53 protein-coding genes and 1 other RNA gene (2 of these 54 cut by a window edge) are annotated in these 57671 nt (G+C 30.6%); 34 read left to right on the top strand and 20 right to left on the bottom strand.

Annotated elements, in window-relative coordinates; translation table 11 throughout:
- The 3 genes from WHD07_RS04960 to WHD07_RS04950 form a co-directional block, all read left to right on the top strand.
- Positions 1-278, top strand: partial view of a PIG-L family deacetylase gene (locus WHD07_RS04960; RefSeq protein WP_343330305.1) — the 3' portion only. The gene continues 2242 nt to the left of window position 1, outside the view; 278 of the gene's 2520 nt are visible here — the last part of the coding sequence; the start codon falls outside the window, past its left edge; its stop codon occupies positions 276-278.
- A 378-nt stretch (positions 279-656) separates the two neighbouring features.
- Positions 657-2378: a sodium:solute symporter family transporter gene (locus tag WHD07_RS04955; RefSeq protein ID WP_343330304.1), complete on the top strand. Its 1722-nt coding sequence runs from the start codon at positions 657-659 to the stop codon at positions 2376-2378.
- A 7-nt stretch (positions 2379-2385) separates the two neighbouring features.
- The gene (locus WHD07_RS04950; protein WP_343330303.1) at positions 2386-3357 is read left to right on the top strand and encodes a Gfo/Idh/MocA family oxidoreductase; all 972 of its coding nucleotides are present in this window, start codon (positions 2386-2388) and stop codon (positions 3355-3357) included.
- A gap of 41 nt (positions 3358-3398) precedes the next feature.
- Here WHD07_RS04950 and WHD07_RS04945 read toward each other — a convergent pair whose 3' ends face one another.
- The 5 genes from WHD07_RS04945 to WHD07_RS04925 all read right to left on the bottom strand — a co-directional run bounded on the left by WHD07_RS04945 (position 3399) and on the right by WHD07_RS04925 (position 8543).
- Positions 3399-4067 (bottom strand): 3'-5' exonuclease, encoded by a 669-nt coding sequence (locus WHD07_RS04945; protein WP_343330302.1) that lies wholly within the window; start codon positions 4065-4067, stop codon positions 3399-3401.
- Between the two features lie 2 nt (positions 4068-4069).
- A complete protein-coding gene (locus WHD07_RS04940; protein WP_343330301.1) occupies positions 4070-5986 on the bottom strand; it encodes a DUF294 nucleotidyltransferase-like domain-containing protein in 1917 nt (638 codons plus the stop codon).
- Between the two features lie 30 nt (positions 5987-6016).
- Positions 6017-6784 (bottom strand): hypothetical protein, encoded by a 768-nt coding sequence (locus tag WHD07_RS04935; RefSeq protein WP_343330300.1) that lies wholly within the window; start codon positions 6782-6784, stop codon positions 6017-6019.
- Between the two features lie 2 nt (positions 6785-6786).
- Complete coding sequence (locus WHD07_RS04930; RefSeq protein WP_343330299.1) at positions 6787-7335, bottom strand: NUDIX hydrolase; 549 nt, start codon at positions 7333-7335, stop codon at positions 6787-6789.
- A gap of 119 nt (positions 7336-7454) precedes the next feature.
- Positions 7455-8543, bottom strand: a complete 1089-nt coding sequence (locus tag WHD07_RS04925) for a M42 family metallopeptidase (protein ID WP_343330298.1) — start codon at positions 8541-8543, stop codon at positions 7455-7457.
- A 295-nt stretch (positions 8544-8838) separates the two neighbouring features.
- Between WHD07_RS04925 and WHD07_RS04920 the strand changes: the two genes are divergently transcribed.
- The 14 genes from WHD07_RS04920 (at position 8839) to WHD07_RS04855 (ending at position 24676) form a co-directional block, all read left to right on the top strand.
- A complete protein-coding gene (locus WHD07_RS04920) occupies positions 8839-9726 on the top strand; it encodes an ABC transporter ATP-binding protein (protein ID WP_343330297.1) in 888 nt (295 codons plus the stop codon).
- Between the two features lie 78 nt (positions 9727-9804).
- Positions 9805-13458 carry an ABC transporter permease/M1 family aminopeptidase gene (locus WHD07_RS04915; RefSeq protein WP_343330296.1) on the top strand — a complete coding sequence of 1218 codons (3654 nt, stop codon included), beginning with the start codon at positions 9805-9807 and terminating at the stop codon, positions 13456-13458.
- Between the two features lie 3 nt (positions 13459-13461).
- Positions 13462-14121 carry a lysoplasmalogenase gene (locus tag WHD07_RS04910; protein ID WP_105049208.1) on the top strand — a complete coding sequence of 220 codons (660 nt, stop codon included), beginning with the start codon at positions 13462-13464 and terminating at the stop codon, positions 14119-14121.
- Between the two features lie 20 nt (positions 14122-14141).
- Positions 14142-15224, top strand: coding sequence for an esterase-like activity of phytase family protein (locus tag WHD07_RS04905; protein ID WP_343330295.1), 1083 nt, complete (start codon positions 14142-14144; stop codon positions 15222-15224).
- Positions 15225-15258: 34 nt separating this feature from the next.
- Positions 15259-15780 (top strand): DUF6913 domain-containing protein, encoded by a 522-nt coding sequence (locus tag WHD07_RS04900; protein ID WP_343330294.1) that lies wholly within the window; start codon positions 15259-15261, stop codon positions 15778-15780.
- A gap of 99 nt (positions 15781-15879) precedes the next feature.
- Complete coding sequence (gene dapA / locus WHD07_RS04895) at positions 15880-16755, top strand: 4-hydroxy-tetrahydrodipicolinate synthase (protein WP_343330293.1); 876 nt, start codon at positions 15880-15882, stop codon at positions 16753-16755.
- A 27-nt stretch (positions 16756-16782) separates the two neighbouring features.
- Positions 16783-17292 (top strand): ferritin, encoded by a 510-nt coding sequence (locus tag WHD07_RS04890; protein ID WP_105049205.1) that lies wholly within the window; start codon positions 16783-16785, stop codon positions 17290-17292.
- Between the two features lie 127 nt (positions 17293-17419).
- The gene (locus WHD07_RS04885; RefSeq protein ID WP_105049204.1) at positions 17420-18286 is read left to right on the top strand and encodes an outer membrane protein assembly factor BamD; all 867 of its coding nucleotides are present in this window, start codon (positions 17420-17422) and stop codon (positions 18284-18286) included.
- Between the two features lie 9 nt (positions 18287-18295).
- On the top strand, positions 18296-18616 hold the full coding sequence (locus tag WHD07_RS04880) for a DNA-directed RNA polymerase subunit omega (RefSeq protein WP_105049203.1): 321 nt from the start codon (positions 18296-18298) through the stop codon (positions 18614-18616).
- The gene (coaBC, locus tag WHD07_RS04875; protein WP_343330292.1) at positions 18616-19827 is read left to right on the top strand and encodes a bifunctional phosphopantothenoylcysteine decarboxylase/phosphopantothenate--cysteine ligase CoaBC; all 1212 of its coding nucleotides are present in this window, start codon (positions 18616-18618) and stop codon (positions 19825-19827) included. The genes WHD07_RS04880 and coaBC overlap by 1 nt, the downstream gene beginning before the upstream one ends.
- 83 nt (positions 19828-19910) lie before the next feature.
- Positions 19911-20801 (top strand): DUF4835 family protein, encoded by an 891-nt coding sequence (locus WHD07_RS04870; protein WP_343330291.1) that lies wholly within the window; start codon positions 19911-19913, stop codon positions 20799-20801.
- 72 nt (positions 20802-20873) lie between these two features.
- Positions 20874-22526 (top strand): DNA repair protein RecN, encoded by a 1653-nt coding sequence (recN, locus tag WHD07_RS04865; protein WP_343330290.1) that lies wholly within the window; start codon positions 20874-20876, stop codon positions 22524-22526.
- An 85-nt stretch (positions 22527-22611) separates the two neighbouring features.
- Positions 22612-23418, top strand: a complete 807-nt coding sequence (locus WHD07_RS04860; protein WP_343330289.1) for an enoyl-ACP reductase FabI — start codon at positions 22612-22614, stop codon at positions 23416-23418.
- 304 nt (positions 23419-23722) lie between these two features.
- A complete protein-coding gene (locus tag WHD07_RS04855) occupies positions 23723-24676 on the top strand; it encodes a glycosyltransferase (RefSeq protein WP_343330288.1) in 954 nt (317 codons plus the stop codon).
- Between the two features lie 197 nt (positions 24677-24873).
- Here the strand turns inward: WHD07_RS04855 and mazG are convergent, their stop codons facing one another.
- From mazG to ruvX, 4 genes are all read right to left on the bottom strand, one after another.
- Entirely contained in the window at positions 24874-25653 is a 780-nt protein-coding gene (gene mazG, locus WHD07_RS04850) for a nucleoside triphosphate pyrophosphohydrolase (RefSeq protein WP_343330287.1), read from the bottom strand.
- Positions 25654-25820: 167 nt separating this feature from the next.
- Positions 25821-26243 (bottom strand): DUF5606 domain-containing protein, encoded by a 423-nt coding sequence (locus WHD07_RS04845; protein WP_343330286.1) that lies wholly within the window; start codon positions 26241-26243, stop codon positions 25821-25823.
- A 104-nt stretch (positions 26244-26347) separates the two neighbouring features.
- Entirely contained in the window at positions 26348-26938 is a 591-nt protein-coding gene (def, locus tag WHD07_RS04840) for a peptide deformylase (protein WP_105049195.1), read from the bottom strand.
- A 225-nt stretch (positions 26939-27163) separates the two neighbouring features.
- The gene (gene ruvX, locus WHD07_RS04835; RefSeq protein ID WP_343330285.1) at positions 27164-27577 is read right to left on the bottom strand and encodes a Holliday junction resolvase RuvX; all 414 of its coding nucleotides are present in this window, start codon (positions 27575-27577) and stop codon (positions 27164-27166) included.
- A gap of 197 nt (positions 27578-27774) precedes the next feature.
- Here ruvX and WHD07_RS04830 point away from each other — a divergent pair, with 197 nt between their 5' ends.
- Positions 27775-28590 (top strand): 2,3,4,5-tetrahydropyridine-2,6-dicarboxylate N-succinyltransferase, encoded by an 816-nt coding sequence (locus WHD07_RS04830; protein WP_343330284.1) that lies wholly within the window; start codon positions 27775-27777, stop codon positions 28588-28590.
- Between the two features lie 14 nt (positions 28591-28604).
- Complete coding sequence (locus WHD07_RS04825; RefSeq protein ID WP_343330283.1) at positions 28605-29357, top strand: glycosyltransferase family 2 protein; 753 nt, start codon at positions 28605-28607, stop codon at positions 29355-29357.
- A 20-nt stretch (positions 29358-29377) separates the two neighbouring features.
- Here WHD07_RS04825 and WHD07_RS04820 read toward each other — a convergent pair whose 3' ends face one another.
- On the bottom strand, positions 29378-30196 hold the full coding sequence (locus WHD07_RS04820) for a glycosyltransferase family 2 protein (RefSeq protein WP_343330282.1): 819 nt from the start codon (positions 30194-30196) through the stop codon (positions 29378-29380).
- A gap of 152 nt (positions 30197-30348) precedes the next feature.
- Here WHD07_RS04820 and WHD07_RS04815 point away from each other — a divergent pair, with 152 nt between their 5' ends.
- Both WHD07_RS04815 and WHD07_RS04810 read left to right on the top strand, forming a co-directional pair.
- Positions 30349-31473, top strand: coding sequence for a glycosyltransferase family 4 protein (locus WHD07_RS04815; protein WP_343330281.1), 1125 nt, complete (start codon positions 30349-30351; stop codon positions 31471-31473).
- A gap of 186 nt (positions 31474-31659) precedes the next feature.
- A complete protein-coding gene (locus WHD07_RS04810) occupies positions 31660-33081 on the top strand; it encodes a CCA tRNA nucleotidyltransferase (RefSeq protein WP_343330280.1) in 1422 nt (473 codons plus the stop codon).
- A gap of 14 nt (positions 33082-33095) precedes the next feature.
- Here the strand turns inward: WHD07_RS04810 and WHD07_RS04805 are convergent, their stop codons facing one another.
- The 5 genes from WHD07_RS04805 to WHD07_RS04785 form a co-directional block, all read right to left on the bottom strand.
- Entirely contained in the window at positions 33096-34043 is a 948-nt protein-coding gene (locus WHD07_RS04805; RefSeq protein WP_343330279.1) for a glycosyl transferase family 90, read from the bottom strand.
- Positions 34044-34048: 5 nt separating this feature from the next.
- Complete coding sequence (locus WHD07_RS04800; protein ID WP_343330278.1) at positions 34049-35878, bottom strand: ABC transporter ATP-binding protein; 1830 nt, start codon at positions 35876-35878, stop codon at positions 34049-34051.
- Positions 35878-37593, bottom strand: a complete 1716-nt coding sequence (locus WHD07_RS04795; protein ID WP_343330277.1) for a phospho-sugar mutase — start codon at positions 37591-37593, stop codon at positions 35878-35880. Before WHD07_RS04795 ends, WHD07_RS04800 begins: the two co-directional genes overlap by 1 nt.
- A 43-nt stretch (positions 37594-37636) precedes the next feature.
- Positions 37637-38593, bottom strand: a complete 957-nt coding sequence (locus WHD07_RS04790) for a glycosyltransferase family 2 protein (RefSeq protein WP_343330276.1) — start codon at positions 38591-38593, stop codon at positions 37637-37639.
- 84 nt (positions 38594-38677) lie between these two features.
- Positions 38678-39199, bottom strand: a complete 522-nt coding sequence (locus tag WHD07_RS04785; RefSeq protein WP_105049185.1) for a DUF4199 domain-containing protein — start codon at positions 39197-39199, stop codon at positions 38678-38680.
- A gap of 176 nt (positions 39200-39375) precedes the next feature.
- Here WHD07_RS04785 and ffs point away from each other — a divergent pair.
- The 5 genes from ffs (at position 39376) to WHD07_RS04760 (ending at position 44284) form a co-directional block, all read left to right on the top strand.
- Positions 39376-39474: signal recognition particle sRNA small type (gene ffs, locus WHD07_RS04780), an RNA gene on the top strand.
- Positions 39475-39668: 194 nt separating this feature from the next.
- Positions 39669-40472, top strand: a complete 804-nt coding sequence (locus WHD07_RS04775; RefSeq protein ID WP_343330275.1) for an SDR family oxidoreductase — start codon at positions 39669-39671, stop codon at positions 40470-40472.
- A gap of 535 nt (positions 40473-41007) precedes the next feature.
- Positions 41008-41661 (top strand): fructose-6-phosphate aldolase, encoded by a 654-nt coding sequence (gene fsa, locus WHD07_RS04770; protein WP_105049183.1) that lies wholly within the window; start codon positions 41008-41010, stop codon positions 41659-41661.
- A 443-nt stretch (positions 41662-42104) separates the two neighbouring features.
- Positions 42105-43793, top strand: a complete 1689-nt coding sequence (menD, locus tag WHD07_RS04765) for a 2-succinyl-5-enolpyruvyl-6-hydroxy-3-cyclohexene-1-carboxylic-acid synthase (protein ID WP_343330274.1) — start codon at positions 42105-42107, stop codon at positions 43791-43793.
- Entirely contained in the window at positions 43793-44284 is a 492-nt protein-coding gene (locus WHD07_RS04760) for a DNA-binding protein (RefSeq protein ID WP_343330273.1), read from the top strand. Before menD ends, WHD07_RS04760 begins: the two co-directional genes overlap by 1 nt.
- A 126-nt stretch (positions 44285-44410) precedes the next feature.
- Here WHD07_RS04760 and WHD07_RS04755 read toward each other — a convergent pair whose 3' ends face one another.
- On the bottom strand, positions 44411-45538 hold the full coding sequence (locus WHD07_RS04755) for an alpha/beta hydrolase-fold protein (RefSeq protein WP_343330272.1): 1128 nt from the start codon (positions 45536-45538) through the stop codon (positions 44411-44413).
- Between the two features lie 99 nt (positions 45539-45637).
- Here WHD07_RS04755 and WHD07_RS04750 point away from each other — a divergent pair, with 99 nt between their 5' ends.
- From WHD07_RS04750 to ftsY, 8 genes are all read left to right on the top strand, one after another.
- Positions 45638-46477: a 1,4-dihydroxy-2-naphthoyl-CoA synthase gene (locus WHD07_RS04750; protein WP_105049180.1), complete on the top strand. Its 840-nt coding sequence runs from the start codon at positions 45638-45640 to the stop codon at positions 46475-46477.
- Between the two features lie 98 nt (positions 46478-46575).
- The gene (gene purU, locus WHD07_RS04745) at positions 46576-47445 is read left to right on the top strand and encodes a formyltetrahydrofolate deformylase (protein ID WP_343330271.1); all 870 of its coding nucleotides are present in this window, start codon (positions 46576-46578) and stop codon (positions 47443-47445) included.
- Positions 47446-47540: 95 nt separating this feature from the next.
- Positions 47541-48149, top strand: a complete 609-nt coding sequence (locus WHD07_RS04740; protein WP_105049178.1) for a fumarylacetoacetate hydrolase family protein — start codon at positions 47541-47543, stop codon at positions 48147-48149.
- A 101-nt stretch (positions 48150-48250) separates the two neighbouring features.
- Positions 48251-49492: a competence/damage-inducible protein A gene (locus WHD07_RS04735; RefSeq protein WP_343330270.1), complete on the top strand. Its 1242-nt coding sequence runs from the start codon at positions 48251-48253 to the stop codon at positions 49490-49492.
- A 164-nt stretch (positions 49493-49656) separates the two neighbouring features.
- Entirely contained in the window at positions 49657-49896 is a 240-nt protein-coding gene (gene rpmB, locus WHD07_RS04730; protein ID WP_105049176.1) for a 50S ribosomal protein L28, read from the top strand.
- A 29-nt stretch (positions 49897-49925) separates the two neighbouring features.
- The gene (gene rpmG, locus WHD07_RS04725) at positions 49926-50108 is read left to right on the top strand and encodes a 50S ribosomal protein L33 (protein WP_105049175.1); all 183 of its coding nucleotides are present in this window, start codon (positions 49926-49928) and stop codon (positions 50106-50108) included.
- Between the two features lie 51 nt (positions 50109-50159).
- Positions 50160-50312 (top strand): DUF4295 domain-containing protein, encoded by a 153-nt coding sequence (locus WHD07_RS04720; RefSeq protein WP_105049174.1) that lies wholly within the window; start codon positions 50160-50162, stop codon positions 50310-50312.
- Between the two features lie 307 nt (positions 50313-50619).
- Positions 50620-51573, top strand: a complete 954-nt coding sequence (ftsY, locus tag WHD07_RS04715; RefSeq protein ID WP_105049173.1) for a signal recognition particle-docking protein FtsY — start codon at positions 50620-50622, stop codon at positions 51571-51573.
- Positions 51574-51638: 65 nt separating this feature from the next.
- On the opposite strand, the gene WHD07_RS04710 is transcribed toward ftsY, so the two are convergent.
- The 4 genes from WHD07_RS04710 to WHD07_RS04695 form a co-directional block, all read right to left on the bottom strand.
- The gene (locus WHD07_RS04710) at positions 51639-52517 is read right to left on the bottom strand and encodes a cation diffusion facilitator family transporter (RefSeq protein ID WP_343330269.1); all 879 of its coding nucleotides are present in this window, start codon (positions 52515-52517) and stop codon (positions 51639-51641) included.
- Positions 52518-52701: 184 nt separating this feature from the next.
- Positions 52702-53616, bottom strand: coding sequence for a cysteine synthase A (cysK, locus tag WHD07_RS04705; RefSeq protein WP_343330268.1), 915 nt, complete (start codon positions 53614-53616; stop codon positions 52702-52704).
- A gap of 381 nt (positions 53617-53997) precedes the next feature.
- A complete protein-coding gene (locus WHD07_RS04700; RefSeq protein ID WP_343330267.1) occupies positions 53998-56199 on the bottom strand; it encodes a M1 family metallopeptidase in 2202 nt (733 codons plus the stop codon).
- 138 nt (positions 56200-56337) lie between these two features.
- Positions 56338-57671, bottom strand: partial view of a M1 family metallopeptidase gene (locus tag WHD07_RS04695; protein WP_343330266.1) — the 3' portion only. 796 nt of this gene lie beyond the right edge of the window; 1334 of the gene's 2130 nt are visible here — the last part of the coding sequence; its start codon lies beyond the right edge, outside the window; the stop codon is at positions 56338-56340.

Raw genomic sequence — 57671 nt, 5'->3', positions numbered from 1 at the left:
CCGAAGATTTTAAAGGTTGGGTACAAGAACGTGGTTTGTATTTTCCTAGTTCTTGGGATACTGCTTATACGCCAATTTTATCGATGCACGACAAAGGCGAAACCGCTAAAAAGGGAAGTTTGTTAATTGCAAAATATGGTAAAGGAAATTATATGTACACTGGTTTAAGTTTCTTTAGAGAATTACCAGCAGGAGTTTCTGGTGCTTATAAATTATTTGCAAATATGTTGTCTGTAAAGAAAAATGAAACAGTAGCAAAAGAGGCTGCTAAAAAGTAGTTTTTGTTATTTCTGCACAGGCAGGAATCTTTAAAAAAGTAAGTTTAGATTGCTTTTTTTATAAGAATCACAAAAGCAATTAAACAAGTTTAGCCCTGATTGAAACGGCATCCTTTTTATGGCTTTTTTAAAATTGTCATTGCGAGGAACGAAGCAATTTGCTAGCTTAAAAGAAATTGCCGCAGTTTACAAAAAAAGTAAACTTGGTAATGAGAAGCATAAAAAGATATAGTGGAAAGCAGGAAATAGCTTCAAAAAAAACACAACATGAAAGGACAAAAATACACTTGGAAAAAAGAATATTCAATGGTTTTAATAGCCAATGTAATTTACATTATTGCGTTTTATTTTATTTCAAATTATTTTACGGTTTAAGCAATGGAGATAACAAGTAAATTACATTATATAGATTGGATTATTTTGTCTGTTACCTTAGTTTTTATTGTGGCATACGGAACCTACGTTACCCGAAAAAATGCCAACGTAACAGATTATATTAAGGGTGGAAGTGACTCGAAATGGTGGACGATTGGTTTGTCTGTAATGGCAACTCAGGCCAGTGCAATTACCTTTTTATCAACTCCAGGACAAGCGTTTCATAGCGGAATGGGGTTTGTGCAATTTTACTTCGGTTTGCCAATTGCAATGATTATTATTTGTGTGGTTTTTATACCGATTTATCATAAGTTAAAAGTCTACACTGCCTATGAATTTTTAGAAGGAAGATTCGATTTAAAAACAAGAAGTTTAGCGGCAATTTTGTTTTTAGTTCAACGTGGATTGGCCGCAGGAATTACCATTTTTGCACCGGCAATTATTTTAAGTGCGGTGTTAGATTGGGATTTGCTAACCTTAAATATTTTGATTGGGTTTTTAGTGATTATTTACACTGTTTCTGGAGGTACAAAGGCGGTAAATGTAACGCAGAAACAACAAATGATTATCATTTTTATAGGAATGCTAATTGCATTTTTTATGATTATGAGTCAGCTACCAGAGAATATTACTTTTACAAAAGCTTTAGAAATTGCAGGGGCTAGTAATAAAATGCAAGTGCTAGATTTTTCTTTTGATTTAAGCAATAGATATACCGTTTGGACTGGTGTTTTAGGAGGAACCTTTTTAATGTTATCGTATTTTGGTACAGATCAAAGTCAGGTGCAACGTTATTTGTCTGGAAAATCGGTTAGAGAAAGTCAGTTAGGTTTAATTTTTAATGGCTTGTTAAAAGTACCAATGCAGTTTTTTATCTTGTTAATTGGGGTAATGGTTTTTGTTTTTTACCAGTTTAATGCCTCTCCTTTAAACTTTAATCCTACAGCAAATGATGCGGTTCAGAATTCTGAGTATTTAGCAGAATATCAAGAGTTAGAAAAAGAGCACACGATTATAGAGAACGATAAAAGATTGTTGTTTTCTGATGGATTTCAGGTGGAAGAAAAAGAAAGAATTCAAGAATTAAATACAAGAGATTTAGAGCTGAAAGAATCGGCAAAAGCAATTATAAAAAAGGTGGATGAGAAGTCGATAAAAAAGATAGAATCGAATGACAAAGATTATGTGTTTATTCATTTTATTTTAAACAATTTACCAAGAGGATTAATCGGACTTTTATTGGCGGTAATTTTATCTGCAGCAATGTCTTCTACCGCATCAGAATTAAATGCCTTGGCAAGTACAACAGCCATAGATTTGTACAAGCGAAATGTAAAAGAAGAAAAGAGCGAAGAGCATTATGTAAAAGCTTCTAAATGGTTTACGTTGGCTTGGGGAATTATTGCTATTTCGGTGGCTTGTATTGCTAATTTATTTGATAATTTAATTCAGCTTGTAAATATTATTGGTTCTATTTTCTATGGTAATGTTTTAGGGATTTTCTTGTTAGCGTTTTTTGTTCGATTTGTTACAGGAAATGCAGTTTTTGTGGCAGCATTAATAACACAAGCTTTAATTATTGTTGTATTTTTACTTGATTGGTTGCCGTATTTATGGCTCAATTTATTAGGATGTGTATTGGTAATGGCAATTGCAATTTTAATACAAACATTTATACCTTCTAAAGGTAATCCTTCGGATAATTTAAAAACAGTAGAAATATAAATAAGTTATGGGCAATAAAGTAATTAAATGGGGAATTATAGGGCTTGGTAATATTGCTCAAAAATTTGCTACAGATTTAGCAACAGTAGAAAATGCAGAATTAGTTGCAGTAGCTTCTAGAAGTCAAGAAAATGCAGATGAATTTGCAAGAAAATACAACTCAAAAAAAGCCTATAATTCGTATTTAGATTTAGCAAAAGATGCTGAGGTAGATGCTGTTTATATTGCAACACCACATAGTTTTCATAAAGAACATGCCATACTTTGTTTGCAACATAAAAAAGCTGTTTTATGTGAGAAACCTTTTGCAATGAATTTGCAAGAAGTAGAAGAAATGATTGCTGTAGCTAAAGAAAAGAATGTGTTGTTAATGGAAGCTTTATGGACGTATTTTCTACCACACTACACGTATGTTTTAGAATGCTTAAAAAATGAGAAATTTGGTAAGCTTTTAAAACTAGAAGCCGATTTCGGTTTTTTTAGAGCATTTGATAATGATAGTAGATTGTTTAAGAAAGAAGTGGGTGGTGGTAGTTTGTTAGATATTGGTATTTATCCAATTTTTGCAGCTTTGTCTACTTTAGGTAAGCCAGATGTAATAGAAGCAGGTGCTACTTTTTTTGATAATGGTGCAGACTCATCTTGTAATATGACTTTTAATTATACAGATACCAAAGCTGTTTTAAAAAGTACCTTGGTAGAAGATACAGCCACAGAAGCCATTTTTACATGCGAAAGAGGTGTTATAAAAATAAATACCATGTTTCATATGCCTACAACGGTAACTGTTATAGAAAATGGTAAAGAAGAAATTATTGATTTTAACTATAAAACAATTGGTTATAATTTTGAAACAATACATTTTAATAACCTGCTAAGAACAAACCAAAAAGAAAGTGATTTAATGACTTTTGATTTCTCTATAAATTTAATTAAAACCTTAGATAAGGTTAGAACTATTATTGGCTTGGAGTATTAAAAAGTAATTTTAAAGAACTGTTATAGTATTTGTTTTTATGGTTACGACAGTAAATCTTTAAGCGTTAAATTATCGCTTTTGTTTAAACGAGCTACTATTTTTAAAAAGACAATTGCAGTAATTAAAGCGTCTCCACTTGCGGTATGTCTATCACTTTTAGAAACATTTAATTCGTCACAAACTCTATCTAAAGTATAGCGCTCTCGCGGTAAGGAACTTTGATAAACAGGATGTTTAGAGTTTCTGTATAAAGTTTCGGTATCTAAGGTTTTGTTTTTAAGACTTGGTAAGTGATGTCTTTCTAGTATTTGATTAATCATTGCAACATCAAAACCAACATGATGTCCTACTAAAACAGCGTTGCCAATGTATTTTAAAAATTGTTTTAACGCCTCCATTTCTTCAATTTTGGTAATGTTTCCTTCTTTTAAAATACCATGAATATGTACCGTTTCCGGATTAAAAACATTTTGTTTTAAATACACCTCAAAACCATCATTTACGTGTATGGTATTATTTAACAAGGCTACTGCACCAATAGATAAAATTCGGTCTTTCATTTTATTAAAACCCGTTGTTTCTGTGTCAAAAACAACAAATCTAGTTTCGTTAATAGGTAGATTTGGGGTGTTTTCAAAATGTTCCTGATACCTTAAAAAGTAAGGAGGAAGGTCTTGTTTTTCTTTTTTGTGAAACCAATTAAACTTCATAGTTACATTATATTGGCTAAGCTAAACCTTGTAGATAGTACTTCTTGAATTTCTCTAATTGGTTTAAAGCATCTTTTTAGTTTTAATTTTTCTTCTTTTGTGAGTGATTCTAATTTTATAAATTTTCCAGAATCGTTGTGTAATATGCCTTGTTTTGTTTTAAACTTTAAGAGAGCTTTAAAAGCATAAGAGCAAGATTGGTATAGCTCTTTGTTTTGAGGTTCTATTTGTGCTAATTTTTCAAAACGTTGCGCCGTATTATTAATTTCAAAGATATTATTAGAAAGTGTTAAAAGTCTTGCCGCATTAATTAATGGCATTAAAGCTCTTTTTTTGATGTTAAAAGAATCCTTATGGTCTCCATTATTTTCTACTAAAAACTGTTTAAAAAAACCTAAAGGAGAAGGGCTTGCAACAGCCTCTTTTGCTAAAAGTTGATATAAATGGCTTCTTTCGTTTAGTGTTTTAAAAATACTTTTTGTTAATTCTTTTGCCATCGATGCATCTCCATAAACTGCATTAAAATCAAAGAAAATAGAAGATAATAGAATGGCTTTTTCATCAACATTTAAAATCCAATCGTTAAATTGGTCTTTCCATTCTGTTAAAGACATACACCATTTTGGGTTGCTCCCCATCATTTCTGCAGGACAATATTCATAACCTATTTTGTGTAGCGATTTTGTAATATAACTTGCTAGTTTTAAAAAATAGGCTTTGGTTTCTTTATAAAGATCTTTGTCTATGTCGTCAAAAATTAACGCATTGTCTTGGTCTGTGTACAAGAGTTGTTCTTTTCTGCCTTGGCTTCCTAATGCTAACCAGGTAAATTTTACTGGAGGCGGAGTATCCATCTTTTTTAATGAAAGTTCAACAACTCTCATGGTAACACTATCGTTAATTTCTGATATAATTTTAGAAATATGCGATAATGGAATGTTTTGTTCTAGATATGATTTTAAAAGACGGTTTGCTTTTTCTCTAATTTCACGAATTTCTTTCGTTTTTTTAGCACGTTTAATTTCTTTTAATATCACCGTAGGATTGTTTCCTAAAGAAGCTAAAACATCATGATTTGTTAAAATTCCGATTAATTTAGAGTTGCTTGTTCCATCTGTTGTAATGCATAAATGACCAACGTTATGTTTAATCATTTGTAATTGTGCATCTAAAACAGTTAAGTTTTTAGACTGTGTTATTACCGGAGAAGACATAATTTCTTTTACAGAAGTATCAATAGAAAAAAGCCCTGTTGCTATTTTATTTTTAAAATCACTATTGGTAATAATTCCTTTAGGTATGCATCCATCATCTACCACAACAATACAGCTAATTCTTTGATTGCTCATTTTTATAGCAGCCTCTTTAATGGTTGTTTTTATGGTACAACTTAAAGGTTTTTTAGTGTAGTTTACAGAATGTAAATTAGAATACGCTAAATTATCTTTTTCTATATAATCGGTAAAAACATTGTTGTTTTGTTCGTTTGTATAAGGATCAAAAGATTTAGAAGCAAAAGAAGTTAGCAGAAACTTATTAATTTTTAAACTTTTTTCAGAGACTTCTTCGAAGGTTTCAATAGGAATACCGTACACAATAGATTCTTCATTAGCAATGGCATCTAACAAATAGTTTTCTTTACTTATTAAAGGTCTTAAACCAAAAATATCTCCACCATCACAGATGTCTATTAACGATTTTTGATCTTTAGAATTTTTGTACAAGCTAATCCCTCCATTTCTTACAATGTAAAATTGCTTGTGATTTGTATCGTTTTGATGGTAAATAGCTTTTCCTTTTTCTAAATATATGATAGATACCTGAGAAGCTATTTTTAATATTTTCTTAGAAGTTAATAGGTTAAAAGGTGGGTAGTTTTTTAAAAAATCGTAAACGCGTTCTGCTATTGAGTTTTTCATCTTTTGTGTATTTGTTGATAAACTTTATTCCTAACTTTTGCTAACTGGCGTTTTTTCTAAATCGTAAACAGCAGTAGAAATATCTACCTGAAACCAATTTTTAAACATTTTGTAATTACGTCTTTGTGGCCATTCTTTTTTATTAGTGTGCCAACCATCTAGTTCCATCATAAAATATTTATCAAACTTCTTTTTTAAATGAGTTTCAATATCTTCGAAACTACTATTGTTAATTAGATAAATATTAACGTCATTAAAAGTTGTTGCATCAATTTTAGAATCTGGATAGATATTGTTGTGCCAATCTATAAAAGGTTGTAAAGGTTTTATAGAAATTGCAGATCTATTAATATAATTTTCTTCAAAATCATCGATTTCTTCATTAGGGAAATCCATTTGTAACATCTCAGAAAGGTAGTCGTCTTCAGACTGTGTTGTTACATTTAATTTTGGAGTACCATTCATTTCAAAGAAATGAAAATCGACTATAAATTCTGTAAACTCTTTAAAATGATTGACTTTATAGGTTGTCATTTTTTCTAACAATCGATAATCTTCGCCATCTTCTTTTGCTAACGTAACAATGTTTTTAAATTCAGAGGTATCTAAAATAGATCTCATATTTCCTAAGTTCCAAGTATTTTGGGCAAACTCATATACGTCTTCGTGATATTCATAATCTTTAAATTCATCATTAAAGTGATTCACAAATTTTTCTAATAATGTAGAGTAATTTACTTCTGTATTTTGAATATTACTGCTGTCTCCAAATAAATTTACAACCTTATTTTTTTTCATTTTCATCTTTTGTGTATTTGTTGATGAATTTTATTATATACCGAACAATAATAGTCATGAAACCTAGAAAGTAAAATATTTTCAAGATTTTCTGTGTTTTTTAAAGTTGATAAATCAAATAATTGAATCGCATCAACTTCTTCTTTTTGAATGGTTAAAGTTGATAAAGGAACTTTTAATTCTGCTATAAAAACATGATGATGTTCGTTGTCTTGAATTCCGTTTGCATGAGTAACTTGATGAATTCTTGTGCCAATTTTGATGAGGTCTTTTTCTGTTAATTGCAAACCGATTTCTTCTAAGACTTCTCTTTTTGCTGATGTTAAAATTTCTTCTCCTGCACCAACATGTCCTGCCACAGAAATATCCCACATACCTGGAAATACTTTCTTTGTTAAAGCTCTTTTTTGAAGTAGTATTTTTTCATCCGAAGTAAATAACCACACATGAACAGTGGCATGAAACCAACCATTTTTATGCGCTTCAGATTTTAAAGCTGTTTTTCCTGTTGGTTTTCCATCAGGAGTTAAAATGTCGATGAGTTCATCCATGTTTTTTAACCGCAAAGTTCGCAAAGAAACCGCAAAGGTCACAAAGTAGTGTTAATTATTCTTTGCGACCTTCTCGAAAACTTAGTGCCTTTGCGTTTTATATATTATTATTATTATTATTATTCAAAGTAAGAAAAAGTTTCTCCGTCTTTGATGTTTAATAACGTTTCGTAAATCATTTTAATTACGTTCTCTACATCTTCTCTATGCACCATTTCTACAGTGGTGTGCATGTAACGTAATGGTAAAGAAATTAAAGCAGAAGCTACGCCACCGTTACTATATGCAAAAGCATCTGTATCTGTACCGGTTGCTCTAGAAAGTGCAGAACGCTGAAAAGGAATCTTTTTAGCTTCGGCAGTTTCTGTAATTAAATCGCGTAATTTTTGTTGTACAGCAGGTGCGTAAGCCACTACAGGTCCTTTACCTAATTCTAAATGACCAGCTGTTTTTTTGTCAATCATTGGCGTAGTAGTATCATGTGTAACGTCCGTAACAATGGCAACATTTGGTTTTATGGTTTGTGTAATCATTTCTGCACCACGCAAACCAATTTCTTCTTGTACAGAATTTGTAATGTACAATCCAAAAGGCAATTCTTTTTTGTTTTCTTTTAATAAACGAGCAACTTCGGCAATCATAAAACCACCCATTCTGTTGTCTAAAGCTCTACAAACAAATTTGTCTCCGTTTAAGATATGAAATTCATCTGGGTAGGTAATTACACAACCAACATGAACTCCTAATTTTTCTACTTCTTCTTTTGTAGCACAACCTGTATCAATAAAAATATTATCTGGTTTAGGTGCTTGTTCATTAGCTTTATCTCTAGTGTGTATTGCTGGCCATCCAAAAACACCTTTTACTATTCCGTTTTTAGTATGAATATTTACAATTTTACTAGGTGCAATTTGATGATCTGAACCACCATTTCTAATCACGTAAATTAATCCGTTATCAGAAATATAATTTACATACCAAGAAATTTCATCCGCATGTCCTTCAATAACAACTTTATATTTTGCATCTGGGTTTATTACACCTACAGCAGAACCGTAAGTATCGGTAATAAATGTATCTACATAAGGTTTTAGATAGTCCATCCAAATTTTCTGGCCTTCCCATTCGTAACCCGTAGGTGCCGCATTGTTAAGGTATTTTTCTAAAAATGTAAGAGAATCTTTATTTAATATTGATTTTTTTGACATGGTATATTTGTTTAAAATTTTGAAAAGTATTAAAATTAAAATGTCTGTTTGTAGGTTTTCTTTTTATAGAATTGAAAAAGAAAAAGTATTGAGAGCATTTTGTATTTCCAATGGTAAAAATAATACGATTTTTTATGAATTCCATTAAAATAATCACAAAAAAGTGTAACAAAAGTGCTTACTTTTACACTTATCAGTAATTCTCATTTTTAAGAGAAACAGATTTTTTAAAGGAAACTTGGGCAAAAGCTAAGGAGAAGTCCTTTTTAAGATAAAAATCAATAAAACCAAGAATATGAAGTTAGTAATTGAAAATTTAACCAAGACTTATAAAAACGGAGTAAAAGCTATTGATAATTTAAGTATCGAGATTGGTACAGGAATGTTTGGTTTATTAGGTCCAAATGGCGCAGGGAAATCATCATTAATGAGAACCATTGCAACATTACAAAGTCCAGATTCTGGTTCAATTACTTTTGGTGATATTAAGGTTTTAGAAGACAATATGTCTTTGCGCAAAGTATTAGGTTATTTGCCACAATCTTTTGGTGTGTACCCTAAAATGTCTGCAGAAGATTTGTTAGATTATTTTGCAACTTTAAAAGGGATCGCTAATAAAGCAGAAAGAAAAGCAATTGTAAAAGAGGTTTTAGAGATTACCAATTTGTATGATGTAAGGCGTAAATACGTTGCTGGTTATTCTGGCGGAATGAAACAACGCTTCGGAATTGCACAGTTGCTTTTAAATAACCCAAAATTAATTATTGTTGATGAACCTACAGCGGGTTTAGATCCGGCAGAAAGACATCGTTTTTTAAATGTTTTACGTGAAGTTGGTAGTAATTGTACGGTTATTTTTTCTACACATATTGTAGAAGATGTAAAGGAATTATGTAATGAAATGGCCATTTTAAATGGAGGACGAATTTTAAAGCATTCTACACCACAAAAAGCAACGGAAGAATTAAAAAACACTATTTGGACAAAGATTATAGCTAAAGATGATTTAGAAGAAAACCTGAAACTTTATAATGTATTGTCTAGAAATTTTAATACAGACAATACATTAAACATAAGGGTACATGCTGCAGAAAAACCTTCGGAAGATTTTATTGCTGCAACTCCACAGTTAGACGATGTGTATTTTATCGCTTTAAAACAAGACGAACCACAATTAGTTTAACGTTTTAGGTTTAAAGTTCATAGTTTTGAGTGGGCTTACAATTACACAATTAAACAATTACACTTTTACACATTTTATATGTTTTCAACTATCTTTAAACAAGAATTAAAATATTGGTTTAATAGGCCTGCATTTTATATTTATATAAGTATTTTCTTTGTACTAGCGTTCTTTTTATCGGCAGCTTCAGCCGGTTTTTTCGATTCTGTAACCGCCACCACTGGTTCTTCTAGAATTGTAAATTCGCCAATAGGTATTTCGGGGTTGTTTAATGCGTTAACCATTTTTATATTCTTCTTATTTCCTTCTATTGTTGGGGTTTCTGTGTATAGAGATTTTAAAAGCGAAATGCATACGATCTTATATTCCTACCCTTTTACCAAAGCTAATTATTTGTTTGCAAAGTTTTTTAGTGCAATAACCATTGTTTCTATTATTGTGTTTTCTATTGCATTAGGTATGATTATTGGTTTTCGTTTTCCAGGTACAAATTCAGATATTGTAGGTGCGTTTAATATAACGAGTTACTTACAAACATATTTCGTTTTTATTTTACCAAATGTATTGTTGTTCGGTGCCATTGTTTTTGCTGTTGTAGCGTTTACGAGAAATATTGCAGCTGGTTTTATTACGGTTATTATATTAATGTTTGGTCAAGGGGTTTTAGAAAGCTTACTTTCTGATCCAGAACATAGAGCTTTAGCTGCTATTTTAGATCCGTTTGGTTCTGCAGCAACTAATTATTATACAAAATATTGGACACCTTCTGAACAAAATGAATTACAGATTCCTATCAAAGAAATGATTGTTTATAATCGTTTATTATGGTTGGCAATTTCAACTGTAATTTTCGGGTTGGTTTATCGTTTTTTTACTTTTAGTCAGAATGCTATTTCTATCTCTTTTAGAAAAACGAAAGGAGAAAGAATTACAAAAACCAACTTTAGCGGAATTACTAAAATTACCTTACCAAAGGTTTCTTATGATTATTCTTTTCTTCAGAATTTAAAAACTACTTGGAGATTATCTAATATCGATTTTAAGTACATTATTAAAAGTTGGGCTTTTATTTCTATTGTTTTAGTTGGGTTGATACTTATTGTTGTAATGTTGTCTGAGGTTGGAAACCTCTTTGGAACGCCTACATTACCCGTAACTTGGAAAATGATTAATTTGGGAGGTGTGTTTTTTGGTTCTATAAATATTTGTACATTTTTGTATGCAGGTATGTTGGTACACAGGGCTAAAATTGCAAAAATAAATCATTTGGTAGATGCAACTCCAATACCAAATTGGACACTTTTGTTTTCTAAATTAATTGCCCTGATAAAAATGCAATTGGTTTTATTAGCTGTAATTATTATTTCTGGTATGGCTTTTCAAGTCTATAAAGGTTACTATGATTTTGAAATTGGACATTACTTTTTAGAACTGTATTTTTTAAGTTTTATCAGTCTAATTATTTGGGCATTGTTATCCATATTTGTGCAAACGTTAATTGGTAATCCTTATTTAGGTTTATTTGTATTGTTGGTAATTTCTATTGGTATGCCTTTTTTATCTTTGGCAGGTATAGAGCAATCTATTTTTAAATACAATCAAGGTCCTGGGTTTAATTATTCTGATATGAATGGTTATGGGGCAACTTTATTGCCTTATTTATCATATAAAATTTATTGGATTTTATGTGGATTATTACTTTTAATAGTATCGTTTTTATTCTGGGTTCGTGGAATTCCGAGTTCGTTTGTAGAGCGAATCGAAATTGCTAAAACTCGTTTTAAAGGTTTTGCAGCCATTAGTTTTGGGGTGTTTTTAATGGCTTTTTTAGCATTGGGATATTCAATTTATCAAGAAACCGGAACAAAATCTAAAAAAACATCTTCTAAACAAGCAGAATTGCAAAGTGTATCTTGGGAAAAAACCTATAAAAAATACGAAGGCTACGCACAACCTAGAATTGTTAGCGTTACTGCGGATGTAAATATTTTTCCGAAAGAAAGATTATTTGATGCTGCTGCAACCTATATTATGGTGAATAAAACAAACGAGGCTATTGATACCTTGTTTTTAAATCATAATTCATTAGAAAGTACTTTTGAATTTAATAAAGAGAACACTTTGGTTTTAGAAGATACCATTCAGCATTTTGATATGTATCAATTTAAAAATAAAATATTACCAGGAGATACGTTGCAGCTTTCTTTTACTGTAAAAAGTAAGAAAAACACCAATTACAGAAGAAGGTCTCCGGTAAGAGAAAACGGAACATTTATCAATAATTTTGCTATGTTTCCTTCTTTAGGCTATTCTTCTCAGGCGGAATTAACAGATAATAAAACACGTAAAAAATACAAGTTACCCGTTAATGATTTGCGCCCTGAACCTACAGATTCAACAGCTTTAGGAGATACTTACATTTCTAAAGATTCTGATTGGATTGATTTTGAAGCAACCGTTTCTACATCAAAAGACCAAATTGCTATTGCTCCAGGATATTTACAAAAAGAATGGACAGAAGGTAATAGAAAATACTTTCATTATAAAATGGATAGTAAAATATTGAATTTCTATGCTTTTAATTCAGCCAGATATCAAGTTAAAAAAGAACTTTGGAAAGGAATTAGCTTAGAAATTTATTATCATAAAGGACATGAGTATAATTTAGATAGAATGATGAAAGGGATGAAAGCATCGTTAGACTATAATTCTAAAAACTTTAGTCCTTATCAACACAAACAATTAAGAATCGTAGAGTTTCCAAGAACAGGAGGAAGCTATGCACAATCTTTTCCAAATACAATTCCGTTTTCAGAAGGAGTTGGTTTTATTGCAGATGTAGATGATAAAAATGATGATGGTGTAGATTATCCGTTTGCAATTACAGTGCATGAAGTGGCGCATCAATGGTGGGCGCATCAGGTAATTGGTGCCGATGTTTTAGGAGCCACCATGTTGTCGGAAAGTTTATCTGAATATGTTGCTTTAAAAGTGCTAGAACATCAACAAGGAAAAGAAAAAATGCGCACTTTTTTAAAGAAAGCATTAGATGATTATTTAATGCAAAGAACCATGGAAACAAAACGAGAAAATGCATTGATGTATAATGACGGGCAAGGATATATTAGGTATCAAAAAGGTTCTCTAGTTTTTTATGCTTTAAGTGATTATATTGGTGAAGAAAATTTAAATGGTGCTTTAAAAAAGTATGTAGAAAAAGTAAAGTTTCAAGAAGCACCTTATACCACTTCTGTAGAAATGGTAAACTATATTAAAGCTGCAACGCCAGATTCTTTACAATATGTTATTAAAGATATGTTTGAAACCATTACGTTGTATAGAAACAGGGTTTTAGAGGCAAAATCTACAGAATTAGAAAACGGAAAATATAAGGTAGAAATAGAGTTTGAAGTTTCTAAATATAGAAATGATGAAAAAGGAAAACGCTATTACGGTGAACAAGTTGGCGATACTTTGTCTTACAAAACAGACAAAATGAATAAAGCTATTTTATCTGTTCCGTTGGCAGATTATATTGATATTGGTATTTTTACAGAAGAAGAGGTTGATGGGATGAAGAAAGAAAAGGAATTGTATTTACAGAAACATAAGATTACGCAAATCAATAATAAAGTTACCATTATTGTTGATAAAAAACCAGTTGAGGTAGGTGTAGATCCTTATAATAAATTGATTGACACACAATCTGATGATAACAGAAGGAAATTGTAAGTGATGAAATACCAAAGTAATATATTATCTGCTTCAGCATTATTTTTAATAATTGCAGTATTGCAAATTTTAGGGGTTTTATTTAACGATACTTTGGCTTTTGTATCGAGTCCGTTTATAACCATTTCTTTGGTGATTGTTTACTTAACATCGGTAAATAAAGTAAATTTAGGTTATACGGCTGCATTGTTTTTTTCTTTTTGGGGAGATCTTTTTTTACTTTTTAAAGCAGAATTTTTCTTGTTTGGACTAGTTTTCTTTTTAATTGCTCAAGTTTTATTTATAAAAGTTTCGATTAGTTTTTTAATAAAAAAAAGTTTTACTAAAACAGTGTTATCTTCTATACCATTTTTAATTGTTTTGGGAAGTGTCGTTTATGTAATAAATGAACGTTTAGGAGAAATGTTATTCCCAATAATTGTTTACGGAATTGTTATTTGTTCTTTTGGTACAATTACTTTATTAAATTATTTACAAGAAAAAAGCACAGAAAATTTATGGTTATTCTTAGGAGCCGTATTTTTTATATTGTCGGATAGTTTATTTGTAATTCATAAGTTTTATGACATCAATGAAGTGTATAGAGTTAGTATAACAATTACTTATATTTTGGCGCAGTATCTTATTTGCAAAGCAATGATTGCTAAGAGTACAAAAGCTTAAATAAAAAAATAATAATTTTAATGAAAAATCTATTTTTAATACTTTTCGCATTTAGTGTTTTTGTATCTTGTAAAAAGGATCAAAAAACAAGTTTAACATTTTTAGATGAATTTGTTTTAGCAGATTCAATAGCTTTTCAGCATTCAATTATTGGCGGTTTATCTGGTTTAGATTATGCAAACGGAGCTTATTATTTTGTTGTAGACGATGCTCACAATCCTCGTTTTGTAAAAGCCGAAATTGGCATTCAAAAAAATAAGATACAAGCTGTAGATTTTAAAAATGTAGTTTTTTTAAAGGATAGTACAACTATGTATTATAGAGAAAATGCCTTAGATCTAGAATCTATTTTTGTAGATGAAGAAAAACAAGAAGTTAATTTTGTAGGTGAGGGGTCTATTCATAATGATAAAAGTCCAACTATTTTTACAACCGATTTAAACGGTAAATTTATAGAAGCTTACACACTACCTAAAAGTTTAAGCAATAATAAAGTAATAAAACACAATGCTGTTTTTGAAGGTTCTTCTAAAAGTTTTGATGGCAAAGGGTTTTGGGTGGCTATGGAAGCGCCATTAAAAACAGACGGAGAAGAGCCTACTTTTACAAAAACATCATCTCCTGTAAGAATTACTTATTTTGATAAAACATCAAAAAAAGCAACCAAACAGTTTGCGTATCAATTAGAACATATTACAAAACCATCAAAAGGAAACATTAATTTAAATGGCGTTACGTCTATTTTAGAATATAAAGAAAATCATTTTTTTATCATAGAAAGAACCTACCAAAGTGGGTATGGAGCACATGGAAATATTGTAAGGATTTTTGATGCAGTTTTAGATGAGCAAACTACCAATGTGTTAAATATAGGTGCGTTAAAAGAAACAACATTTATTCCGCTTAAAAAGCGATTGTTATTAAATTTTGAAGATGTAAAAGATCAATTAACAGACGGAATTATAGATAACATAGAAGGACTTACTTTTGGTCCGAAATTAGCAAACGGAAATCAATCTTTAATTTTAGTTTCTGATGATAATTTTCAATTGTATGGAAAACAATTAAATCAATTTATTTTATTAGAAATTAACAATCAATAATTTCTACAAGTACTAATTTAAGAGCAGGTAAGTAATGAGTTTTTCTAAAATAAAAGAAACTAGGTTAAGAAAAAAGTTTGATAAAAAAGTCTTACAATTAGCAAAAAATAGAACGGTTTCTCAAAAAGAAATTAAAACTGTAGGTATTTTAACAACCGATGCTATTTCTTTAAAGTTAGATGTACAATCTAAAGTAGAAAAGGTACTTGGCGTAAGAAATATCAAAATTTATAATTTTAAGAAATATAATAAATCAGATGCCGTTTCTTTTAAACATTTTTCTGAAAAAGATATCAATTGGAAAGGTCATTTTATACAACCTAATTTTAAAAGTTTTTTAGAAGAACCGTTCGATTTGTTAATTGGTTATTTTAAAGAACCTAATTTGTATTTACAAAATGCCGTTTTAGAATCTAAGGCTACTTTTAAAGCAGGTTTTTCTGATGTAAATTCTAAATTGTACGAATTAGAAATTGTAGAAAACACAGAACACTTAGATCTATTTGCTGCAGAGCTAAAAAAGTACCTTATAATTTTAAAAAAGCTAAAAAATTAAACTTTAACAATAAAGTTGTTTATTCTTGGTAAGAATTGTTTTTTTAGTGATGGAATTCAGCTTAATATTGTAATTTTACCCCTTATAAAATACATAATAATGCAAAAATTTATTGGAACTGGAGTTGCGTTGATAACACCTTTTAAAGAAGACTTAAGTGTAGATTTTGATGCACTTGTAAAATTGGTGAATTTTAACATCGAAAACGGAACAGATTATTTAGTAATCAATGGTACTACTGCAGAAAGTGCAACAATTACCAAAGAAGAAAAACAAGAGATCATTAACGTTATTATTAAAACAAATAATAAACGATTACCTTTAGTTTTAGGTGTAGGTGGTAACAATACGGCTTTAGTAATAGAAGAATTACAAACAAGAGACTTTACCGGAATTGATGGTATTCTTTCTGTTGCACCATATTATAGCAAACCAACACAAGAAGGTTTTTATCAGCATTTTAAAGCCATTGCACAAGCTACAGATTTACCAATTATTTTATATAATGTGCCTGGTAGAACTGCAAAAAATATGGAACCAGCAACCACTTTACGTTTGGCAAATGATTTTAAAAACGTAGTTGGGGTTAAAGAAGCAGGAAATAACCAACAACAATATTATACCTTATTAAGAGACAAGCCAGCAGACTTTTTAGTAATTTCTGGTGATGATGATTTGGCTTTAGGAGTTGCCTTAGCAGGTGGTTCTGGAGTGATTTCTGTAATAGGACAAGCTTTTCCTAAAGCATTTTCTACCATGATAAATCATGGTTTAGCAGGGAATAACAAAGACGGGTATGCAATTCATTATAAAATGATGGATGTTGTAGATTATATTTTTGCAGAAAATAATCCTGCAGGAATAAAAACTGTTTTACAAGAATTAGGTATTTGTAAAAACGATGTTCGTTTACCTTTAGTAAAAGCAAGTACAGAACTTCAATCTAAAATTGCTAAATTTGTAAAGAATTTCTAGATTTACAAACAACTTAAAATAAAAAACATGTTATCACCAATTATTGAAAAAGCATTAAACGAGCAAATAAGAGTAGAAGCACAGTCTTCTCAAATATATTTGGCAATGGCTTCTTGGGCAGAGGTTTTAGGATTTGAAGGTGTAGCGCAGTTTATGTATGCACATTCAGACGAAGAAAGAATGCACATGTTAAAGTTGGTGAAATTTGTAAATGAACGTGGTGGACACGCAAAAGTATCTGCATTAGATGCGCCACCAGTAGAATTTGGTGCTTTTAAAGAAATGTTTCAAGAATTATTTAATCATGAGGTTCATGTTTCTGCTTGTATTAATGATTTGATTGATATTTGCTTGAAAGAAAAAGATTATGCAACCCATAATTTTCTACAATGGTATGTGTCTGAGCAGATTGAAGAAGAAGCATTGGCAAGAAATATCTTAGATAAAATTAAATTAATTGGAGATGATAAAGGTGGTTTCTATTTGTTTGATAATGATATTAAACAATTAATTACAGCAGCAACTCCTGCAGAGTAATAACATTAACAAACTTTTAGCAGCATATAAAATCTTTTTTTACGTTTTTTGTGTCATTATTATATGACATAATTTACTGTCAAAAAAAACGTTTTATTAATCCATATTTAATCACTAATTTTGCACGATGCAAAAAATTAAAAATTTAGCGTGTTTATTGATGTTCTCACTTGTATTAATTTCTTGTGGAGAATATCAAAAAGTATTAAACAAAGGTACATCTGAAGAGCAATATAAAATGGCTGTAAAAATGTACGAAGGTAAAAAGTACGGTAAAGCTTTACGTTTGTTTGAGAAAATAACACCAACATATAGAGGAAAACCACAAATGGAGCGTATCCAGTTTATGGTAGCGCAATCTAATTTTAACGAGAAAAACTATAGTATTTCTGGTTATTATTTTGATCGATTTGCAAAAAATTACCCTAAAAGTTCTAAAAAAGAAGAAGCTTCTTTTTTATCTGCTTATAGTTATAAGTTGGCGTCACCTAAATTTAGTTTAGACCCAACAGACACTAATAAGGCATTAGAGGCTTTTCAGAGTTTTATTAATACCTATCCAGATTCAGACAAGATAGACGAAGCAAATCAGCATTATAAAGAACTAAGATATAAGCTTCAGAAAAAATATTTCGAAATTGCTAAAACATATTATAGAACTGCAGAGTACGATTTAAGAAACTACAAAGCAGCCATACAAGCATTCGATAATTTATTGTCAGACTATTTAGGTTCTGAATTTAAAGAAGAAGCATTGTACTACAGGTTAAAAGCAGCTCATGATTTTGTGTTAAAAAGTTATGACAGAAGAAAGCCAGAACGTATAAAAGATGCTATAGAAGCTTATGAAAAGCTAAAAAGAAATTATCCAGAATCTCAATACATGGAAGATTCAGATAAAATGTTGGCAACCTTACATCAAGAACAAGAAAGAATAGACGCTATAATTGCAAAACAAGTTAAAGTTAATATTCAAAAATCAAAAAAGAAATAATAACGAATTATGGATTATAAAGATACAAAGGCACCTTTAAGTACAATTACTTACAATAAGGTTGAAATAGAAGCTCCTACGCAAAATATTTATGAGGCTATTTCTATTATTGCTAAAAGAGCAAATCAAATTAACGGAGATTTAAAGAAAGAATTGGTTGATAAATTAGAAGAGTTTGCTACTTATAACGATAGTTTAGAAGAGGTTTTTGAAAATAAAGAACAAATAGAAGTTTCTAAATTTTACGAAAGATTACCAAAACCAACCGCAATGGCTGTTGAAGAGTGGTTAAAAGGAAAAGTATATTTTAGAACTCCAGAAGCAGAATAATGTCCGTTTTAAGTGGTAAAAAAGTTCTATTAGGAATTACTGCTGGAATTGCTGCATACAAAACGGCTGGTTTAGTTCGTTTATTTATAAAATTAGGCGCAGAGGTCAAAGTAGTTATGACTCCTGCGTCTAAAGATTTTATAACACCTCTTACACTTTCTACACTTTCTAAAAACCCTGTTTATTCTACTTTTTACAATAAAGAAGATGAAGAAAACGAGTTGTGGAATAATCATGTAGATTTAGGTCTTTGGGCAGATTATATGGTCATTGCACCAGCAACTGCAAATACCATGTCTAAAATGGCAAATGGTACGTGCGATAATTTATTGTTGGCAGTTTATTTGTCTTCTAAATGTCCGGTATACTTTGCACCCGCAATGGATTTAGATATGTATATTCATCCGGCTACCAAAGAGAGTTTACAAAAATTACAAAGTTTTGGTAATACAATGATTCCTGTAACATCTGGTGAGTTAGCAAGTGGATTGGTTGGAGAAGGTAGAATGGCAGAGCCAGAAGATATTGTATCATTTATAGAAAATGATGTTTTATCTAAATTGCCTTTAAAAGGTAAAAAACTATTACTTACTGCTGGTCCAACGTATGAAGCCATAGATCCTGTTCGTTTTATTGGGAACCATTCTTCGGGTAAAATGGGATTTGCAATTGCAAAAGCAGCGGCTAATTTAGGGGCTGAGGTTTATTTAATTTCAGGTCCAAGTCATCAGCAAATACAACATTCTTTAGTACATCGCATAGATGTTGTTTCTGCAGAGGATATGTACAAAGCGGCACATACCTATTTTAAGGAAGTGGATATTGCCATACTTTCTGCGGCTGTAGCAGATTATAAACCAAAAAATATTGCCACTCAGAAAATAAAAAAGACAACATCTGCGTTAGAAATTGAGTTGGCACCTACAAAAGACATTTTAGCTTCATTAGGTGAAATTAAAAAGAATCAATTTTTAGTTGGTTTTGCTTTAGAAACCAATAATGAGTTGGCAAATGCAAAAGAAAAGCTGAAACGTAAAAATTTAGATGCCATTGTTTTAAATTCTTTACAAGATAAAGGTGCTGGTTTTGCAACAGACACAAATAAAATTACTATTATTGATAAAGATTTGAATGAAAAAACGTTCGAATTAAAATCGAAAGTAGAAGTAGCTAAAGATATTATCAACGAAGTTATACGTAAAATATCTTAATATTTTTGGTCTCCTCGAGCGCAGTCGAGAGGTTTAAAAGAAGGTCTCGACTGCGCTCGACCGGACAGTAAAAAATTAAATAGATGCGTAAACTTATATTCTTTTTTCTGTTAATATTTTCAGTTTCTGTGCTAAAGGCTCAAGAATTGAATTGCTTGGTTACTGTAAATTATAATCAAGTACAAGGTTCAAATACCCAGGTTTTTAAAACACTAGAAAAATCGTTGTCTGAGTTTATCAATCAAACTAAATGGACAAATAACGAGGTAAAACCAGAAGAAAGAATAGATTGTGCATTTACAATTATTATTAGTTCTAGAGATGCTAATAACTTTAAAGGAACCTTACAGGTACAATCTACAAGACCTGTTTTTGGCTCTACGTATGCATCTCCAATATTAAATTTAAAAGACAACCAATTTAACTTTACGTACAATGAATTTGATCCATTAATTTATAATCAAAATTCGTACGATAGTAATTTAATTTCTACCATTGTTTTTTATGCAAATATTATTTTAGGGGCAGATGCAGATACTTTTAAAAGAAATGGTGGAGAACCTTATTTTAAAGAAGCAGAAAATGTAATGTTGCAAGCACAACAAAGTGGTTTAAGTCCTTGGCAAAATGTGGTAGGAAAACAAAATCGATTTTTATTGATTGATAGTTTTTTATCACCAAAACTTACTGCGTACAGAACTGCAGTTTATAATTATCATAGAAGAGGGTTGGATGAGTTTTCTTTAAATAATGGTATTGCTAAACAAAATATGGAAGAAGCTGTAATCTCCTTAGAAAGTATTTATAACAAAACCGTTGGTAACTATTTAATACGTGTATTTTTTGATGCAAAAGCAGATGAAATTGTAAACATGTATTCTGATGATGCTGTAACAAGAAATCAAGATCGATTAACCGAAATAGTTAGAAAATTATCTCCGAACAACAACGCTAAGTGGAAAAATATTAAGTAAAAACATTCCTTATAATTATTGTTTAATCTTGATACAATTTTCCTTAATTTTATCTTCTAAAATTCAGAAAATTTGTTAACACAACTTTCCATTAATAACTACGCTTTAATCAATCAATTATCTATTGATTTTTCTTCTGGTTTATCTATTATTACAGGTGAAACTGGGGCAGGTAAATCTATACTTTTAGGAGCCTTAGGTTTGGTGCTTGGTAACAGAGCAGATTTATCTTCGTTAAAAGATACATCTACCAAATGTATTGTAGAAGCAAAAGTTGCGCTTTCTAGTTATCATTTAGAAGATTTTTTTAAAGAAGTAGATTTAGATTACGAGTCTGAAACCATTATTAGAAGAGAAATTTTACCATCTGGTAAATCAAGAGCTTTTGTAAATGATACGCCTGTTACATTATCGGTTTTAAATCAATTAAGATCTAAATTGATAGATGTACATTCTCAGCATCAAACAATGCAATTGTCAGACAACAGTTTTCAGTTTACTATTTTAGATGCATTGGCAAAAAATCAAGCAAGAATTGCTTCTTACCAAAGAGGTTTTTTACAACTTAACAAATTAAAAAAACAACTTAACAAATTAGAAGAAAAACAGTCCATTGCAAATCAGAAATACGACTATAATTTACATCTTTTTAAGGAATTAGAAGAAGCTAAAATTAAAGTTGATGAGCAAGAGATTTTAGAAGAAAAGCTAGAGAAATTAAATAATATAGAAGACATAAAAGATAATTTATCGGAAGCATTAGAGCTTACGATAAACGAAGAAATCGGAATTCAGAATTTACTAAATACCTTAGACAATAGACTGACTAAAATTTCTACGTTTTCTAAAGAATATCAAACCTTATCAGAAAGAATTACTTCTGTAAAAATAGAAATTGATGATATTGTTTCTGAATTAGAAGATGCCAATGAAAATGTAGATTTCAATCCTAATGAAGCAGAAGAAATTAATGACAGATTACAATTGTTATATAATTTACAGAAAAAACATGCTGTTAGTTCAAATGAAGAATTACTACAAGTTTTCGAAAAAATTTCTGAAGAAGTAGGTGATGTAGAATCTGCAGATGAAGTGATCAATTTAAAACAAAAAGAAATAGATGATGTTTCTGAAAAATTAGATAAGGTTGCAGGTTTAATTTCTAAAGCAAGAACAAGTGCAATACCTAAATTAACAAAAGAATTGCAAGTTTTGTTAACCGATTTAGGAATGGAAAACGCTCGTTTTTCAATAAAGATAAAAGCAACTAAAAATTATTTTTCAAACGGTAAAGACGAATTAGAATTCCTTTTTTCTGCAAATAAAGGCGGACATTTTGGTGAATTAAAGAAAGTGGCTTCTGGTGGAGAATTGTCTAGAATTATGTTATCTGTTAAAAAAGTATTGTCAGAAAACACACAATTACCAACCATTATTTTTGATGAAATTGATACGGGAGTTTCAGGAGAGGTTTCTAACAAAATAGCTGCCATTATGCAGCAAATGAGTAATAATATGCAGGTAATTGCCATTACGCACTTACCACAAATTGCCGCAAAAGGAGCAAATCACTACAAAGTGTATAAAAAAGAAATTAACGGAGTTACCACTACCAACTTAAAGCAATTAACTACAGAAGAACGTATTGTAGAAATTGCAGAAATGTTAAGTGGTAAAGATATTTCCGACTCTGCATTAACCCACGCAAAAGAATTATTGAATTAGTTTATATAAAACTTATAAAGTGAGATGGTCATTTCGAAATGAGCTTTCTAGCAATTGAGACATCTTATAAAAAATATTTAGCAACATGTACAACTTACTAAAAGGAAAAAAAGGAATCATTTTTGGCGCTTTAAACGAAAACTCTATCGCTTGGAAAACGGCGCAAAGAGCACATGAAGAAGGAGCGGAATTTGTATTAACCAATGCGCCGGCTTCTATAAGAATGGGCCAATTAGATGTTTTGGCAAAGAAAACAGGCTCTCAAATTATTCCTGCAGATGCTACTTCTGTTGAGGATTTAGAGAATTTGGTAGAAAAATCTATGGAGATTCTTGGGGGTAAAATAGATTTCGTTTTGCATTCCATCGGTATGTCTGTAAATGTTAGAAAAAACAAACCGTATACAGATCCAAATTACGATTATACCACAAAAGGTTGGAATGTTTCAGCCGTTTCTTTTCATAAAGTACTCAATGTTTTGTATTATAAAAAAGCCATGAAAGAGTGGGGGTCTATCGTAGCCTTAACCTATATGGCGGCGCAAAGAGTGTTTCCAGATTACAATGACATGGCAGATAATAAAGCCTATTTAGAGTCTATTGCACGTAGTTTTGGGTATTATTTTGGTAGAGATTTTAAAGTGCGTGTCAACACCATTTCTCAATCTCCAACACCAACAACAGCCGGAAACGGCGTAAAAGGTTTCGACGGATTTATCAATTTTTCAGAAAAAATGAGTCCGTTAGGCAATGCTTCTGCGGCCGATTGTGCAGATTATACCATTTCTTTGTTTTCAGATTTAACCAAGAAGGTTACGTTGCAAAATCTGTTTCACGATGGAGGATTTTCTAACATGGGCGTAAGTGATGCTGTTATGGATAAGTTCGAATAGTTTTATAAGAAGCTATTTCCTGCTTTCCGTTATATCTTTTTATTGCTGTCATTACGAAGTTTTCTTTTTTGTAAACTGTGGCAATCCCTAAATCGGAAAGAGATTACTTCGTTCCTCGTAATGATGCTTTTTTAAAGGAGATAAAAAGGATGCCACTTCAATCAGGGCTAAACTTGTTTGCTAACTTTTTTAAAGATGAGAGCAAGTAACAGCCTAATTTTTTAACTTTGATAACTGATAACTGATAACTGATAACTGATAACTGATAACTGATAACTGATAACTGATAACTGATAACCGATAATTGAAATACTCCATCATCATACCCGTTTACAATCGTCCTACAGAAATAGACGAATTATTAGAAAGTCTAACACAACAAGATTTCTCTAACGATTTTGAAGTTTTAATTATAGAAGACGGCTCTTCAGAAAAAAGTGATGTTATTGTAGAGAAATATAAAAATCAATTAGATTTAAAATACTTCTTTAAAGAAAACAGTGGAGCAGGAGCAAGCCGTAATTTCGGAATGCAGCAAGCTACAGGAGATTATTATACCATTTTAGACTCTGATGTTATTGTTCCAAGTCAATATCTATACGAAGTAAATAAAGCATTAGAAATCAATTTTACAGATGCTTTTGGAGGACCAGACGCGGCACATAAAAGTTTTACAGCATTACAAAAAGCCATTAATTACTCTATGACTTCGGTGTTAACAACCGGCGGAATTCGTGGTAAAAAACAAGCTGTAGGTAAATTTCAACCAAGAAGTTTTAATTTAGGACTTTCGCAAAAAGCTTTTAACAAAACACAAGGTTTTTCTAAAATGAAAAACGGAGAAGATATCGATTTAACATTCCGACTTTGGGAAAATGGTTTTGAAACGCAATTGATAGAAAAAGCATTTGTTTATCATAAAAGAAGAAGCTCTATTCAGCAATTTTTTAAACAAACTTTTGGTTTCGGAACTGCAAGACCTATTTTGAATAAAAAATATCCAGAAACAGCAAAACCAACCTATTGGTTTCCTTCTTTGTTTATTATAGGGATTGATGTGAGTATCATTTTAGCTGTCTTTGGCTATAATCAATTACTCTATTTTTACGGATTTTATTTCTTGCTAATTTTCTTAGATTCGTTATTTCAGAATAAGAATGTACAAGTAGCTTTTTTAAGTATGTTTACTTCTTTAACGCAGTTTTTAGGATACGGATTAGGCTTTTTAGAGTCGCAATTTTATCCGAAGAAATCGTAAGATTTGGCTAAAGCCTTGTTGTAATAAAATCTATTTATCCTATGGATAAATCCATAGGCAATTGAATAATATAAAAGAAAAGATATTGTTTTGTTATAAATAGGCACTGGCTTTAGTGCTAAATTAATGAGATAAATATTGGCTTTAGCCAAAGTTTAAGAATATGTATTCTTCTGAATAAAAAAGTTTTAGTTTTTTTATTTAAAAAATTCTTTCGACTTTTCCCAATACACGTCCATTTCAGTTAAGGACATATCCGCAAGTTCTTTGCCTTCTTTTTTGGCTTCTTGTTCTAGAAATTGAAAACGATTAATAAATTTCTTATTCGTTTTTTCTAAAGCATTTTCTGGGTTTACACCAATAAAACGAGCGTAATTGATCATAGAAAATAAGACATCACCAAATTCTTTTTCAGTTTCTTCTTTATTTCCTGCTTTTACTTCTTCGTTTAATTCTGTTAATTCCTCTTGTACTTTTTCCCAAACTTGTTCTGGGTGTTCCCAATCGAAACCAACACCTTTTACTTTTTCTTGAATTCTACTTGCTTTTACAACGGCAGGTAAACTTTTAGGAACACCTTCTAAGACAGATTTGTTTCCTTCTTTTAATTTTAATTGTTCCCAATTTCGTTTTACTTCTTCTTCGGTATCAGCAACAACATCGCCATAAATATGAGGATGTCTGTGTATTAACTTATCAGAAATGGCATTGGCAACATCAGCAATATCAAAAGCTTTTTGTTCGCTTCCAATTTTAGCATAAAAGACGATGTGCAAAAGCACATCGCCTAATTCTTTTTTTATTTCTTGTAAATCATTGTCTAGAATAGCATCTGCCAATTCGTACGTTTCTTCTATGGTAAGATGACGTAAACTTTCTAAGGTTTGTTTTTTATCCCACGGACATTTCTCTCGAAGGTCGTCCATAATATCTAACAATCTGTTAAAAGCCGCTAATTGTTCTTTTCTGCTATTCATGTTTTTTAGTTTCTAAACTGAACGTTGTATTAATTTTATAGTAAACCTAATAAGTCTATGAGATTTCTCAATCGCTTAAAAAAGCTCATTTCGAAATGACAGTCGTTATATTTTTTTAGTTTTGAATACTGAATACTGAATACTGAATACTGAATACTGAATACTGCTTACTCCTTTCCACTTTCTTCAGCAGTTACTTCTTCTACTTTAGGAAACTCCATACCCGCTTTTACTAAAATATTAAACCATTGAATTACTTTTTTAATATTAGAAGCATACACTCTTTCTTCATCATAACCAGGTAATACTTCAGAGAAAAAAGCAGTTAATTTATTGCTACTTTCTTTATGAGACATCGCTTCTTTTCCTGCTGTTTTTTCAAACATAGAAGTAAAAATGTTTAATAAAGGAACATCTTCTTCATACGTGTAAATTGCAATATTTTCTAACAAACTTACATTTTGAGCAGCATTAATAGCTACACGCTTTTTTTCTACTAAAGATTCTGCAATTACAGCATTTTTAGATTGAGATATTACTTGAAATAATCCTGGTTTACCTGTTACGGCAATAATTTTGTTAAATTCCATATGTGTTTTTATGTTTTTTTTGTCTGTTTAAGCTTATTTGAGAGGTTGTTTTAATCTAAATATTACTTGTTCTCTATTGTGCTTTAACATACATTATTTGTATATTATTTACCTTTTTTAGCATTTGGAAAACGCATTCTGTAATCTGCATGAACTTTTCCTTTAGAAATTTTTTCTAATTTCTTTTTAATCAATCTTTTTTTAAGAGTAGAAAGTTTGTCTGTAAATAAAATTCCATCGATATGATCATATTCATGCTGAAAAACTCTAGCAGCTAAACCATCTAAAGTTTCTGTATGCGTTTTAAAATCTTCATCTTGATACTCGATGGTAATTTCTGGTTGACGAAAAACGTCTTCTCTAACATCCGGAATACTTAAACAACCTTCGTTAAAAGCCCATTCGTCTCCTTCTTCTTTAATAATTTTAGCATTTATAAAAACTCTATTAAAGTTTTTTAATGCTTCTCTATCTTTTTCAGACAATTCTTCGTCATCAGCAAAAGGTGAGGCATCAATAACAAACAAACGAATTGCTTTTCCTATTTGTGGTGCAGCTAAACCAACACCAGATGCATTGTACATCGTTTCCTTCATGTTAGAAATTAAGGTTTCTAAGTTCGGGTAATCAGCATCAATTTCAGTTCCTACTTTACGTAAAACCGGATCTCCGTAAGCTACTATTGGTAAAATCATTTCTTTTTTTTTAAGATTGGCAAAAATACAATTTAGAATTACGAATTACGAATTTTGAATTGCGAATTTTAAAAATGAGTGGCATTTTTTTACTACAAATTCACAATTTGTTATTTTTAATAAAAAACAATGTAAACTAAACTGTTTTTAGTGCTAATATTCTTTATTCGTTAAATAATAAACTTATTTTTTTAATATATAGGTTAGCGTAAACAGTTACGCCTATTAATTTTTGTTGTATAAATAAGATTGTAAAATAATGGTTGCACTAATTTCATCAACCAAAGCTTTATTTCTACGTTGTTTTTTATTTAGCCCTCCATCAATCATTGTTTGAAAAGCCATTTTAGATGTAAAACGTTCGTCAATTCTTAAAAGAGGAATTTTGGGGATTTGCTTTTCAAGCTTCTGTAGAAAAGGAAGTATCAAAGTTTCACTTTCGCTATCCGTATTATTCATCTGTTTTGGTTTACCTACCACAAACAGCTCTACTTTATTTTTAGAAATATATTCTTTTAGAAAAGGAATTAAATCATCTGTATTTACAGTTGTTAAACCAGAGGCAATAATTTGAAGTTCATCTGTTACTGCAATACCTGTTCTTTTTTTACCAAAATCGATGGCGAGAATTCTACCCAAATTAAATGTTTTTTGCAAAAATAAAAGTTATAATCTAATAACCATCGTTTAATTGAAATATTATCAATTAGTTACCTATTAAATTTCAATAAATTGTCAATTGTATTTTAAACAACATCAAATAATCTGTTTAAAAAACGTATATTCGTTCGCGTTTTTGTGGATAGATTTATATTTGCACAAATATACTTATTAGGATGAAAGAAATTAGAAAAATCATAGAAGCAGCTTGGGATAATCGCGAGTTGTTAAAAGAAGAAAATACAATTAACACAATTAGAAAAGTTGTTGATTTATTAGATAAAGGAACATTAAGAGTTGCAGAACCTACAACAGATGGTTGGCAAGTAAATGAATGGGTAAAGAAAGCAGTAGTTTTATATTTCCCTATTCAGAAAATGGAAACTTTAGAAGCAGGTATTTTTGAATATCACGATAAAATGCCTTTAAAAACAGATTATGCAGCTCAAGGAGTTCGTGTAGTTCCTGGAGCATCTGCTCGTAAAGGATCTTACCTTTCACCAGGTACTATTTTAATGCCAAGTTACGTTAATATTGGGGCATATGTAGATGAAGGTACCATGGTTGATACTTGGGCTACTGTTGGTTCTTGTGCGCAAATTGGTAAAAATGTTCACCTTTCTGGTGGAGTAGGTATTGGTGGTGTTTTAGAACCATTACAAGCAGCTCCTGTAATTATAGAAGATGGCGTTTTTGTTGGGTCTAGATGTATTGTTGTAGAAGGTGTTAGAGTAGAAAAAGAAGCTGTTTTAGGTGCAAATGTGGTACTTACTATGAGTACAAAAATTATTGATGTTACTGGTGATGTACCTGTAGAAACTAAGGGTGTTGTACCTGCAAGATCTGTGGTGATACCAGGAAGTTATACAAAGAAATTTCCAGCAGGAGAATTCAATGTACCTTGTGCATTAATTATAGGAAAAAGAAAAGAAAGTACCAATAAAAAGACTTCTTTAAATGATGCTTTAAGAGAGTATGACGTTGCTGTTTAAGAATTAAAAAAACTATGACAAAGATTACTGCAATTATACCTACCCTAAATGAAGAAATTCATATAGAAGAAGCAATAAAATCCGTAGGTTTTGCAGATGAAATTATAGTCATAGATTCTTATAGTAAAGATAAAACGATAGAAATAGCTGAAAAGTTACATGTAAAAATCATCAAGCGAAAGTTTGATGATTTTTCTTCTCAAAAAAACTTTGCAATATCTCAAGCAAAACATTCTTGGATTTACATTTTAGATGCAGATGAACGTGTTACAGAAAATCTTGAAAAAGAAATTCTTAAAAATGTAAAAAACCCTAAAGATTTTGTAGGTTTCTCATTTAGTAGAGATTTCTACTTTATGAATAAACAAATTAAATTTGGTGGTTATAGCAACAACAAGGTGATTCGTTTATTTAATAAAAACTACTGTAAGTATAATGGAAGCTTAGTCCATGAAAAGATTATAGCAGATGGAAAAATAGGAGTAATAGAAGAACCTATTAAACATTATTCATATAAAAGTTTTAGTCATCATTTAACTAAAGTTCAAAATTATAAAGAATTACAAGCAAAAGAACTTTTTGCAAAAGGGAAAAAATCTTCATTATTTAAAATTATTGTAAAACCCAAAACAAGATTTTTAACTCATTATGTTTTTAAATTAGGTTTTTTGGATGGTTTTAGGGGCTTTGTTATTGCAGCAATTCAGGCTTATGGAATCTTTATTAAATTTGTAAGTTTAAGATTGCTTCAGAAGAAAATTAAATAAGAGTTGCACTAAATTGGTTTTTATCCCTTTACAATACCAAACTTTGTAGTACTAACTTTGGTACTTCTAGTATTTTTTCTAATATCATTATTTATTTTCCAACTTTTTTCATTTGCATAACCACGAGGATGATCTAAATGGATAACTATAGCACTATATCTAATTTGCTTAGATTTTATACCCAAATTAACCAAGCGTTCACCTAACTCTCTGTCTTGTCCACCATATTGCATGCGTTCATCAAAACCATTTATTGCAACAATATCCTTTTTCCAACCAGAAGCATTATGACCATTCCAAGTTGGTTTTGTAGGTGTAACAAAGTTTAAAAACTTTGCTTTTAATCCAGTATGTTTTAGTTTGTTGTTTTTAAAGGATTTGGTTAATCCATTTTTACTTAACCAATCAATAGAAAAACAGCGATTATCTTCAATATCTTTTTTTGATATTAATTCAGAAATATTCATCGGTAACATAAAATATCCTCCAGATAAAAAATATCCTTTTTCTTTATAAGTGTCATGAACTTCAACAAAGTCTTTTCTAGGAATACAATCTCCATCAGACATTATTATGTAAGGCGCTTTGCACGCTAAAATAGCCTTGTTTAAAATTTGAGATTTTTGAAACCCATCATCTTTATGCCAAACATGCGTTATTGGATAGTTTACTTCAGTTTGTATTTTGGTAATTAAGTTCTTAGTTTTATCTGTAGAACCATCATCTGCAATAATAATTTCAAAATTATTAAGTGTTTGAACATTATAACCCCAAAGAACTTTTTCTAACCATTCTTCTGAGTTGTATGTGCTTATAATTATAGAAATTGTTTGTTTCATAGATAATGGTAATATATTAAAAAACAAAAATAGTAGTATTAAATGAATTAATCTTATTTTTGAAAATTAAATCTAAATGAAATGAGTTTTGAATTTCATTTAGATAATAATTTATTTTTAAAAGTTGGATTATATTACATTAAATTTTTTATATGAGAATTTGTATCACTAGAACTTTAAAACATGGTTATTCAGAAACTTTTATAAGAGATCAAATAAAAGTTTTTTTTAAACTTACTAAAAATGTTTACACTATTCATAGTGGTCGTTTTCCAGAAAGAAAAGAGGATGGTACTTTACTCAGTCCAAAGTTTTTTTGGGTTTTACATAAGTTTGTTAAAGTATTTGTAGGGAGAAATAATTTTTTCAGTAATTATGGAGTAAAAAAATATTTAAAAGAAAATAATATAAATGTAGTTTTATCTAATTATGGAATTTCAGCGGCACATATGGTTCCTGTATGTAGAGAATTAAAAATTCCTTTGATAGTTATTTTTCATGGTCATGATGCTACTGATAAAAAATTACTAAAAGAGTATAAAAGCAAATATCAAAAATTGTTTAATTATGCGAGTTCTATTGTTGTTGTTTCTAAAGAAATGCAAAGTGATTTAATAACTTTAGGTGCAAGAAAAGAAAAAATTGTTGTTGTTCCATGTGGTGTTAATACATTAAAGTTTATGCCCGAATTTAATAAAATTAAAGAAAGGAACTTTATTGCTGTGGGAAGATTTACAGAAAAAAAAGGACCATTAATAACTATTCGAGCTTTTTATAGTGTTTTACAAAAATACCCTGATGTTAAGTTGACGATGGTGGGTAAAAAAGATGGACTTTACAATGACTGTGAAGCTCTGGTAAAAGAACTTGGAATTGAAAAATCAATAGTTTTTACAGGTATTTTACAACAAAATGAAGTTGCTGAATTAATGAAATCTTCTTTAGCTTTTGTTCAACATTCAGTTACAGCTTCTAACGGAGATATGGAAGGAACGCCAGTTAGTATTATGGAAGCAAGTGCAAGTGGTTTACCTATTATTAGTACATTTCATGGAGGAATAAAAGATGTTGTAATACATGGTGAAACTGGATTTTTGGTTTCCGAGAAAGATGAAGTAGCAATGGCAAAATATATTATGGAATTTTGTGATAACCCTGGATTATCAACTCTATTTGGAGAAAATGGCCGTAAGCACATTCAAATAAACTATGAACAGCAAACACAAATAAAGAAAATATTTGACCTAGCTAATACAGCTATTAGAATTTCTGATTAAAGTGTTATAATGTTTTAATGTATCAGAATAATATTTATTCTATATAGATTCATTTAAAGAAATTGTCTAACCAATTTTGGGAGGCTCAGATTATATAGTAAATTTGCACAAAAATAAAGAGAATCTATAATGTTTTGCTGGTTTTTAAAAATTGGTAATTAGATTTAAGTTTTAAGACCTTAGTTCATGCAGAAACAGTTGTTTAAAGAAGCAATTTCATCAGAAATATTTAGTGTTATATCAAAAGCATCCAGTCAACTAGAAATAGATAGTTATGTAATTGGAGGGTTTGTTCGTGATTTTTTCTTAAAAAGAGGGAATTCTAAAGATATAGATGTCGTAGCAGTTGGTAGTGGTATTGAGTTGGCTCAAAAAGTAGCTAAACTTTTGCCAAACAAACCTAAAGTACAGGTTTTTAAAACGTACGGAACAGCAATGCTACGATACAACGACATAGAAATAGAGTTTGTTGGTGCTAGAAAAGAATCGTATTCTGAAGATAGTAGAAATCCGGATGTAACCGAAGGAACCTTACAAGACGATCAAAATAGAAGAGATTTAACGATAAATGCATTAGCATTGAGTTTAAACGAAGCTAATTTTGGAGAATTGTTAGATCCTTTTAATGGAATTGAAGACCTGAAAAATAAGGTGATTAAAACGCCTTTAAATCCTGATATTACCTATTCTGATGATCCTTTAAGAATGATGCGTGCTATTCGTTTTACTACGCAGTTAAATTTTAATATTGATACAGAGTCTTTGGAAGCAATTTCTAGAAATGCGTATCGATTAAAGATTATTACTCGTGAAAGAATTGTAGATGAATTGAATAAGATTTTGTCATCAGCAAAACCTTCTATAGGGTTTTTATTATTAGAAAGAACAGGGCTTTTAAAGCAAATTCTACCGGAATTGATTGCTTTAAAAGGAGTAGAAGAGGTAGAAGGACAAAAACATAAAGATAATTTTTATCATACATTAGAAGTTGTAGATAATATTGCTAAAAATACAGAGGATGTTTGGTTGCGTTGGGCTGCTTTATTACATGATATAGGAAAAGCGCCAACTAAAAAATTTAGTAAAAAAGTTGGGTGGACATTTCATGCACATGAATTTGTGGGCTCTAAAATGGTGTATAAATTATTCAAAAGATTAAAAATGCCATTGAATAACAAAATGAAATTTGTTCAAAAAATGGTGATGTTAAGTTCTAGACCTATTGTTTTGGCTACAGAAGTTACAGACTCTGCCGTTAGGCGTTTGGTTTTTGATGCAGGTGATGATATTAATTCTTTAATGACCCTGTGTGAAGCGGATATAACCACTAAGAATCCAAAGAAATTTAAGCGTTATCATCAAAATTTCGAATTAGTAAGAAATAAAATAAAAGAGGTAGAAGAAAGAGATCAGGTACGTAATTTTCAGCCACCAGTTACTGGAGAAGAAATTATGGAAGCTTTTAATTTAAAACCTTGTAGAGAAATTGGGCAAATAAAAGAGGCTATAAAAGAGGCTATTTTAGAAGGTGTAATACCTAATGAAAAGCAAGCCTCTTATGATTTTATGATTGAAAAAGGAAAGGAATTAGGCTTAGTGTTAGCTTAAAAACTAAGGTTGTTTTAATTTATTTGATTTGTGCTTTTAAAATAGTTGTTCATTACTTTTAATGAAAGTAATTTTTCTAGCTTTTTATCTTTAAATTTTTGTGTCCAATTTTTAGCATTCACAATTATTTTTTCAGCTTCATCAATATTTTTAGAATAATAATCCATTTTTGCTTCTAAATCAGAATAATCATCTTCTATTAATACATAATGAAAATTTGGTGTTAATTTGCCTTCCATATACCAAGTTTCAAATTTTGGTTTTGGCATAAAACAAAGTGAATTAGAAGACATTATCCATTTTAAATTAGTGGCAACATCTATTCCTTCAATAGAAATGATAAACTTATATGCTAGCTGGTTTTCTAAGGTTAAATAATCTTTAATCCAGTTCGGTTTACTGTTTTTTTGATGTGTTGTACCAATATTCATTTTTGGGTGGTCGTGAAAATTATCAACTAAAAGTCTTCTATTTTCTTTATGAATTACGCCTCTCCAAACAGCTTCATTTTTCTTTTCAGAAAATGATTTAGAATCTTTTATAAAATGAAAATGTCTTAGAGAATCTAAAGGTAAAAGTACCGAATTACCATTGTGATTAATAGGTCTACTTTTTACAAAACTGATGCTTTCTACGTCTGTATCTACATCGCCAAAAGTATAATTAATAGCTAAGTTTTGATTAAAATATCTTCCATATTTCATAAAGTCATAATAATACATGCTTTTATGTCCTTTTTTTTTAAGGTTCTTTAATAAAGTCCCTTTAATATTTTCTTTAGGAAGGTTAGGGTTTATATAATAGGATACTCTTTCTTGAGTTTCTTTTTTAGAATAATTGTTTTGGTTGTTAATCCAATTATTTAATTTTTTATGGAATAAACTTCTTGGTAATACATCTAAAAAACCATTTTGAATGTAATAAAGTACTTTACTTCTTTTAAAAAAATTAAAAAGACTCATTCTGTTTAACTTAAAGATTGCATAGTTACTAACTTAAAATACTCACCTTTTTTTGCAAGTAATTCTTCATGTTTACCTTGTTCTACAATTTTTCCTTTTTTCATGACCACAATTTTATCTGCTTTTTGAATGGTAGATAACCTGTGTGCAATAACTAAAGACGTTCTGTTTTGCATCATTTTTTCTAAAGCAACTTGTACCAATTGTTCAGACTCGGTGTCTAGAGCAGAGGTAGCTTCATCCAGAATCATTATTGGTGGGTTTTTTAAAACAGCTCTTGCAATAGACAAACGTTGTTTTTGTCCGCCTGAAAGTGTGTTTCCACTATCACCAATATTTGTATTGTATTTTTCTGGTAAATTCTGAATAAACTCATCTGCATTTGCAATTGTTGCGGCTTCTAAAATAGCTTCATCACTTGCATTTTTAGTACCTAAATTGATGTTGTTGGCAATGGTATCATTAAACAAAATAGAGTCTTGAGAAACAATACCCATTAAATCTCTTAAAGATTTTTTGGTAACATCTTTTATATTTTGATTATCAATAAGAACATCACCATTATTTACATCGTAAAAACGAGTAATTAAATTTGCTAAGGTAGATTTTCCACTACCAGATTGACCAACCAAAGCAACGGTTTCTCCTTTATTAATGGTTAAAGAGAAGTCTTTTAAAACATAATCATCTTTATATTTAAAAGAGATATTTTTAAATTGTATTTGATTAGTAAAGTCTTCTTTTACAATAGCGTTAGGTTTGTCTTTAATACTATTTTCTGTATTTAAAACCGTCATAATTCTTTCTGCAGATGCCTCTCCTTTTTGAATATTATAAAAGGTAGAAGTAATTAATTTTATAGGGTTTAAAACCGTGTAAAATAACACAATATAACCTAAAAATTCATCAGGTTGCAACGAACTTGTTTTAGCTAAAACTTCTGTTCCTCCGTACCAAAGGATGGCAATAATGGTTGCCGAACCTAAAAATTCACTCATTGGAGAAGCCAATGTTTGCCTGTGAATTACACTGGTCATTAATTGTTTAAAATGAAGTGTAGAGTTGTTAAACTTTTTAGCGATTACGCCTTCTGCATTAAAGCCTTTAATAATTCTTAAACCAGTTAAGGTTTCTTCTATAAATGATAAAAAATTACCATTTTCTTTCTGAGCTTTAGCAGATTTTGCTTTTAATTTTTTACTGATGGATGAAATTATAAATCCTGATACTGGTAATAAAACAAAAACAAAGAGTGTTAATTTTACACTCATAAAAAGCATAATAGAAATTGCAATAATTACAGTTAACGGCTCTCTAACAATGGTTTCTATAGATGTTAAAATGGAGTTTTCTACTTCTTGTACATCAGAAGTCATACGCGCAATAATGTCTCCTTTTCTTTTTTCTGAAAAATAGGAGATAGGCAATTCTACAATTTTTTCATATAATTTATCTCGTAAATCTTTTACAATTCCTGTTCTTAAAAAGGTAATTACATAAGAAGCTAAATACCTAAATAAATTTTTAAAAAAGAATAAAGAAACAGATAGTAAGCAAATAAAAACTAGTGTTTTTATATTGCCTTCAGTTTCTATTTTGTTTGATATGTAAAAGTAAAAACTTTCTTTTAAGTAATCTCCAATTCCGGTAAGACCCTCATAAGTTGGTTTGCTTACAATTTCTTTATCAGTGCTAAATAAAATTCCTAAAACAGGTATAAAAGCTAAAACGGACAGTACATTAAAAATAGCGTAAAGTATGTTAAATAGAAGGTTTAAAACTGTAAACCTTCTATACTTTTTTTCATATTTTAAAATGTCTTTAAAATACCCCATTAATTCAATTTCATCTCTTTAATAATTCGTTGAATTTTAGCATCTAAAGCTGCTTCTGTAGAGGCTGCATTTTTTACTTCATCTAGTTGTGTATTTACACTAAAGTAGAATTTTATTTTTGGCTCTGTTCCACTTGGTCTTGCTGCAATTCTTGTTCCAGATTCTGTTTGATAAATTAAAACATTCGATTTTGGTAAATCGATGTTTGTTACTTCACCTGTAATTAAATTCTTTTTTGTTGATGCATCATAATCACAAAGAGATTCTACTTTTTCTCCATCAATTTCAGTTAAAGGATTGTTACGCATGTCGCTTAACATTTGCTGAATTTCTGCAGCACCATCCATTCCTTTTTTAGTAATAGAAATTAAATGCTCTTTGTAATAACTGTTTTTAATATAGATTGCCAGTAATTCTTCATAAAAAGAACTACCATTTTGTTTTGCATAGGCAGCAACTTCACAAGCTAAAAGAGTTGCAGTAACTGCATCTTTATCTCTTACAAAACCACCAACCATGTAACCAAAACTTTCTTCTCCACCTCCAATAAAATCAAGCTCAGGAAAATCTCTTACCATTTTAGCAATCCATTTAAAACCTGTTAAACCAACTTTGGTATCTACACCATAACTAGTAGCAACATCGTTTACTAATTCTGTAGAAACTATGGTAGAACCTACAAATTGTTTTCCATTGATTTTACCTTCTTCTTTCCATTTCTTTAACAGAAATTCAGTCATAACAACCATTGTTTGGTTACCATTCATTAATTTCATGTTTCCATCCGTATCTCTAATAGCCACACCTAAACGATCACAATCTGGGTCTGTACCAATAACAATATCAGCACCAATTTTGTTTGCTAAATCGGTAGCCATTTTTAAAGCTTCTGGTTCTTCTGGATTTGGAGATTTTACTGTTGGGAAGTCTCCATTAGGTACTCTTTGTTCTTCAACAATATGTACATCTGTATACCCTGCTTTAGCCAATGCATCTGGTACAGAAACAATAGAGGTTCCGTGTAAAGACGTAAAGACAATTTTTAAATTTTTTCTATCAATGTTATCAGATAAAGAACCGTTTTTTACTGATGCTTCAATAAAAGCATCATCAACATCTTTACCAATAACTTCAATTAAGTTTTCGTTTGCATCAAACTTTATTTCAGAGAAATCTAATGCATTTACTTTTCCAATAATTCCACCATCATGCGGAGGAACAATTTGTCCACCATCTGCCCAATATACTTTGTAACCATTATATTCTGGCGGATTATGAGAAGCTGTTAGTACAATACCAGCATCACAACCTAAATGGCGTACAGCAAAAGATAATTCTGGTGTTGGGCGTAAATCTTCAAAAAGATATACTTTTATATTGTTTGCAGATAAAACATCGGCTACAACTTTCGCAAACTTTTTACTATTATGTCTACAATCGAAAGCAATAACAACACTACGTTGCTCTTTTTGTACGTTTTCTATTAAGTAATTAGATAAACCTTGTGTAGCTCTACCCAATGTATATTTGTTAATTCTGTTGGTTCCTGCACCCATAACTCCACGCATACCACCAGTACCAAATTCCATATCTTTATAAAACCTGTCTGCTAAAGCATCCGGATTATTAGAGATTAATTCTTGAATTTCTGTTTGAGTTTCAGCATCAAAAGTAGCTGTTAACCATTGTTTTGCTTTGTCTAAAATATTATCCATTGTATAAAGATTGTGTTACTTAATTGAGGTGCAAATATACTATTTAGAAATTGAGTTTTTCTTTAATCGTATAGTGTTTTTCGTTACTTTTTGTTTTTATAATGAGTTCTCCAATAAATCCTGCCAAAAATAAAGAAGTTCCTAAAATCATAGAAGTTAAGGCAATATAAAACCAAGGATTGTCTGTTACCAGTATTGTTTTAATGCCATTAAATACTTTGTATAGTTTTATGGCTCCAATATAAAATGCAGAAGTTGTTCCGAATAGAAACATTAAAGTTCCCCAAAGGCCAAAAATATGCATGGGTCTTTTACCAAATTTTGATAAAAAAGAAATGGTAATTAAATCTAAAAAACCATTTACAAAACGGTCCATTCCAAACTTGGTTTCCCCGTATTTTCTAGCTTGATGTTGTACTACTTTTTCGCCAATTTTAGTATACCCTTCGTTTTTAGCTAAAACAGGAATGTATCGGTGCATTTCTCCGCTTACTTTTACTGCTTTTATAACTTCGTTTTTGTAAGCTTTTAAGCCACAATTAAAATCGTTTAGTTTTAAACCAGATGTTTTTCTAGCGGCAGCATTAAATAATTTTGAAGGGATGTTTTTAGTGAGAACGTTGTCATAACGCTTTTTTTTCCATCCAGAAATAAGGTCGAAATTTTCTTTAACGATTAAATTATACAATTCAGGAATTTCATCTGGATTGTCTTGTAAATCTGCATCCATAGTTATAACTACGTTACCTTTTGCTATTTCGAAACCAGCATCTAAAGCTTGAGATTTTCCGTAGTTTTTTTGAAAACGAATTCCTTTTACAGCTTCATTTTTAGCAGATAATTCTTCGATTACTTTCCAAGAATTGTCTGTGCTACCATCATCAATAAAAATAACTTCATAAAAATAACGATTGGATTGCATAACTTTTGCAATCCAATCGTATAATTCTTGTAAAGATTCATCTTCGTTAAGAAGTGGTATTACTACCGAAATATCCATGTTTTTTATATTCTAAAATTCTAAGTTGTAAAGTTATAAAGCCTTGGTTAAAACTTTTTAATTTTACTGCTTTTTAACTAATATTTAGTAAGTTTCTTCTTCAGATTTTTTCATGATTGCAGCAGCAATAGCAGAAATTATAAAACCAAAGAAAGCAGATGTAGCTAAAATAATAGCTGCTAAAATACCAGGACTCTGAAATTTTTGAGCCATGGCTACTGCATTATCTACTTGTTCTTCTGTCATACCTGCATCTAACCATTTTTGTTGTTGCAATTCCATGGCTTGTTGCTGAAAAGTAGGGTCTATATAATTCATAAATAAAAATGTATACACCAAAGCAATTACGGCACTAATCATAGTAATTCCTAGCCCTATTTTAACGCCTTGTCCCCAAGAGATAAAGCCGTCATTAGCTTCTCTAAACTTTTTAATACCTATTATAATAAGCGCAATCATTGCAACAAAACTAACAAGGCTATTAATCCATTGAAATTCTAATAAGCTACCTGTTGCAAAAAGAATTAAGTGAACAATAATACCTATTACACCTAGGTATAGTCCGTAATTAAGTATAATGCTTTTACTATCTGCTTGATTTTCCATTTTTTTTTAAGTTTAGTTATACAAATATATTGATTTCATTGTTGATAGTTTTTACTTTCCTAGAAAAGATTGTAATTTATCTCAACAATACATTAGTATTCAGAGTGTTGAAAATGTTACAAAAAAATATCACTTTTTTTTGTTGTCATAATAAAAAAAGCTTGTAAATTTGCACTCGGCAAGTCCTACACAACTAGCTCCCTTTGAATCCTCCAGGGCGGGAACGCAGCAAAGGTATTAGGTTGTAGCAGTGTGATGTAGGTAGCTTGCCTTTTTTTATGCACTAAATTTAAATTCTGAATCGGTTCAGAATTTTTCTTTTTTATAGCGGTATTAACTTTGTCCTTGTTAGTTTCCTTCATTTACTTTTAAGATATTTGCACCCGAATTCAAGCCTCTAAATATTTTTATCAAAAAATTTAGCATTGTATTCTACAAATTTTTAATAATTCAATCTTTTTATAATTATATGTCTAAAGTTGTATTAATTACTGGAGCTTCATCCGGAATAGGAAAATCTATTGCTACGTTTTTATCTGAAAAAGGGTACAAAGTTTACGGAACAAGCAGAAACCCTAAAAACACAGCCAATTTTTCTTTTGATCTAATTGCTTTAGATGTTTTAAAAGTAGATACCATTAATTCGGCAATCGATCTTATAATTCAAAAAGAAGGACGTTTAGATATTTTGGTAAACAATGCAGGAATGGGAATTACTGGTCCTATAGAAGATACACCAACTGATGAAATGCGCGCTGTTTTTAATACCAACCTTTTTGGAGCTATCGATGTAATGAAAGCTGCTTTACCGCAAATGCGCAAACAAAAAGCGGGACTTATTATAAATGTAACTTCTATTGCAGGTTATATGGGGTTGCCTTTCCGCGGATTATATTCTGCTACAAAAGGAGCTTTAGAAACCATAACTGAAGCGACAAGTATGGAGGTAAAACCATTCGGAATTAAAGTAACATGTGTTGCTCCAGGAGATTTTGCAACCAATATTGCTGCAGGAAGATATCACACACCCGTTTTTGAAAAATCGGCTTACAAAGAAAATTATCAGGCAAACTTAAATTTAATGGATGCGCACGTAAGTGGAGGAATGGATCCTATAGAAATGGCCAAGGCTGTTTTTAAAATTATAAATACTAAAAATCCTAAGATCCATTATAAAGTAGGTGGCTTTATGGAGAAGTTTTCTATTATTTTAAAACGAATTCTGCCAGACAGAATGTATGAGAAAATTTTAATGAATCATTATAAATTATAGTAATGGAGCATGCTCTATTAAAAAAAATATGTGTTTAAAAAACAAATAATGCATTTTGGCTAAAGCCCTTGTGTTGAAATAATTTAATTACCTATGGATAAATCCATAGGCAATTTAAAAATTGAATAATAAAGAGTTTGTTTTGGTTTTTAATTGTCACTGGCTTTAGCCTGTGTTCATTTAATAAGTAGAATAGTGGCTTTAGCCAAACTTTAGAAGGTTTTTAGAATAAATTATCCTCAAAAAAGTATTCTGAACAGCAATGTTTTAAAAACCTATTAGGACTGAAAATATTTTTATTTAACTTCTTAAATTATTTATAACTAACTATCTTTGCGTTAGGGATTGAAGTGGAAATCCTTTTTATTTTTTAATTAGCGTCATTGCGAGGAACGAAGCAATTTGTTAATTAATTATAAGAATGCTGCATAAAGCAGAAAAAGATTTATGAGCAAAGACAAAATAAAAAGATTGCAGCGAAAAGCCCGCTCGAACGCCCAAATAAAACAGAACAATTACAACTAAATATATACAAATGAAATTTTTTATTGATACTGCAAATTTAGAGCAAATTAAAGAAGCGCAAGCTTTAGGTATTTTAGACGGTGTAACTACAAACCCATCTTTAATGGCTAAAGAAGGAATTACTGGTGAAGCAAACATTATTAATCATTACAAAGAAATTTGTAACTTGGTAGAAGGAGATGTTTCTGCAGAAGTAATTGCTACAGATTTTGATGGAATGGTAAAAGAAGGTGAAGCTTTGGCTGCTTTAAACCCTCAGATTGTGGTAAAATTACCAATGATAAAAGACGGTGTAAAGGCGTGTAAATATTTTTCTTCTAAAGGGATTAAAACAAACGTAACGTTAGTGTTTTCTGCAGGTCAGGCTTTATTGGCTGCTAAAGCAGGTGCAACGTATGTTTCTCCATTTATTGGTCGTTTAGACGATATTTCTACAGACGGAATGAATTTAATTAAAGAAATTCGTTTAATCTATGACAATTACGGTTTCGAAACTCAAATTTTAGCAGCTTCTGTACGTAATACAATGCACATTATTAACTGTGCAAAATTAGGATCTGACGTTATGACTGGACCTTTAAGTGCTATTGAAGGTTTGTTAAAACACCCTTTAACAGATAGTGGTTTGGCTAAGTTTTTAGAAGATTACAAAAAAGGAAACTAACCAACGCAGTTGGTTTTTAGATATTAAAGTCAGAAAGTAGAAAAAATGTTTTTTACTTTCTGACTTTTTTGGCTTCATTAACTTTTCGACTTTTCGACTTTGTAACTTAGTAGCTTACCAATAACTTTAGTTGTAATTATTAGAAGCTATTTCCTGCTTTTCACTATATCTTTTTATTTCTGTCATTGCGAAGTTTACTTTTTTGTAAACTGTGGCAATCTCTTAATTAAAAACAGATTACTTCGTTCCTCGTAATGACGCTTTTCTAAAAAGATTATAAAAAGGATGCCGTTTCAATCAGGGCTAAACTTGTTTAGAAACGAATAGCTAATAAATAAAATTAAAGAGTCGTTAACTTTCAAAGTAATAAATGAAAGTTTGCGACTTTTTTGTCTTCAATAACTTTTTGACTTTGTAACTTTGCCACTTTGTAACTTATAGTAATGTATCCTAAGAAACCTTTAGCACAAATTGTAATTTCAGCATGTAGTCAATTTAATATTGATACCGTTGTTATTTCTCCTGGTTCACGAAATGCTCCGTTAACGGTTGGTTTTTCTAATCATCCAGAAATAGAAGCATTAAGTGTGGTAGATGAGCGTTGTGCTGCTTTTTTTGCTTTGGGTATTGCGCAACAAAGGCAAAAACCAGTTGCAATTGTTTGTACATCTGGTTCTGCTTTGTTAAATTATTATCCTGCAATTGCAGAAGCTTTTTATAGTAACATTCCGTTAGTGGTAATTTCTGCAGACAGACCAAAACGTTTAATAGATATTGGCGACGGACAAACCATTCGTCAAGAAAATGTCTTTGAAAATCATATTTTGTTTTCTGCCAATTTAATTGATGAAGTTGTCAGTTCGAGCGCAGTTGAGAACTCAAAACTTATTTGTGAGGCTTTGCAAATAGCAGTTTCGCAAAAAGGACCTGTGCATATAAATGTTCCGTTTGATGAGCCTTTGTATGAAACTGTTTCTACAATTGATACGGTTATTGCGAACAAAGTGAAACAATCTTTTGAAGAGATTACTTCGTCGTTTACTCCTCGTAATGACGATACAGATTATGATGCTTTGTCTAAAATTTGGAATGCAGCCAAAAAGAAAATGATTCTTGTTGGCGTTAATTATCCGGATGAAGAACTACATCAATTAATGGATTTTTATGCTGATGATACTTCTGTTTTAATTTTAACAGAAACCACGTCTAATTTACATCAACAGAAAGCGATAGATTCTATAGATCAATTAATTTTTTCTTTAGATGAAGAGCAGTTTGAGGCTTTAAAACCAGACGTGTTAATTACTTTTGGAGGAATGATTGTTTCTAAAAAGATAAAGCAATTTTTAAGAAAATATCAGCCAAAACATCATTGGAATATTGATAAGAAGAAAGCAATGAACACGTTTTTTTGTTTATCAGAATTTATTCAAATAGAACCGTTAGATTTCTTTTCGAAATTTAATGGAATAATTGTAAAAAAAGAAAGTAATTATCAGCAAAAATGGTTGCAATTTCGTGATGAGAAGCGAGAGAAACATACTGCCTATTTATCAAAAACAACACATTCTGATTTTAAAGTTTTTGAGCAAATTATAAAAAGTGTGCCTACTAATAGTCAGTTGCAAATTAGCAACAGTTCTATTATTAGATACGCGCAATTATTTTCTATAGATAAAACAAACAATGTTTATTGTAATAGAGGAACAAGCGGAATTGATGGAAGTACAAGTACCGCTATTGGCGCAGCTTTTGCGGCTAAAAATCAGACTGTTTTTATAACCGGAGATATTAGTTTTTTTTATGACAGTAATGCGTTGTGGAATATTAATATTCCTAAAAACTTTAGAATTATTTTAATTAATAATTCTGGTGGCGGAATCTTTAAAATTATTCCAGGACCAGGAACCACAAACGCGGCTAAATATTTTGAAACTCCGCATTCTTTAACTGCAGTGCATTTGTGTAAAATGTACAATTTCGATTATTTAAAAGCAGATTCAACAGAAACAGTACAAGAACAATTAGACGGTTTTTATGAAACATCAGAAAAACCAAAAATATTAGAAATCTTTACGCCAAGTGAAGAAAATGATTTAATTTTAAAAGCATATTTTAAATATATACAATAATGGATTCACAAGAAGATTTATACGAAGGAGAAGAGCATTTACAAGAAGACGAAAATAATTCGGAAGCGGTAGACATGTACTTAAAAGAAGGAGATAAGGTAAACTTAGTAATTGAAACCGAAACAGGTTTAGGATATACGGTTTTAATTAATGAAGAGTTTGATGGTTTGCTTTTTAGAAGTGAAGTTTTTCAGGAGTTAGAAGAGAATATGGAAGTTACAGGTTATATAAAGCAGATTCGTGAAGACGGAAAAATTGATGTTTCTTTGCGTCCACAAGGTTTTAGAAACGTAATTGATTCTGATGTAGAAAAAGTACTTACTAAGTTAAAAGAAAGTAGAGAAGGCTTTTTGTTATTAACAGATAAAAGTTCTCCAGATTCTATACGTTTTCACATGAAAATGAGTAAAAAAGCATTTAAAAAAGCAGTTGGAAATTTATATAGACAGAAACTTATTTTAATTAAAGAAGATAGAATAGAGTTGGTGTAAATAGTATACAGTAGTAAGTTCGCAGTAGTAGGCAGTAAAATTGTTTTTTAATTATTTTTTTAGAAATAGAATTTTATTTTTGCTAACTGCTAACTGCTAACTGCTAACTGCTAACTGCTAACGAGCCTATCTACCTCCCAATCTTAAAATATTGTCATAAAATTTATCGGCATTTGGGTCTGCAGGATCCATTTTACCATAGCCTATTTTATATTGTAAGATTGCTTTTCTGATTTGTTTTCCTTTTTCGTAATACTTGCCAATATAATAGTCGCCTAAAGGAGAGTTGGGAAAAAGTTTTAAAATCATTTTACCAAACGGAAGTAACTGGTTTCCATTTTCTTTTTCCATAACTATTTTTTCTACCGCGTACACATCATTTTCTCTAATGTTTAAGCTGCTTCCAAAAAGAAATTCTATTTCTACATATTTGTTTTCTAAATATGCAATAGCGTCTGCAGGCGATAAATCTTTTATATTTTCATTAAATTCTTCTTTAGAAATAGCAGAATATATCTGAAACACTTGGTTTAAGGCTCTCGGAATTGCTTCGCTCATTGCAGAAATATTACTAGACGTATGTATAGTGTCATTTATAATATTAAAGTTCTTTAACTCTACAGAGTTTAAAAGAGTTTGTAGTTCTCCTATTTGTGTCTGTTTATCGGTAGAAAAAGAGGTAGCATTGTTAATATAAAAGTAAAAAGTATTGTCTTCTTTTTGATATCTAGGTAGGTTGTATGACTCTAATTGTTGCCCAATAAAATTTGAGAAAGTAGGGTTTATACAGATATAAGAATTGATAAACGGAGTTTCTTCTCCTAAAAAATAAGAAACTAAGTTTGCAGAAGTACCTTCGCCTACAAGTGTAATAAAAGGAGAAGTTTTGTAAGTACTTTCTATGTTTAAAATAACTTCATCTTTTATAAATTGATAAAACTTTTTATTATCTGTAGTTAGTTCTCCGTTTGTAATATTAAAATAGGTGTCTTTTTTTCTAGTTTTTGCCATTTCAATTCCTACAACAATTTGCTTTGGAGCTTTGTCTTTTGCTGCAAATAAAACAGAATTACCAACATAGGTATCAAACAAAAATTCACTATCTAAAACAATAGCTAAGGGGTAGTTTTTTTCTTCTTTAGCATTGTAACCTTCTGGTAAATAGATTTTTATTTCTCTTCGGTCATCTGCGTAGTCAGATACAATTGTTTTTTTTATAATTTTTTGAGTAAACCCGTTAAGGCAAAATAGCATAAATATTAGTGTGAACGATTTCTTTATCATAAATTTGAATCTTTTATTTTTGTACCCAATTATTTTGTTCTTCTAAAAGAACGTCCAAAATACAAAATTATGATACAACCCGAGTGGAAAACTGTTAAAGAATACGAAGACATTACTTATAAAAAGTGTAATGGAGTTGCTAGAATAGCATTTAATAGACCTAATGTTAGAAATGCTTTTAGGCCTAAAACAACTAAAGAACTATACGATGCTTTTTATGATGCTGGCGAAGATGTAAATATTGGTGTTGTGCTACTTTCTGCAGAAGGACCAAGTACAAAAGACGGAGTTTATTCGTTCTGTTCAGGCGGAGATCAAAAAGCACGTGGGCATCAAGGTTATGTTGGTGAAGATGGTTATCACAGATTAAATATTTTAGAAGTACAACGTTTAATAAGGTTTATGCCAAAAGCTGTAATTGCAGTGGTTCCGGGATGGGCCGTTGGTGGCGGACATAGTTTACACGTGGTTTGCGATTTAACTTTGGCCTCTAAAGAACATGCTATTTTTAAACAAACAGATGCAGATGTAACGTCTTTTGATGGGGGTTATGGTTCTGCATATTTGGCTAAAATGGTGGGGCAAAAAAGAGCTCGTGAGATCTTTTTCTTAGGAAGAAATTATTCAGCACAAGAAGCGTATGAAATGGGGATGGTAAATGCTGTTATTCCTCATGACGAATTAGAATCTACTGCATATGAATGGGCACAAGAAATTTTAGAAAAATCTCCAACTTCTATAAAAATGTTAAAATTCGCTATGAACTTAACAGACGATGGAATGGTGGGGCAACAAGTTTTTGCTGGTGAAGCAACAAGACTTGCTTATATGACGGATGAAGCAAAAGAAGGAAGAGATGCTTTTCTAGAAAAAAGAAAACCAAACTTTCCTAAAAAATGGATACCATAGGTTTTAGTATTCAGTTAACAGTATCAGTTTGTCAGTTCGAGTGAATTTATGAAGTATGAATAAATTTGTATCGAGAACATTTAAATTTTGAATAAACAATGAAATCAAAAGTAGTTTCTTTTTTAATAAAATGTCCGGATCAAAAAGGATTGGTAGCTAAAATTACCAGTTTTTTCTATGAAAAAGGATTTAATATTGTAAGCTCACAGCAATACGTAAATGCTATTGAGAACACCTATTTTATGCGAATTCGTTTAAATGCAGACGGAACAACACTTTCTAAAAAAGAATTAGAAAGTAGTTTTTTAGAATTGGCAACTCCCTTAAATATAGATTGGTCTGTAAATTACGATGATAAAAAACAAAATGTAGCCATTATGGTTTCACATACAAGTCATAATTTATATGATTTGTTAGAACGTTCTAAAGAAGGACGATTAGATTGTAATGTAAAAATGATTATTAGTAATCATGATAAGTTAAGATACATTGCAAACATGTTTCATATTCCTTTTCATTATTTACCAGTTACCAAAGAAACCAAATTAAAACAAGAAGCACAGGTTAAAGAATTGTTAGATGCTAGCGATATAGATTTGATAATTATGGCAAGATATATGCAAATTTTATCTGCAGATTTTATCAATCATTATCCAGAAAAAATCATCAATATTCATCATTCTTTTTTACCCGCTTTTCAAGGAGCAAATCCTTATAGAAAAGCCTATGAAAGAGGAGTTAAGTTAATAGGGGCAACGGCACATTATGCAACGGTAGATTTAGATGAAGGACCGATTATAGAGCAAGATGTAAAACCTGTAACGCACGAAAGTACACCAACAACCTTAAAAAGAATTGGTGCAGATATAGAAAAATTGGTTTTGGCAAGAGCTGTAAAAAACCATTTAAATCATCAGATCATTGTTTCAGGAAATAGAGCTATTGTTTTTCCAGAAGCAGGAGAGTAAAAAAAGTAGATAGTAATTCAGTTGCAGTTGGCAGTTTAGAATTAAAATCTACTTTAATTATAAATTTTGAATCATTTAATTTTCAACGTATATAAATGAAAATAATTTGTATTGGGCGCAATTACGCAAAACACATCGAAGAATTGGCTAACGAAAGACCAGAAAATCCTGTTGTTTTTTTAAAGCCAGATTCGGCAATTTTACCAAGAAAAAATCCATTTTTTATTCCACCTTTTTCTGATGATGTACATTATGAAGTAGAGGTTTTAGTGAAAATAAATAAAGTAGGTAAACATATTGATGCAAAGTTTGCTCATAAATATTATGATGAAATTGGTTTAGGAATCGATTTTACAGCAAGAGATGTGCAAGCTCAATGCAAAGAAAAAGGTTTGCCATGGGAAAAAGCAAAAGCTTTTGATGGAAGTGCCGTTGTAGGAGAGTTTTATCCGAAGGAAGAATTCGAATTAGAGAATTTAAAATTTCAATTATATAAAAATGATGAAATTGTTCAGGATGGAAACACCAATGCAATGTTATGGAAAACCGATGAATTAATTGCTTATGTTTCTCAATACTTCACGTTAAAAAAAGGAGATATCATTTTTACAGGAACACCTGCTGGAGTTGGTAAGGTTGTAGAAAACGATAACTTAAAAGGAGTAATTGAAGGTAAAGAAGCTTTTAATATTAGAGTAAAATAGGTTAAACCGCAAGGTACACAAAGAATAAGCAACGTTCGCAAAGAAATAATTCTTTGAGATTTTTGCAAAAACTCTGCAACCTTTGCGTTTAAAAACAGACAATGAAAGCAGAAATTATAACTATTGGAGATGAAATTCTCATCGGACAAATTGTAGATACAAATTCGCAATTTATTGGTCAGGAATTAAACAAAATCGGAGTTTCTGTGTATCAGATAACTTCTATTCAAGATGATGAGCAACATATTTTAAATGCTTTAAAAGAAGCACAAGAAAGAGTAGATGTTGTTATTCTAACAGGAGGTTTAGGGCCCACAAAAGATGACATCACTAAAAAAACGATTGCAAAGTTTTTTAAGGATGATAAGCTTGTAGAGTATCCAGAAGTAATAACACATATTAAAGAGATGTTTCAAAAGATTGGTCATCCATTTAAAGAAATTCAAAGATACCAAGCGCAACTGCCATCAAAAGCTACTTTATTAACAAATAGTTTTGGTACAGCACCAGGTATGTGGTTTTACGAAAATGATACTGTCTTTGTGTCATTACCAGGAGTTCCGTATGAAATGAAAGGTTTAATTACCAATCAAGTTTTACCAAGAATTCAAAAACAATTTCAACTAGATTTCATTATGCATAAAACAATTATGACGTATGGACTAGGAGAAAGTATGATTGCAGAAAGAATTGAAGATTTTGAAAATAATTTACCAACGTATATAAAACTAGCCTATTTGCCATCATTTGGTAAAGTTCGACTGCGTTTATCTGCCATTGGCAAAAATAAAGAAACTCTAGAAAAAGAGTTAAATGAAAAAGTAGCTGCCATTTATCAATTAATACCAGAAATTATTACAGGTTTAGATGAGGATAGTTCTTTAGAAAAAAGAATAGGAGAGCTGTTGCAAAAAAATAACCAAAGTATTGCCACAGCAGAAAGTTTAACAGGCGGACAGATTGCAGCAAATATAGTGTCAGTTGCAGGTTCTTCTGCCTATTACAAAGGTAGTTTTATAACCTATACTGCAGATACCAAAATAAATTTATTAGGTGTTTTACCAGCTACTATTAATACATATACAGTAGTAAGTAAAGAAGTTGCTTTAGAAATGGCCAGAGGAGTTAAAGCTAAATTGCAAACAAATTATGCCATTGCAGTAACAGGTAATGCAGGACCAACTACAGATAACACAGACAAAAGTGTAGGAATCGTTTACATTGCTATTATTTCTGATGAAAAAGAAATTGTAAAAGAATTTAATTTTGGGCAACCAAGAGAAAAAGTAATAAATAGAACTGTAAGTAAAGCGCTAGAAATGGTGTATAAGGAATTAGTGTAGCAAAGATTAATTAGTAAAAGGCTGTTAAAAACATTCGTTTTTAATAGGTTTTGGGCATTTTAGAAATAAATATAAAAAATTATAAAAATAGTTTTGTTCACATTTATAATTAATTGTATATTTGCACCTCGTTTAGAGATAACACTATAAATACTGTCGAAAAGATGTCTAGAGTTTGTGAATTAACAGGAAAAAAAGCAATGGTTGGGAACAATGTATCTCACGCTTTAAATAGAACTAAGAGAAAGTTTGACGCTAATCTAATGACCAAGCGTTTTTATATCCCAGAAGAAGATAAATGGATAACATTAAAAGTATCTGCTTCTGCATTAAAAAATATTAACAAGAAAGGAATTTCTACAGTTATAAAAGAAGCGAGAGCTAACGGATTTTTAACTAAATAAGCGCTCGAGCAATTTAAAATTTTATACAGATGGCAAAAAAAGGAAACAGAGTTCAGGTAATTTTAGAATGTACAGAGCACAAAGCAACAGGTTTAGCAGGTACTTCTAGATACATTACAACTAAGAACAAAAAGAACACTCCAGATAGAATGGAAATTAAAAAATTCAATCCTATCTTAAAGAAAATGACTGTTCACAAAGAAATTAAATAATTAAACTGTCTAGAACTCAGAATAGAGCACATAGATTAAAAAAAATAGACAATGGCAAAAAAAACAGTAGCATCGTTACAGACATCTTCAAAAAGATTATCAAAAGCTATTAAGATGGTAAAGTCTCCAAAATCAGGAGCTTATACATTTGTAGAAACGATCATAGCACCAGAAAAAGTAAACGACTTTTTAGCAAAAAAGTAAGTTTAACTACATAAAATATTCAAAACTACTTTCTATAATTAGAAAGTAGTTTTTTTTTTTGTCTAATAATTACGTATTTTTGGGCGTTACCTAAAGGTCGCGCTTTACATTATATCTTTTCTTATACTGTTCTAGCGCAAAACGTTTTTATTATTAATGATCAACCTTTACTCTAAAACAAGTAATTGTTTTTTTTAAGAAAAGGATGCCATTTCAATCGCTAACGCAGCCTTATAGGTGACAATTTGACCAAACCTAACAAATGGCACGTTTTTTAACGTATTGCCATATAGCATAAAAAATAAAAATGAGTTTTTTTAAAAGAATATTTTCAAAAGAGAAAAAAGAAACCTTAGACAAAGGATTAGAAAAGTCTAAAGAAAGTTTTTTTGGCAAGTTAACAAAAGCAGTTGCAGGTAAATCTAAGGTAGATGATGATGTTTTAGATAATTTAGAAGAGATTTTAGTAGCATCAGATGTTGGTGTAAGCACAACTCTTAAAATTATAGATAGAATAGAAGCCAGAGTTGCTAAAGATAAATACGTTGGTACAGATGAGTTAAACAGAATTCTTCGCGAAGAAATTGCGGGTCTTTTGTCTGAAACAAATATTGGCAATGAAACTGAATTTACAATCCCAGAAGGTAAAAAACCTTATGTAATAATGGTTGTTGGTGTAAACGGAGTTGGTAAAACAACAACTATTGGTAAATTAGCAAGCCAGTTTAAAAAACAAGGTTTAAAGGTTGTTTTAGGAGCCGCAGATACTTTTAGAGCAGCTGCAATAGATCAATTACAAGTTTGGGCAGACAGAACAGATGTACCAATTGTACGTCAAGAAATGGGGTCAGATCCTGCTTCTGTAGCATTTGATACTTTAAAATCTGCCGTTACTCAAAATGCAGATGTTGTAATTATAGATACTGCTGGTCGTTTACATAACAAAGTCAATTTAATGAATGAGTTGACAAAGATTAAACGTGTAATGCAAAAAGTAGTAGATAATTCTCCTCATGAAGTTTTGCTGGTTTTAGATGGATCTACGGGGCAAAATGCTTTTGAACAAGCCAAACAATTTACCTTAGCAACAGAAGTTAGTTCTTTAGCCGTTACCAAATTAGATGGTACAGCAAAAGGTGGAGTTGTAATTGGTATTTCAGATCAATTTAAAATACCTGTAAAATATATTGGAGTAGGAGAAGGTATAGATGATTTACAAGTATTTAATAAATACGAATTTGTAGATTCTTTCTTCAAATAAAGAATTTATCAATCTTTTAATATTATTTGTCCCTGTGTATTTAAAATACTCAGGGATCTTTTTTTCTAACCTTTTTTTGTGTTAGGTTCTATATGAATTAATATATGTCCTAAATTGGGTATTTCTGCTTGTAAGTAGTCTTTTAAATGATGCGCAATGTCATGTCCTACTTTTACAGAAATCTCGCTGTTTACAATGGCATGTAAATCTACGTGAAATTTCATTCCAGATTTTCTGATAAAACATTTTTCTGTGTTTAAAACCCCCGGAACTTCTATTGATTTTTTTCTAATTTCAAGAATAAGGTCGTCATACAATTGTTCATCCATTACCTCACCTAAAGCAGGTCTTAAAATTAAGTAACTATTGTATAAAATAAAACCCGCCGCAAATAATGCTGCCCAATCATCAGCAGCTTCAAACCCTTTGCCAAATATAATAGCTATAGAAATACCAATAAAAGCCATCACAGATGTAATAGCATCACTTCTATGGTGCCAAGCATCTGCTTTAAGTGATGTACTATTGGTTAGTTTACTTTTCTTGATTACAATTTGAAATGAAATTTCTTTCCAAATTATTATTACGGCTAATACAATTAAAGTCCATGTTTTTGGAATTTTTTGAGGAGACTGAATGTTTAGAATACTTTTGTAGGCAATTACAGTAGCAGAAACCACCAAAAAAGCTACAATACCAAAGGTAATTAAAGGCTCTATTTTTCCGTGTCCGTAAGGATGGTTTTCATCCGCAGGACGTTTTGCGTATTTAAAACCCAGTAAAACTAAAAAGGAAGCAAAAATATCTGTGGTAGATTCAATAGCATCTGCAATTAGCGCGTAAGAATTACCAAAAAAACCCGCAAGACCTTTTATTATTGCTAAAATAAAATTAGATATCAAGCTAAAGTAAGTTGTCTTTATGGCGCTTTCTTCGTTATTCATTTTGTTTTTGTATGATTGTTGGTAACTGTAGTTTTATCTAAAGTAACTGTTAAAAAAAGCAGAATACCGAGAGGCAAAGTTAGTTTTTTCAATCTAAAAAGAAGGTTTTTAATATTGGTTTTAAAAAAGAAAACCTCACTAATTTGTGAGGTTTTCTTTTTAACTTATGATATCTTTTTAGGTATTATTCTGTTAAAAGACCTTCTATAGAAAGGTAACGTTCTCCCGTATCATAATTCATAGTTAGTATTGTTTCTTCTCCTTTTAAGGTTTGTAATTGTTTTCTAACAGCAGCTAAAGATGCTCCTGTAGAAATACCAACTAAAATACCTTCTGTTTTTGCTATATTTCTTACTTCTGTAAAAGCTTCTTCTTTGGTAATTTTAATAGCACCGTCAATTAAATCTGAATTAAATACTTCTGGAAAGAAACCTGGTCCGATACCTTGTAAAGCATGTGGCCCTGGTTTATCTCCAGAAATAATTGCAGAATCTTTTGGTTCTACGGCAAGTACTTTTATGGTAGGAAATGTTTCTTTTAAAACTTCTGCCATACCAGTAATATGTCCACCTGTACCAACACCAGTAATTAAATAATCTAATCCTTCCGGAAAGTCGTTAACAACCTCTATTGCTGTTGTATTATAATGTATTTGTGGGTTTGCAGGGTTTGTGAATTGAGAAGGCATCCACGAATTTTTATTATCGGCAACCATTTCTTTTGCTTTTGCAATAGTACCACCCAAACCTAATTCTTTAGGAGTTAATACAAGGTTCGCACCGTAGGCTTTCATTAAAGCACGTCTTTCTAGAGACATAGATTCTGGCATTACAAGTGTAAGTTTGTAATTTTTAATGGCAGCTACCATTGCCAAACCAATACCTGTGTTACCAGAAGTTGGTTCTATAATTTCTGTATCTTTGTTTATAAGGTTTCTTTTTTCGGCATCTTCTATCATTGCAAGTGCAATTCTATCTTTAATGCTTCCTCCAGGATTCGCTTTTTCAAGTTTCATCCAAACATTAGCATCTGGAAATAATTTAGCTAATCTTACCACAGGTGTATTACCAATGGATTCTAAAATATTATCAATTTTCATACTGTTTTGTTTAATTTATAAGGGATTTTATTTCTTTAAAAGTAAGTTCTTTCCCTCTTACGAAGTTAGTTTTTTTAGGGTATATATCATAAGATAAAAGCTTAATTTAAAGCCAAAAAAAGCTAAGAAATCATAATTCTATTTGTAGTCTACTATTAAATTTTTATAATTCTAGAAAAGTAGTAAATGAATGTACATTTTTTGTTGTGCGTAATTTTTTGTTGGTCTTAATAAGAGTAAACGATTCTATTCTGAACGTATTTTAGTGCTTTTAGATGTTGATAATCAGCTGCTTTTAAAGAGTTGTATAAATTAAGAGTGATAAAAAAAGCCTCACAAATATTTGTGAGGCTTTTAGATTAAAGGATACCTATTTATAGTTTATTCTTTTACTCTTTTTTTAAATTTATCAAACTCATTAGATTCTTTCTTTGGCCAACTGTTGTTAGATGTATCTACATCAGCAGTTTCAAAATCAGGATCTACTTGTATGCTTTTAATTTCTTGTGATGAAGCAAATACTCTTTTTACAGAAGTATCATTTTTCATCCAAATTTGAGCAGGAAATGTCTGTTTTTCTTTTGTACCATCAGCATAGGTTAACTCTACAATTAGTGGCATAATTAAACCTCCTGGTTTTTCAAACTCTACGGCATACATATAAGCCGGTATTTCTTTACCTTCTGCATGGGCATCCATTGCTTTTGCGTTGGCATCTTCTTTTTTATCAGTAATATATACTAACTCACCTAAGCCATCAAAATATTGTTTGTATTGTTCTTTTAACTTGGCAACTCTTTCGTTAGGTTTATCTGTTAAATATAATGGTTTTACTGTTTTAATACCTATGTCATTTACATCTGTGGTATAAAACCAACCTCTCCAAAACCAATCTAAATCCATTGCAGAAGCATCTTCCATAGATCTAAAGAAATCTGCAGGAGTAGGGTGTTTAAACATCCATCTTTTAGCGTAAGTTCTAAATGCATGGTCAAATAACTCTGGTCCCATAATTGTTTTACGCAATATAAATAAACCAGCTGCAGGCTTGGTGTATGCATTAGGTCCAAATTGTTTTACATAATCACCTTGAGACATAATAGGAGAGATGTTACTTTGGTCTCCGCTCATATATCTTGTAATTTCTTTTGCAGGGTTATTTGCAAATAAATCATAATCATAACTATATTCTGCTAAAATTTCTACAAATGAATTTAAACCTTCATCCATCCAAGTCCATTGTCTTTCATCAGAATTTACAATCATCGGAAAAAAGTTATGTCCAACTTCGTGTATAATTACACCTAACATTCCTTTTTTAGTTCTGTCAGAATAGGTTCCGTCTGCGTTTGGACGCCCAAAGTTGAAACAAATCATAGGATATTCCATTCCTTGTCTTTGAGAATGTACAGAAATAGCTTTAGGGTAAGGATAATCGAATGTTAATTTAGAGTACTCAATTAAAGTATGTGCCACAGCTCTTGTAGAGTGTTCTTCCCATAACGGATTACCTTCTTTAGGGTATAAAGAAACGGCCATTACTGTTTTACCATTTATTTTGGTTGCCATGGCATCCCAAATATATTTTCTAGAAGATGCAAAAGCAAAATCTCTTACTTTTTCTGCTTTAAATTTCCAGGTTTTAGTTTTTGTAGCACGTCCTTTTTCTGCTTTTTCAGCTTCTGCTTGTGTTACAATTATTACAGGTTTGTCGTAAGATTTTCTTGCTTGTTCCCAACGATTACGTTGCGTTTTTGTTAAAACATTTTTTTCGTTTTGTAAAACACCAGTTGCATCTACAATATGATCTGCAGGTACGGTTAAGTTAACTTCGTAATCTCCAAATTCTAAAGCAAATTCGCTACGTCCCCAGAATTGCATGTTTTGCCATCCTTCTACATTGTTATAAACCGCTAATCTTGGAAAAAATTGAGCAATTGTATAGTTGTTGTTTCCGTCAGGGAATGTTTCTAAACCAGAACGACCACCATCTTTGTTAATGTCGTTAATTTTATAATTCCATTGAATACTAAATTTAAAAGTATCTCCAGAAGCTAATGGTTTAGGTAAATTAATACGCATCATGGTTCTATTGATAAAGTGTGATAATGGCTTACCATTACTTTCTACTTTTTCGATGTTAAAACCAAAGCCTTTGCTTTCTTTCATATACTCTTTTTTAAAGTTCTCTGGAGTAATGAAAGGAGCAGCCCCTGTAGATTTTGCTAAAGGTGTTTTAGAATCATCGGCTCTCATATTTTGATCTAACTGAACCCATAAATATTCTAAAGCATCTTTAGAGTTGTTGTGATATGTAATTTCTTCGCTTCCATAAATTTTGTTGGTACTTTCTTCTAAACGAATGTCCATTACATAATCAACTTTTTGTTGACTATATTGGCTTCCAGGAGCACCTGAAGCAGTATGTTGATCGTTAGGAGTTGCCAAAACATCTTTTAGTTGTCTAAACTTATTTTGGTCTGTGTGTCCTTGTGGACCTTTACTTTCTTCTTTTTTTTCTTGCGCAAAACTAGCTGCTGCAACAAAAAATAAAGAAAACATGAATAAAGAGAGTTTTTTCATTTGTTTTAATTTGGGTTTAATTATCGATAAAATTAGTGATAAGTCTACAAACGTTGGTTAAATGTTAAAAAATTAACAAATTTTTATCAAAAAAAGCGATATCCTTAGGTATCGCTTTTTTTGATAAAAGAACGTTTGTTATCCTTTTATTTTGCTTTTAAATTTTTCGAACTTGTTATTTTGTTCTTTTGGCCAGCTATTGTTAGATGGGTCTACATCTGCCGTTTCTTGGTTAGGATCTATAGTAATTTTAGAAACTTCTTTGTTTGAAGAAAATACTTTGGTAATTTCTTGATCATTATATCTCCATATTTGTGCAGGATATACTTTTCTTTCTGTTGTACCGTCTGTATAACTAAATTGCACAATAATTGGCATTACTAATCCACCTGGTTTATTATAGGTAATTTCGTAGTAGAATTTAGATTTTTTACTTTTCGCTTTACTAAATGCTAGTCCTTCTGTTGTGTCTTCTATAAAATCTACGTTTTCTCCATTTGCTTTTGTATAGTATTTTTTTACACCTTTAATACCGATGTCGGTTACATCTGTAGTGTAAAACCATCCTCTCCAAAACCAATCTAAATCTACACCAGAGGCATCTTCCATTGTTCTAAAAAAATCTGCAGGAGTTGGGTGTTTAAACATCCAACGTTGTGCATAAGTTCTAAAAGCATGGTCAAACAATTCTTTACCCATTATAGTTTCTCTTAAAATCCATAATGCAGTGGCAGGTTTACCGTAAGCGTTGTTACCAAATTCATACACATGATCTCCTTTAGACATAATTGGAGCAATCTTAGATTGATCGCCAGCCATATATTTTACAATATTTTTAGGATATCCTCTAGTAATAGGGAAATCTTTATCATACGCTAATTCTGCTTGCATTTCTACATAAGAATTTAAACCTTCGTCCATCCAAGTCCATTGTCTTTCATCAGAATTTACAATCATTGGAAAAAAGTTATGTCCAACTTCATGAATCGTTACTTTTATCATTCTGTATTTTACTCTATCAGAATAGGTACCGTCTGCATCTGGTCTTCCTGGGTTAAAACAAATTTGTGGGTATTCCATTCCCATTTGTCCATCAACAGAAATTGCTTTGTGATACGGATAATCAAATGTATATTTAGAATATGTTTTTAAGGTTTGTGCAACTGCTCTTGTAGAATGCTCTCCATATAAAGGATTCGCTTCTTTAGAATATAAAGAATATGCCATTACCGTTTTACCATTAATATCTACTGCCATGGCATCCCAAATAAACTTTCTTGAAGTTGCAAACGCGTAATCACGCACGTTTTTAGCAATAAATTTCCAAGTTTTAGTTTCTTTAGATTTACTTTTTTCAATTTTAGTTGCTTCTTTTTGAGTACGAATAACAACAGGATTGTCAAAAGTTTTTCTAGCTTTTGCTAATCTTTTTAATTCTGTTTTTGAAAAAACATCATTTTCGTTTTGTAAAA

Origin of the sequence: Polaribacter staleyi, from assembly GCF_038024045.1 — a bacterium.
Classification (GTDB): Bacteria; Bacteroidota; Bacteroidia; order Flavobacteriales; family Flavobacteriaceae; genus Polaribacter; species Polaribacter butkevichii.
Note: the sequence above shows the minus strand (reverse complement) of the source record. Positions and strands in the feature narration are given on the sequence as shown.

Bases quoted from the DNA above. Each gene is read 5' to 3' on its own strand.
- WHD07_RS04950 (WP_343330303.1), top strand. From the start codon at position 2,386: ATGGGCAATAAAGTAATTAAATGGGGAATTATAGGGCTTGGTAATATT.
- WHD07_RS04785 (WP_105049185.1), bottom strand. From the start codon at position 39,199: ATGGAAAATCAAGCAGATAGTAAAAGCATTATACTTAATTACGGACTA.
- WHD07_RS04920 (WP_343330297.1), top strand. From the start codon at position 8,839: ATGAAGTTAGTAATTGAAAATTTAACCAAGACTTATAAAAACGGAGTA.
- WHD07_RS04810 (WP_343330280.1), top strand. From the start codon at position 31,660: ATGCAGAAACAGTTGTTTAAAGAAGCAATTTCATCAGAAATATTTAGT.
- WHD07_RS04880 (WP_105049203.1), top strand. From the start codon at position 18,296: ATGGATTATAAAGATACAAAGGCACCTTTAAGTACAATTACTTACAAT.
- WHD07_RS04740 (WP_105049178.1), top strand. From the start codon at position 47,541: ATGAAAATAATTTGTATTGGGCGCAATTACGCAAAACACATCGAAGAA.
- rpmB (WP_105049176.1), top strand. From the start codon at position 49,657: ATGTCTAGAGTTTGTGAATTAACAGGAAAAAAAGCAATGGTTGGGAAC.
- WHD07_RS04720 (WP_105049174.1), top strand. From the start codon at position 50,160: ATGGCAAAAAAAACAGTAGCATCGTTACAGACATCTTCAAAAAGATTA.
- WHD07_RS04830 (WP_343330284.1), top strand. From the start codon at position 27,775: ATGAAAGAAATTAGAAAAATCATAGAAGCAGCTTGGGATAATCGCGAG.
- WHD07_RS04945 (WP_343330302.1), bottom strand. From the start codon at position 4,067: ATGAAGTTTAATTGGTTTCACAAAAAAGAAAAACAAGACCTTCCTCCT.
- WHD07_RS04700 (WP_343330267.1), bottom strand. From the start codon at position 56,199: ATGAAAAAACTCTCTTTATTCATGTTTTCTTTATTTTTTGTTGCAGCA.
- WHD07_RS04845 (WP_343330286.1), bottom strand. From the start codon at position 26,243: ATGGAATTTAACAAAATTATTGCCGTAACAGGTAAACCAGGATTATTT.
- WHD07_RS04750 (WP_105049180.1), top strand. From the start codon at position 45,638: ATGATACAACCCGAGTGGAAAACTGTTAAAGAATACGAAGACATTACT.
- WHD07_RS04925 (WP_343330298.1), bottom strand. From the start codon at position 8,543: ATGTCAAAAAAATCAATATTAAATAAAGATTCTCTTACATTTTTAGAA.
- WHD07_RS04755 (WP_343330272.1), bottom strand. From the start codon at position 45,538: ATGCTATTTTGCCTTAACGGGTTTACTCAAAAAATTATAAAAAAAACA.
- WHD07_RS04790 (WP_343330276.1), bottom strand. From the start codon at position 38,593: ATGGATATTTCGGTAGTAATACCACTTCTTAACGAAGATGAATCTTTA.
- menD (WP_343330274.1), top strand. From the start codon at position 42,105: ATGTATCCTAAGAAACCTTTAGCACAAATTGTAATTTCAGCATGTAGT.
- WHD07_RS04825 (WP_343330283.1), top strand. From the start codon at position 28,605: ATGACAAAGATTACTGCAATTATACCTACCCTAAATGAAGAAATTCAT.
- purU (WP_343330271.1), top strand. From the start codon at position 46,576: ATGAAATCAAAAGTAGTTTCTTTTTTAATAAAATGTCCGGATCAAAAA.
- WHD07_RS04905 (WP_343330295.1), top strand. From the start codon at position 14,142: ATGAAAAATCTATTTTTAATACTTTTCGCATTTAGTGTTTTTGTATCT.
- mazG (WP_343330287.1), bottom strand. From the start codon at position 25,653: ATGAATAGCAGAAAAGAACAATTAGCGGCTTTTAACAGATTGTTAGAT.
- WHD07_RS04800 (WP_343330278.1), bottom strand. From the start codon at position 35,878: ATGGGGTATTTTAAAGACATTTTAAAATATGAAAAAAAGTATAGAAGG.
- WHD07_RS04815 (WP_343330281.1), top strand. From the start codon at position 30,349: ATGAGAATTTGTATCACTAGAACTTTAAAACATGGTTATTCAGAAACT.
- WHD07_RS04910 (WP_105049208.1), top strand. From the start codon at position 13,462: ATGAAATACCAAAGTAATATATTATCTGCTTCAGCATTATTTTTAATA.
- WHD07_RS04885 (WP_105049204.1), top strand. From the start codon at position 17,420: ATGCAAAAAATTAAAAATTTAGCGTGTTTATTGATGTTCTCACTTGTA.
- fsa (WP_105049183.1), top strand. From the start codon at position 41,008: ATGAAATTTTTTATTGATACTGCAAATTTAGAGCAAATTAAAGAAGCG.
- WHD07_RS04890 (WP_105049205.1), top strand. From the start codon at position 16,783: ATGTTATCACCAATTATTGAAAAAGCATTAAACGAGCAAATAAGAGTA.
- rpmG (WP_105049175.1), top strand. From the start codon at position 49,926: ATGGCAAAAAAAGGAAACAGAGTTCAGGTAATTTTAGAATGTACAGAG.
- WHD07_RS04930 (WP_343330299.1), bottom strand. From the start codon at position 7,335: ATGGATGAACTCATCGACATTTTAACTCCTGATGGAAAACCAACAGGA.
- WHD07_RS04775 (WP_343330275.1), top strand. From the start codon at position 39,669: ATGTCTAAAGTTGTATTAATTACTGGAGCTTCATCCGGAATAGGAAAA.
- WHD07_RS04900 (WP_343330294.1), top strand. From the start codon at position 15,259: ATGAGTTTTTCTAAAATAAAAGAAACTAGGTTAAGAAAAAAGTTTGAT.
- WHD07_RS04735 (WP_343330270.1), top strand. From the start codon at position 48,251: ATGAAAGCAGAAATTATAACTATTGGAGATGAAATTCTCATCGGACAA.
- dapA (WP_343330293.1), top strand. From the start codon at position 15,880: ATGCAAAAATTTATTGGAACTGGAGTTGCGTTGATAACACCTTTTAAA.
- coaBC (WP_343330292.1), top strand. From the start codon at position 18,616: ATGTCCGTTTTAAGTGGTAAAAAAGTTCTATTAGGAATTACTGCTGGA.
- cysK (WP_343330268.1), bottom strand. From the start codon at position 53,616: ATGAAAATTGATAATATTTTAGAATCCATTGGTAATACACCTGTGGTA.
- WHD07_RS04820 (WP_343330282.1), bottom strand. From the start codon at position 30,196: ATGAAACAAACAATTTCTATAATTATAAGCACATACAACTCAGAAGAA.
- WHD07_RS04760 (WP_343330273.1), top strand. From the start codon at position 43,793: ATGGATTCACAAGAAGATTTATACGAAGGAGAAGAGCATTTACAAGAA.
- WHD07_RS04860 (WP_343330289.1), top strand. From the start codon at position 22,612: ATGTACAACTTACTAAAAGGAAAAAAAGGAATCATTTTTGGCGCTTTA.
- WHD07_RS04870 (WP_343330291.1), top strand. From the start codon at position 19,911: ATGCGTAAACTTATATTCTTTTTTCTGTTAATATTTTCAGTTTCTGTG.
- WHD07_RS04935 (WP_343330300.1), bottom strand. From the start codon at position 6,784: ATGAAAAAAAATAAGGTTGTAAATTTATTTGGAGACAGCAGTAATATT.
- WHD07_RS04795 (WP_343330277.1), bottom strand. From the start codon at position 37,593: ATGGATAATATTTTAGACAAAGCAAAACAATGGTTAACAGCTACTTTT.
- WHD07_RS04940 (WP_343330301.1), bottom strand. From the start codon at position 5,986: ATGAAAAACTCAATAGCAGAACGCGTTTACGATTTTTTAAAAAACTAC.
- ftsY (WP_105049173.1), top strand. From the start codon at position 50,620: ATGAGTTTTTTTAAAAGAATATTTTCAAAAGAGAAAAAAGAAACCTTA.
- WHD07_RS04955 (WP_343330304.1), top strand. From the start codon at position 657: ATGGAGATAACAAGTAAATTACATTATATAGATTGGATTATTTTGTCT.
- WHD07_RS04805 (WP_343330279.1), bottom strand. From the start codon at position 34,043: ATGAGTCTTTTTAATTTTTTTAAAAGAAGTAAAGTACTTTATTACATT.
- WHD07_RS04915 (WP_343330296.1), top strand. From the start codon at position 9,805: ATGTTTTCAACTATCTTTAAACAAGAATTAAAATATTGGTTTAATAGG.
- def (WP_105049195.1), bottom strand. From the start codon at position 26,938: ATGATTTTACCAATAGTAGCTTACGGAGATCCGGTTTTACGTAAAGTA.
- WHD07_RS04710 (WP_343330269.1), bottom strand. From the start codon at position 52,517: ATGAATAACGAAGAAAGCGCCATAAAGACAACTTACTTTAGCTTGATA.